Source organism: Dyella marensis (assembly GCF_900112865.1).
Taxonomy (GTDB): domain Bacteria; phylum Pseudomonadota; class Gammaproteobacteria; order Xanthomonadales; family Rhodanobacteraceae; genus Dyella_D; species Dyella_D marensis_A.
This window is the reverse complement of the sequence record NZ_FONH01000002.1, coordinates 57,222-114,892: the sequence shown is the minus strand read 5'-3', so window position 1 is coordinate 114,892 and position 57,671 is coordinate 57,222. Positions and strand designations below refer to the sequence as shown.

Below are 57,671 nucleotides of genomic sequence, written 5' to 3'. Positions count from 1 at the left end.
CGCGCGTTCGTCCCAGCCGGCGCCGTCCAGCGCGCCGGCGAGCGCATCGGTCCGCTCCTGGCAGGCCTGCCGCGACAGGGTGCGATGCTCGGCGGCGCAGCGTGCCTCGGCGGCGTAGTCCAGGTGCAGCTGGCGGGTTTCCTCGTCGAGGCCTTCCGCCAGCAGCTGCAGCCAGGCATCCGCGCCATGCTCGTAGACCAGGCCTTGCGCCGTCTCGCGCAACCAGCCGTCGCCGATGGCGCGCAGGCTCTGCATGTAGTCGCTGGCCTGCACCGGCAGCCAGAGCACGCCGCCCGGAAGATGCGCGATGCGCCACCAGTGTTGCGGGAACGCAGCTGCCGGCCACGCCTGCCGTGCGCTCGCCGCGGGCTGCCCCGCGCTGCCGCGATGCACGATGCCGCGCACGTCCTCGCGCAGGCAGCAGTCGATGATGCGCCAGGCGATGTAGGCGCTGTCCTCGCTTGCCGTGCTCATGCTTCCGCTCCCTGCATGATCTGCCAGTGCAGTTCCGGTTCGACCGCATGCAGCGCCTGGCCGAGATCGTGCTCGGTCTCGGCCACGATGCTCAGCACGCCGAGATAGTCCTTGTTGGAACGGCTCAGGCGGATCTCGTCGCCCTGCTGGCGCAGGCGGCGGTAAGCGACATGCGCGCGCTCGTGCTGGCGCGCCTGGTCGTCGCTGATCTGCAGCAGCCGGCCTTCCTCGCGCGCCACGTAGTAGCGCACCAGCGCGTGTTCGCTCGACGGCTGTGGCGGCGCCAGCGGCTGGCCCAGGTGCAGGCGCAGGATGCCCTCGAACCAGCGCTGTCCGAACATCCGGTCCAGCATGAATTCGCGGCCGTCGCCGATGCTGCGGTAATTGATCTCGACCAGCACGGGGCCGCGCTCGGTGAGGATGAATTCGCTGTGGCAGACGCCGAAGTCGACGCCGAAGGCCAGCACCTGCGCCAGCGCCTGCTGCCGCTGCCGCAGGCCGGCCGGGCCGTTCCAGCGCGCTTCCAGCTCGATGAAATGCGGCGGGTCGGACAGCGTCACATCGAAGCCGCCTACGGCCTGAGTTTGCTTGCGGTCGCTGAGCGTTTCGAGCGTGAACAGCGGACCGTGCAGGAATTCCTCCAGCAAGACCGCACGCCCCGGGTGGCGTTGCCAGAACGCCTGCAGGTAGTGCTGCAGCTCGCCCGGGTTGGCGCACAGCTGCACGTCGAGGCTGGCCACGCCTTCACGCGGCTTGGCGATCAGCGGCCACGGCGCATGCGCGGGGACGGCCTGGCCGGGCATCAGGCTTTCGAACCACGGCGTGGGCAGGCCGAGCGAGCGCAGGCGCTCGCGCATCGCGGCCTTGTTCTTGGCCGCGTAGCACACGCGCCACGGCTTGCCCGGCAGACCGAACGCCTCGGCCACCAGGGCGGTGCTGGTCTGCAGGTGATCGCTGTTGGAGAACACCGCGACGGGACGGATGCCGGCGCCGTGCAGCACGTCGATCACACCCAGCGGATTGAACACGTCGCACTCGATGATCTGCTGTGGCGCGTGCTGCGGTTCGGCGCCGAAGTATTCCAGGTGTTCGAGCCGGTGGTCGGTCAGCAGCACCACCGGCAGACCGAGGCGATGCGCGGCGGGAAGAAAGCCCTCGGTGACCGCTGCATGGCGGACGTGGGTCAGGATCACCAGGGGCGACAGGTTCTCGGTCATGGAGGCATCCGTGTATTGAAGCAGCGCGCAACGGGCCAGCGGATGCGTGTGGCGGCCGATGCGCAAAATCGCACGAGCCATCCACGCGTCATCCTCGGCCGTGCGCCGAAGGGTTGGTCTGGGCTGTGGTGGCTGGGCCGGGAAGAACATCCCGGCTGGCTCGGTAGTGCTGCGGTCCGCCGCCGGCACGCCGATCGCGATACATCCTTGCCTTATCGCGAGAGGCTCAGGTCCGGTGCCGATGCGGATACTTCATCTTGCATGGACACAAGTATGTGCTGCGTCAACGCCGGGTTGCAGTTGCAAGACAGCTTGCGGCGGCGTGCGATGCGTCACGTTGTGTCAGAACGCAAGTTCCACACCCGCCGTTACCGTGCGGCCCGGCGCCGCCTGGCGGCCCCACGGGCTGGTGTCGATGCCGCGATACCAATAGCGGCGATCGAACAGGTTGTTCACCGCCAGCGTGCCCTTGAGCGTGCTGCTGCCCGCGCGCATCAGCATCTGTGTGAACTGCATGTTCCATACCCAGTATGAAGGCAGCTGTCCGACCGAAGCGATGGCGTTCTCGCGCACCGTGTTGGCGGCGTCGCTGTAGGCCTTGCTGAAGTAATAGCTGGTCAGCGCGACGACGGTGTCGCCACGGCTGTAGCTCGCGCCGAGGTTGAGCTGGTTGCGCGAGGTATACGGCACGCGCCGGCCGGCATACTGGCCGGACTGCTGGCTGGCGTCTAGATAGGCATAGCCGGCGCTGAGCTTGAGCGCACGCAGACTGGGCGGGCTCCATTCCAGCTCCAGCTCCGCGCCCTGGTGGCGGGTCTTGCCCAGGTTGGCGTAGGTGCGCGTGGTGTTGTCGAGCTGGATCTGCTTGTCGAAATCGATGCGGTACACGTCGAGGTTGATGCTGGTGCCCTCGACCGGCATGTAGCGTGCACCGGCCTCGTAGTTCCAGGCCAGCTCGGAGTCGAGGTTGTCGCCGTAGATGATCTGCGTCACCTGCGGCGCGCGCAGGGAACGCTGCGCGTCGGCGTAGACGTACCACTGCGAGCTGGCCTTGTAGCCGACGGTGAGGCCGGGCAGGGCATTGCGCACATTGTTCTGCGTGCTGATGCCGTTGGCGCGGTTGAGATAGGTGGAATTGAGGTGCTCGTAGCGCAGGCCCGGCGTGACGGTCAGGCGGTCGTTGAACAACCCGATGGCGTCGCTGACATAGGCCGACCAGGCGCGATCCTTGAACTGCCAGTTGCGCACCAGCGTGTACACACCGTTGTCCAGGCCCGTGTTGCCGACCAGGAAGTCGATGTCCTCGCGCACCGCGCGCACGCCGGCGGTCCACTGCTGCGTGACGTTGCCGGAATCCACGTGCAAGGCGATACGCGGCTCGCTGCCATAGACCTTGAAGCCGCGCGGCGCGCTCTGCAGCAGCTGCGGCGCCAGGTCGGGGCGCCAGGTCTCGGTGGCGAGGCGGCGCATGCCGACGATGAAGTTGCGGCTGCTGTCGGCGCTGAAGTTGGTCCAGGTGAACTGCGACTGGTCGAACGGACCCCAGGCGCCGAGATCCTGCTGCCAGGTGAGCGAGGCGCGCGTGGTGCGTCCGGTGAAGCGGTCCAGCGGACGGGTGGCCTGGCGCGGATTTTCCTCGTAGTCGGCGACCGACAGCGCGCCGGCCATGTCCATGTTGGCGACGTAGCGCTGCACCTGCGCCTTCAGCAGCTTGTCGTCGGCCAGCCACCATTCGGCGCGCAGGCGCAGGTTCTTCACGTCGGTGCCGCTGTGCTCGCGCCAGTACTGGCCCTTGTTCCAGTCGGCATCGACCTGCAGGCCGAAATCCGGCGTGAGGTAGCCGCCGGTGCTCAGCGTGGTGTCGCGCAGGTAACGGCCGGCACCGCCGGCGGTGATCTTCTCGCCCAGCGTGGTGGTCCAGCGTTCGGGGATGGGCTTGCTGACCAGGTTGATCACGCCGCCGACATTGTTGGGGCCGTACTGCACGGCAGCGCCGCCGCGCACGATGTCGATGCGGTCGATCTGATTCATGGTCACCGGGAACAGCGACAGGCTGGTCTGGCCGTACGGCGCCAGCGACAGCGGGATACCGTCCTCCAGCACCTGCACGCGGCCGCTGCGGCTCTCGTACAGGCCGCGCAGCATGATCTGCGGCAGCACGCCGGTGCCGGTCTCGTCGAAGATCTTGATGCCGGGCACCTGTTGCAGGGCGTCGTCGAGCGAGCGGTTGGCGCCGTTGGCCAGGTCCTCGCTGCCGATCACCTTGCGGCTGCCGGCGTAGGTGCGCACGTTTTCCTTCGAGGAACTGCCCAGCACATTGCCTTGCACCTGCACGGCTTCGAGCTCGCGCGGCTTGTTCGGCGCGGTGGTGTCGTCCGCATGTGCGGTGGCGGCGCAGAGTGCGCAGGCGATGGCCAGGCCAAGGAGATGCGGGCGGTGTGTTCCGGTCACGTGAAGTGTTCCAAGCGGGGAAGGGGGAAGCTCAGGACGCGCGCAGGGCGGCGGCGCGATCGCGCAGGGCGGCCAGCAGCAGGCCGCGGTCTTCGCCGGCGAGCATCCAGCGCACCTCGCGGGCGGCCCAGTAGCGCAGTTGTTGTTCGTTGCGCGGGTTGGGGCAGAACGGGATGCCGGCGGTGTCGCAGCAGTCGGCGATGTCCTGCAGCCGCTGCCACACGTCGGCATGCAGCGGTTGCGGACCCAGGCCGAGGTCGAGCGCCAGGTCCAGCGCGCCTTCCATCACCAGCGAGATGCCGGGCACGGCGAGGATCTGCGGCAGCGCGCGCACGCCCGCTTCGCTTTCGATCATCGGCACGACGTGGATCTCGCGGTTGGCCTGCTCGATGTAGTCCGGCAGCGCGGTCTTGCCGAAGCCGGTGACCCGCCCGCCGGTGATGCCGCGCCGGCCCAGCGGCGGAAAGCGCGCGGCGGCGACGGCGCGTTCGGCCTGCTCGACCGTTTCCAGGCGGGAAATCACCACGCCCCTGGCGCCGGCATCGAGCACGCGGCCGATCAGCTTCTCGTCCACTTCCGGCACGCGCACCCATGGCGCGCAGCCGCCCAGTTCGCAGGCGCGGATGGCGTGCTGGAGTTGGTCCGGCGAGAGCAGCACATGCTCCAGGTCGAGCAGCACGAAGTCATAGCCGGCATGGCCCAGCATTTCGCACAGCAGGGGGCTGGGTACGGATTGCAGGAGTCCGATCGAACGCGGCATGCGTGGCTGGGCCTAGGTGGGAGGGCCGCCAGCATAGGTTTAATGAGAATGATTATCAACAAGTCGCGACCGCGAAGTGTCGCCGACGAAACCCATTTCGTGATCGCGAGCACCGCGTGCGTCAACGCCGCCGCGGTTGCCAAGCGTCGGAGCGGACGACTAGCATGGTCGGGCTGACACGGGCAGGCGACATCGAATGAATGCTTCGCAGGAGTTCCCCCAACTCTTTGCGGCGGTCCAGCAGCTCCGCGCGCGCAGCGCGCCCGAGCCAGCCGCACTGGCCACGATTGTCCGCACCAGCGGTTCGACCTTCCGGCGTGCCGGCGCCCGCATGCTGGTGCATGCCGACGGCACAGTGACCTGCGCCCTGGCCGGCGGTTGCCCCCAGCGCGACATCGTGCTGCGCGCGCAGCGCGCCATGGCGGAGCGCACGCCCGCGCTGGTGCCCTACAACCGCGAATCCAACCTCGACCTGCTGATGGAAGTCGGCTGCGGCGGCGAGCTGGACGTGCTGATCGAGCCGCTGGTGCAGCCGGCGGATTTCCACTTCCTGGACGTGCTGGCCAGGCTGCACGAGGAGCGTGCACCGGCCAGCGTCGCCACGGTGTTTTCGCGCGACGGCGAAGTGCACACGCCGCGACCGTGGCGCCTGATCCGCCATGCGGCGGGACATTGGACCGATATTCCCGCGCAGGGTCTCGCGCAACGTATCCATGCCCTGGCGGATGTCGCCGAGGCGGGCGGCGCCGTGCTCGAGCGCGCCGAGGCGGATGGTGCGCAACTGGATGTCCTGCTCGAAGCGTGGCGACCCAAGCCCGCGCTGGTGGTGGTCGGCTACAGCGAATGCGCATTGGCCTTGTCGCGCCTGGCGCATGGCCTGGGTTGGCAGACCACGCTGGTCGAGCATGTCGCGGTGGCGCGCGAGCGCCTCAATGGCGTGGGCGCGCAGTTGCATGCCGCGCCCGAGATGCTGCCGGAACAGCTCCCGTTCGACCGGCAGACCGCGGTCGTGGTGATGACACATCATTATGAGCGCGACCTCGCCTATGTGCAGGCGCTGGCGCCGCTGCCCCTGGCCTATCTCGGCGTGATCGGCTCGCGCGAACGCGCCGGCCGCATCCGCGATGCCGTGCCCGTATCCGCCACGGCGATCCATGCGCCGGCCGGCCTGGATATCGGTTCGGAGACGGCGCAGGAAATCGCGCTCTCCGTCGCCGCGGAAATCATGGCCGCGATGCGCGCGCGTTCCGGCGCCCGGCTCAGCCGCATCGAAGGGCCGATCCATTCATGACCGCCGCGCGCGCCCTGGGCATCGTCCTGCTCGCCGCCGGCGGCGCGGTGCGCTATGGCTCGGCCAAGCAACTGGTGGCGATCGATGGCGAGCCGCTGGTGCGCCGCGTCGCGCGCGAGGCCTTGCGCGTATCGCCCTGGGTGACGGTGGTGATCGGCGCCTATCGGGAGGACGTCGAGGTCGCGCTGGAAGGCCTGCCGCTCGATACCGCCTTCCACGCCGGCTGGCCGTCGGGCATGGGCGGTTCGCTCGCCTTCGGCGTGCGACGCCTGCGCGAACGCCACCCGGAACTGACCGGCGTCACCGTCTGCCTGTGCGACCAGCCGGCACTCGGCGCCGCGCAATTGCAAGCCTTGGCGGATGCGGCCGCGCCCGACCGCATCGTCGCCGCCGATTACGGCGACGGCGTGGTCGGCGTGCCCTGTCTGTTCCCCTCGCGCTTCTTCCATGAGCTGGACCTGCTGCACGGCCCCGAAGGCGCGCGCAGCCTGCTCGCTCTTTACGCGGACCAGGTACAGGCGCTGCCCATGCCCGAGGCCCGCATCGACATCGATACGCCGGACGACTACGAACGCTGGCGCACGGGCAGCGGATAGCCCGTCGCGTTCGCGCACCGACATCGCCCATGCACAGACGCGGAGGCAACATGATCGTCCTGAATATCAACGGTGAATCCCGCTCGGTCGACGTCCCGGACGACATGCCCCTGCTATGGGTGCTGCGCGACGTGATCGGCCTGACCGGCACCAAGTTCGGTTGCGGCATCGCGCAATGCGGCGCCTGCACGGTGCACCTCGACGGCGCGGCGGTGCGTTCGTGCGTGCTGCCGGTCGCGGCGGTGGGCACCAAGGCGGTCACCACCATCGAGGGCGTCGGCGCCAGCGCGGTCGGCAAGAAGGTGCAGCAGGCCTGGCTGGATATCGAAGTCGTGCAGTGCGGCTATTGCCAGTCCGGCCAGATCATGTCGGCCGCCGCGCTGCTGGCAGCGACGCCGGAGCCGAGCGATGCGGAAATCGACGTCGCCATGTCCGGCAACATCTGCCGCTGCGGCACGTATGTGCGCATCCGCGAGGCGATCAGGCAGGTCGCCACCGGCCAGAAGGTGGCGCCGCAGACGCTGCCCAACGAAGCGCCGAACCAGGCCGCCGCGACCGGCCAGGTGCTTTCCTTCGTTCGCGTGGAGGGCGTGGCATGAACGTGCGCTTCGACCAGCCCCTCGGCGAGAGCCAACCCGACAACCCGTCGCGGCGCGAGGCTTTGAAATTGGGCGGCCTCGTCGTCGCCTTCCTCTGGCTCGGCGGCGGCGCCAAGGTGCTCGGCCGCGCTGCGGCACAAGGGCCGGTCGCGGCGGGCGATGCGGCGTTCGCGCCGAACGCCTTCATCCGCGTCGGCACCGACGGCGCGGTGCACCTGGTGATGCCGAGCATCGAGATGGGGCAGGGTGCGTACAGCGGCCAGGCCACGCTGCTGGCCGAGGAAATGGACCTGGGACTGGACCAGGTCGTGGTCGAGCACGCGCCCGCCAACCGCAAGCTCTACGCCAACCCGCTGCTGGGCGAACAGGCTACCGGCGGTTCCACCACCATCCGCTTCTGCTGGACCACCCTGCGCCAGGCCGGCGCCGCGGCGCGCGCCTTGCTGGTCGGCGCGGCGGCCGCGAAATGGAAAGTGGATCCGGCGCAATGCACGGTGGCGCGCGGCGTGATCCGGCACGAGGCGAGCGGGCGCAGCTTGGGTTATGGCGAGGTCGCCAACGCCGCCGCGCAACTGCCCGTGCCCGACAAGGTGCAGGAAAAGGACGCCGCGCAATTCGCCCTGATCGGCAAGCCGCTGCGCCGCGTAGACACCGCCGGCAAGGTCGACGGCTCGCTGCAGTTCGGCATCGACCTGCGCGTGCCGGACATGAAGGTCGCCACGGTCAAGGCCTGCCCCACCTTCGGCGGCAAGCTGGTGGCGGTCGACGACAGCCGCGCACGCCAGGTGCCCGGTTTCGTCGCCGTGCTGAAGATCGACAACGCGGTGGCCGCGGTGGGCGAGCATTTCTGGGCCGCGAAGCAGGCGCTCGATGCGTTGGACATCACCTGGGATCACGGTCCCAACGCGCAGTACTCCACCGAGCAGCTGTTCAAGGATCTGGCCGAGGCGTCGAAGCATGGCACGCCGATTCCCGGCAAGGCGGTCGGCAACGTCGACGGCGTGAAAGGCAAGGCGCTGGAAGCCACCTATCAGCTGCCCTTGCTGGCGCACGCCACCATGGAGCCGCAGAACGCCATCGTCCATGTGCGCCCCGATGGTTGCGATATCTGGACCGGCACCCAGGTGCCGGCACGCTGCGTGGATGTCGCCGCCAAGCTCACCGGGCTCAAGCCCGAGAGCATCGTGGTGCACAACCAGTACATGGGCGGCGGTTTCGGGCGAAGGCTGTTCGAGGATCCGGTCGAGCAGGCCGTGGCCTTCGCGCGGCAGGTCAGCTATCCGCTCAAGATGGTGTGGACGCGCGAGGAAGACATCGCGCACGACCGCTACCGGCCCGCCTACTACGACCGCATCGCCGCCACCCTGGGCGACGACGGCAAGCCGGTGGCATGGACACACCGCATCGCCAGCGGCTCGGTGCTGGCCACCTTCGCGCCCGGGGCGATGGGCAAGAACGGCATGGATTCGGATGCGATCGAATGCGCCGCCGATGTGCCGTACGAGTTCCCTAACATGAAAGTCGAATGGGTACGCCACGACATGCCCGAGGGCGTGCACCTCGGCTGGTGGCGCGGTGTCGGTCCCGTGCACAACGTATTCGTGGTCGAGAGCTTCATGGACGAGCTGGCGCATGCCGCCGGCAAGGATCCGCTGGTCTATCGCCGCGAACAGCTGCAGAAGAACCCGCGCGCGCTGGGCGTGCTGAATCTCGCCGCCGAAAAGGCCGGCTGGGGCAAGGGCAGCCTGCCGGCGCGGGTCGGTCGCGGCGTGGCGGTGGCGGCGCCGTTCGGCAGTTACCTGTGCGTGATCGTCGAGGCGGAGGTGTCGCCGCAGGGCGAGGTGAAGCTGCGCCGCGCGGTGGCCGCGGTCGACTGCGGCATCGCGGTCAATCCCAATACGGTGGCCGCGCAGGTGCAGGGCGGCCTGATCTTCGGCTGGACCGCCGCGCTGTACAACGGCATCACCATCAAGCATGGCGCGGTGGAGCAACACAACTTCAACGACTACCGCATGATGCGCATCAACGAGACGCCGGCGCTCGAAGTGCACCTGGTCGACAGCAAGGAAGCACCCGGCGGCATCGGCGAGACCGGCACGGTGATGGCCTTCCCGGCCCTGTTCAATGCGCTGTTCGCCGCCACCGGCGTGCGCCTGCGCAGCTATCCGATCGACCGCGCTGCGCTGGTCCAGGGGCCCGACGCGCTGAAGGCCGTCATCACCCAGGCGACCGACCGGGCCGCCGCTGCGAAGGAGGGGATGGCATGAAACTCGTGCGCATGATCCTGGCCTTGATCGCCATCGTGGTGGTGGGCGCCGCCGCCTTTACCGCCTACGCCTGGTTCATTGTCGGCGATGGCAAGGAGACCGGCGCGCCGCAACCCGCGGCCGCGGGTGCGCCGGCCAGCCTCACCGACCCCGTGGCCCGCGGCGAATACCTCACGCGTGCGGCTGACTGCGCGGCTTGCCACACGGTGCCCGGCGGACAGCCGTATACCGGCGGCGTGGCGTTCAAGATGCCGTTCGGCACCATCTACTCGACCAATATCACCGCAGACAAGGAAACCGGCATCGGCGACTGGAGCGACGACGAGTTCGTGCGCGCGCTGCATGCGGGCGTGCGCAAGGACGGCAAGCCCTTGTATCCGGCCTTCCCGTACACCTCGTATACGGCGCTGAGCCGCGACGACGTGCTCGCCATCAAGGCCTACCTGTTCAGCCTGCCGCCGAAGCACGCGCCGGCGCGGCCGAACGAGCTGTCGTTTCCGTTCGACCAGCGCTGGGGCCTGAGCGTGTGGAACGCGCTGTTCCTGAAGAAGCAGCGCTACGAGCCGGTGCAGGGCAAGTCGCAGGCGTGGAACCGCGGCGCCTACCTGGCCACCGCCCTGGGCCATTGCGACGAATGCCACACGCCGCGCAACGCCATGTATGCGCTCAAGCGCGGCGACGCGCTGTCGGGCGAAGTACTGCAAGGCTGGAAGGCCTATAACATCACGTCCGACAAGACCTATGGCATCGGCAACTGGAGCGAGCAGCAACTGGCCGATTATTTGTCCAAGGGGCATGCCAGCGGCCGCGGCACGGCCTCCGGCCCGATGGGCGAAGTGGTGCAGTACAGCCTGCAATACCTGACGCCCGAGGACATCGGCGCCCTGGTCACTTATCTGCGCGAGGTGAAACCGCAGCAGGGCAGCGCCGGCAGCGAAGTGAACGACCGGCCGGCGCTGGCGCTGGCCTCCAGCGCGAGCGCCCCGGGCGCCGAGGAGCTGGCGCAGGGCGGCCTCGGCCAGCATCTGTTCCAGGGCGCGTGCTCGAGTTGCCATCTGTGGAACGGGCAGGGGCGGCAGAGCGAGGCGGCGGCCTTGCTGGGCACGCAGGCGGCCAACGATCCGCAGGCGCACAACCTCACCCAGGTGATCCTGCAGGGCTCGACGCTGCGCACCGCGCATGGCGAGACGTCGATGCCTTCGTTCGGGCAGGCGTATACCGATGCCGAAGTGGCGGCACTGGGCAACTTCGTGCTCACGCATTTCGGCGGCAAGCCGGCGACGCTGACCGCCGACGAGGTGGCGAAGCGACGCGCACCGTAGGTTGGTGAGCGCAGCGAACCCCAACGTGGCGATGACGTCGGGAAGCCTGTTGGGGTTCGCTGCGCTCACCCCAACCTGCGCCGGCGGGTTGTCGCCTGAGCGGGACATCACACCGCACGCGAAAACGCTTGGTGTCCCAGCCCCCAGCGCCCATACTTCACCCCATGCATTGGCCACCGCCGAAGCCGGGCGCCCGCGCGTCTAGACGGGATGATTGTTAATTGAACGTGATGCCTTCCATGCGCCACCCGGACGGGAAAACGCACGCGCCTTCCCACGCCCGGAACGCGGGAGGAACGCCATGAACGTGCTTTCCGATCGCTATGGCCGCCACTTTCCCTACCTGCGCCTGTCGATCGTCCCGGCCTGCAATTTCCGCTGCACCTATTGCCTGCCCAACGGCTACCACGCCAATCCCCATGCCGCCGCGCCGCTGAACCTGGCGGAGATCGCGCGGCTGCTGCGCGGTTTCGCCGCGGTGGGCATGCACAAGCTGCGCATCACCGGCGGCGAGCCGTCGGTGCGCCACGACCTCAGCGACATCCTGCGCACCGCCGCCGGCATACCCGGCGTGCGCAAGCTGGCGATGACCACCAATGGCACGCTGCTGTCGCGCCGCCTGGGCGAATGGATGGACGCGGGGCTCAATGCCATCAACGTGAGCGTGGACAGCCTCGACCGCGCAAGCTTCGCGCGCATCACCGGTCACGACCGCCTGGACGACATCCTCGCCGGCATCGACATGGCGCTGGCCGCGGGCCTGGCGTCGGTGAAGCTCAACGCCGTGCTGCTGCGCGACGTCAACGACCGCGAGCTGCCGGCATGGCTCGACTATCTGCGCGACCGCCCGGTCGGCCTGCGCTTCATCGAATTGATGCAGACCGGCGACAGCCTCGCGTTTTTCCGCGAACACCACGTGCGCGCCGAAACCCTGGAAACGCAACTGCAGGAAGCCGGCTGGGAGGCGCTGCCGCGCGCCGCCGACGCCGGTCCCGCGCGCGAGTACCGCCACGCGGACTACGCCGGCCGCATCGGCATCATCGCGCCGTACTCCAAGGACTTCTGCGCCGGCTGCAACCGCCTGCGCGTCACCGCCACCGGCGACCTGCGCCTGTGCCTGTTCGGCGAGTTCGGCATTCCGCTGCGCCCGCTGCTGCAGGACGACAACCAACTCGAGGACCTGGTGCGCGCGATCGGCGGCCAGCTGGTGCGCAAGGAGCAGACGCATCACCTGCACGAAGGCCGCACCGGCATCACTCCCCATCTGGCATCCACCGGAGGCTGATTCATGCGTGAGCGCGACCCGCGCCCCGACCATTTCCATATGGCCGACGTGCGCCGCAAGCGCGCCACCGCCCGCCGCGCCGTCGCCGTCGGCGAACTGCAGGCCGGCAGCGCCTACGAAGATCTTGCGCATGGCCGCCTGCCCAAGGGCGATGCCATCGCGATGGCCGAGATCGCCGGCCTGCAAGGCGCGAAGAACGCTTCGCAGCTGATGCCGCTGTGCCATCCGCTGCCGCTGGAATACATCGACGTGCGCTGCGAGCGCGCGCCGGAACGCCAATCCATCCGTGTCTACTGCGAAGTGGCCACCTTCGCCCGCACCGGCGTGGAAATGGAGGCGCTGGCCGGCGTCAGCGCGGCGCTGCTCACGCTGTACGACCTGACCAAGCCGGTGCAGCCGGCGCTGTCGATGGGCGGTACGCGCCTGTTGTTCAAGGAAGGCGGCAAGAAAGGCCTGTGGCTGCATCCCGATGGAATGAGCGAGGCCGAACGCGAGCATTACCGCCCGCGCGCCACGGCCCGGCTGGAAGGCGTGGCCGCGGCGGTGATCACGCTCAGCGACCGCGCCAGCCGCGGCGATTACGAAGACCGCTCCGGTCCGCTGCTGGTGCAACGCCTGCGTGCGCTCGGCGCGGAACTCGGCGACGCCGAAGTGCGTCCGGATGATGAAGACGGCCTGGTTGCACGCCTGCGCGAACTCGCCGGTGGCGGTACGCGCCTGGTGCTGTGCACCGGCGGCACCGGCCTGGCGCCGCGCGACCGCACGCCCGAAGCGCTGGCGCAAGTCGCCGATCGCCACGTCGCCGGCATCGGCGAACTGTTCCGCAGCGAAAGCGGCCGCCATACGCCGATGGCCTGGCTGAGCCGCGCCGATGCGGTGCTGCTCGGCGGCACGCTGGTGATCGCGCTGCCCGGCAGCGCCAAGGCGGTGGCCGAAGGCATGGACATCCTCGCGCCGATCCTCGGCCACGCGCTGGACATGGTCGCGGGCGGAGGCCACGCATGAGCCACGAACTGCTCGAACCGGCCGACGCGCTGCGCATCATTCTCCAGCACTGCGCGCCGACCCCCGCACAGGATCGCGACAGCGAGCTGGCCCTGGGTTGCGTGCTGCGCCAGGCGGTGGTCAGCGCCGCGGCGGTGCCGCCATTCGACAACTCCGCGATGGACGGCTACGCCCTGAGCGGCGGCCCCGCGCCGTTAGCGGCCGGCAGCGAATGGCTGGTCGAAGGCGAACAGGCCGCGGGCGACGCCATGCAGGGCCGTGCGCAGGGCGCGTGGGAGATCATGACCGGCGCGGCCATGCCCGAGGGACTGGACCGGGTCATCCCGGTGGAGCAGACCGAACGCCTGGAGGCGCCGCACCGCGTGCGCCTGCTGGCCGAGGTGGCGCCCGGGCAGAACGTGCGCCTGGCCGGTTCAGACGTCGCCGTGGGCGAGACCGTGCTGGCCGCCGGTACCGTGCTGGCGCCGCAACACCTGATGCTGCTCGCCTCGCTGGGCGTGGCGCGCGTCAGTGTCGCCGCGTCGCCGCGAGTGGCGGCGTTGTGCACGGGGCGCGAACTGGTCGACGACCCGGCCACGCCGCTGGCGCCGGGGCAGATCCGCAACTCCAACGGTCCGTTCCTGGCGGCGCGTATGCCGCACACCGGCGCCGAACTGGCGCATGCGGAAACGGTGGGCGACGACGTCGATGCGTTTCTCGATGCGGTCGATCGCGCGCGTGCGGCCGGCAGCCACATCATCATTTCCACCGGCGCGGTCTCGATGGGCCGCTATGACTTCGTGCCGGTCGCGCTGGAGCGGCTGGGCGCGCAGGTGCTGTTCCACAAGGTGGCGATCCGCCCCGGCAAGCCGCTGCTGTTCGCGCGCCTGCCGGACGGCACGTTGTTCTTCGGCCTGCCGGGCAATCCGGTCGCGGTGGCGGCGGGGCTGCGCTTCTTCGTGGAGCCTACGCTGCGCGCCATGCTCGGCCTGCCGGCCGAGCGGCCCTGGCAGGTGCCGCTGGCGGCGGCTTTCGCAAAGAAGCCGCGCCTGCATTTCTATCTGAAGGCGCAACTGACGGTGGACGAGCGCGGACAGCTCGCGGCCACCGCATTGCGCGGACAGGAGTCGTACCGCATCCGTCCGCTGGCGGAGGCGAACGCCTGGGTTCATATCCCGCTGGAAGCGGGCGAGCTGCCGGCCGGGACGCTGGTGGATGTCTATGGGCTGGGTCATCTGGAAAGCCCCTCATGGAGCCGCGCATGAAGGTCCGGATCGCGCTGTACGGCGCGCTGCGCGAGGCGGATCCGCGCGGCCATCTCGAACTGGACGTGCCGCCCGGCAGCACCATCGCCGACCTGCGCGAACTCCTGGCCGCACACCTGCGCGAGCATGCGCCGCAGGTCAACGCCGGCCTGGTGCGCATTTCGGCCTTCGCCAGCAGCGAGGAGATCCTGCACAACCACCGCGAGGTGCCGGCGGATCTCGAGTTGGCGGTGCTGCCGCCGGTGAGCGGAGGTTGAACATGGAAAGCGCCATGGACGATCTGCACGTGGCCGTGGTCGAACGCGCGGACGCCGCGCTGGATGTCGCCGCGGCGTTGGACTTCGTGTCCGATCCGCGCTTCGGCGGCATCTCGGTATTTGTCGGCAAGGTGCGCGATTTCAACCTGGGCCGGCAGGTGGTCGGCATCAGCTACGACCTGTTCGTGCCGCTGGCCTTGCGCACCTTCCGCAACATCGGCGAGCGGGCGCGGGCGGAGATCGGCGCGCCGATGAAGCTGTACATCGCCCACGCCAAGGGCGACCTCGGCCTGGGCGACCTCGCCGTGGTGGTGGCCGCGGGTACGCCGCACCGGGCCGAGGCGTTCCGCGCCTGCCGGCTGGCGATCGAGGCGGTCAAGCACGAGGCGCCGATCTGGAAGCAGGAGCACTACGTCGACGGCGACAGCGCGTGGAGCGAGGGCTGTTCGTTGTGCGAGCAGCCGTCCGAGGGCGCGCAGGACCACTCCGGCCATGACGGTCATGGCCACGCTCACTGAGCCGCGCCGGTGCATCGGCGTGGTGCTGGCCGGCGGCCTGTCGTCGCGGATGGGAAGTGACAAGGCCTTGCTGCCGTGGCAGGGCCGGCCGTTGATCGAGCATCAACTTGGCGTGTTGCGCGAGGCCGGCGTGGACGAGATTCGTGTCAGCGGCAGTCGCGAAGACTATGCCGGCATCGCCGATACCATGCCCCAGGCCGGTCCGCTGGGCGGCCTTGCGGGTATCGCACAGGCCCTGGCGGGTGACGCCGAGCTGCTGGTGATTCCGGTCGACATGCCCTTGCTGCAGCCGGCCTTGCTGCACCGCCTGCACAGTGAGCGGCCGCAGGCGCGCAGTCTGTCTTTCGCCGCCCATGTGCTGCCGCTGCGCCTGCGCCTGGACGAGCGCAGCCGGGAGGCGCTGTCCGCGCTGATGTCGCGCGCCGATCCGCGCCAGCGCTCCTTGCGTGCGCTGCAATCGGCGCTGGGTCACGAAGAACTCGCCCTGTCCGCCGACGAAGCGGCGCAGCTGGCCGACTGCAATACCCAGACCCAATGGCACGAGGTGGCCGGATGAAGGTGCAACTGCAGGACCAGACCCTGCGCCTGCGCATCGACGAGGCGGAACTGGCGCAATTGCTGGATGGTGCATCGGTGGGCAATCGCACGCAATGGCCCGATGGACGGGTGGAGGAGCATCGATTGGTGCTTGGCCAGGCGCATGGTTGGCAGCGCGATGCCGACGGTTGGCAGGTGATGCTGGGCGACGCTGAAGTGCGCGCCTTCGTTGCGCGCCTGCCCAGCCGCGACGGCCTGGAGATCGCCTTGCCGGTGCCGGGCGGTGCGCCATTGCAATTGTTGTTCGACGTGGATGTGCGTGACAGTGTGCGGCATCGTCGCCAGCCGAAAGCCAGCTGACGATGGGTTCGGAGGGGCTCAGCGTGGCGGCGCACACAAACGCTGCGCCCTCTTCAACCTTCAAATCGGAATCCCTTCTCCCTCCGGGAGCACGCGGGGAGGGCACATGGATGTGCGCGGCTCTGAGGAGCGAGGAAGGTGGATGAGGGTGCGGGCGGAGCGCTGCACATCACGCTTGCGCTCCGCCCGGACCCTCACCCCAACCCCTCTCTCCCGCAGGGACTACCTTCGGGTCGCCGGAGGGAGAGGGGCTTTTCGCATTGATTTGACTTTCCACGGCAAGGGGAAGACATGAAAAAAATCTCGTTTCCGATGCATTGCTTGCTGCTGCTCCTGATATCGCTCGGTATCGCCGTGCCCGCTGCCGATGCACCGGTGCTGCGCGTCGCCTACGCCGGCTCGATGGGCGTGGTGATGGACCAGTCGCTGGGCCCGGCCTTCGCCAAGGCGCACGACGCGCGCTTCGAAGGCGTGGGGCAGGGGTCTTTTGCGCTCGCGCGCCTGCTGGCGGGCAGGCAGATGCAGGCAGATGTGTTCGTCGCCATTACGCCGCCGCCGATGAAAGTCGTGCGCGACGCCGGTCTCGCCGAGCGCGCGGTGCCGGTGGCGAGCACGCGCATGGTGGTGATCTATGGGCCCAAGAGCCGTTACGCCAAGGATTTCGAGGCGGCGGCGAAGGGCAGCAAGACCTGGTACGACGTGCTGCGCCAACCCGGCCTGCGCATCGGGCGCACCGATCCGGCGGTGGACCCGCAAGGCGCCAACGCCTTGCTCACGCTGCAGCTGGCCGGGACTTACTACCACCAGCCGAAGCTGCTGGAACAGGTGGCCGGCGAGCTGCAGAACCCGCAGCAGATCTTTGCCGAGCCCTCGCTGATGTCGCGCCTGGAGGCCGGCCAGATCGACGCTGCCGTCGGCTACGCAAGCGCGGCCTTCTCGCATCATCTGCCCACCATCGACCTGCCTGATGAGATCAACCTGGCGCAGCCGTCCATGCAGAATGCGTGGTATGCCAAGGCCAGCCTCACGCTTGCCGACGGCAAGCCGCTGAAGGCGCAGCCGCTGGTGTTCTACGCCGCGGTCCTGGCCGATGCGAAGCAGCCGCAGCTCGCCGCGGATTTCGTGCGCCTGCTGCAATCCACCGAAGGCCAGGCGATGCTGCGCGAGCGCGGCTACGATCCGCCGCACGGCGAGGCGCTGTGACCCCAGCAGCCGACCCGACACGCTATCGCCCGGGCCTGTCCGCGCTGCCGGCCGCGCTGGCCCTGCTGTTGCTGGCCACGCCCTTCGTCGGCCTGCTGCTGGCCACCGACTGGCGGCACTTCGGTTTCGCCCACGGCGATGGCGGTGCGGTGCGCGTGTCGCTGGGTTACAGCCTGATCGCGCTGCTGCCGATCGTGGCGCTGGGCACGCCGCTGGCGTGGTGGCTGGCGCGGCATCGCGTGCGCGGGCAGTGGCTGGTCGATGCGCTGCTGCTGGTGTCGCTGCTCACGCCGCCGCTGGCGATGGGCCTGCTGCTCGCTTCCATGTACGGCCCCTACGGGCCCGCCGGCCACCTGCTGGAGCGGGCCGGGCTGCTGCTGACCAATTCGGCGCCGGCGTTCATCCTGGCGCAGTTCTACGCGGCGCTGCCTTATTACGTGATGGCGGCGCGCACCGCGTTCGAAGGCGTGCCGCGCGAGCTGGAACAGATCGCCCTGACGCTCGGCTATTCGCCGTGGCGCAGCTTCGTCCACGTCAGCCTGCCGTTGGCGCGGCTGGGTCTGGCCGCCGCGGTGGCGCTGGCCTGGGTGCGTGCGCTGGGCGAATTCGGCGCGGTGCTGATCGTGGCCTATTACCCGCAGGGCATCCCGGTGAAGCTGTGGGTGAACCTGCAGGACATCGGCCTGGATGCGGTGTATCCGCTGTTGTGGGTGTTCTTCGCGGCGGCGCTGCCCCTGCCGCTGGCGCTGGGCATGGCCGTGCGCAGGCGCCTGTCGTGATGCGCATCGATTACCGCATCGAGCATCCGGTGGCGCTGCATGCGAGCTTCGAGGTGGCTGGCTTCACCGTGCTCCTTGGCGCAAGCGGTGAGGGCAAGACGCTGTTGCTGTCGGCGATCGCGGGTCTGATCGCGGCGCGCGGCGAACCGTTCGATGGCTTGCCGCCGCAGCAACGCGCGGTCGGCTATCTGCCGCAGGGGCATGCGCTGTTCCCGCATCTGCGTGCATGGGAGAACGTCGCCTTCAGCCTGCGCGGGGCGCGGCGGCGCGAGCAGGCCATGCAATGGCTGGAGCGGGTGGGCATGGCCGGCCTGGCCGAGCGTTGGCCGGCGTCGTTGTCCGGCGGCCAGCAGCAGCGCGTGGCCTTGGCGCGCGCACTCGCGCGGCGGCCGAGCCTGTTGTTGTTGGACGAGCCGACCTCGGCGCTGGATCCGGTCACCCGCGACGAAGTGCTCGCCGAACTCATCGCCGAGGTGCACCAGGCCGGCATTCCCGCGCTCGCTGTCAGCCACGATCCCGCGCTGGCGGCGGTGGCCGACCGGCTGGTGCTGATGCATGGCCGGCGCATCGTGCAGATCGGCACGCCGGAAGCGGTGCATGCGCAACCGGCGAGCGGTGCGGTGGCGCGGCTGCTGGGGCTGCGCAATGTGCAGCGCGGCCGCATCGTCGGCGCGCCCGGCGCGCAACGGTTGTCGTGGCCGGAAGCGGATGCCAGCCTGCGCGTGGAAACGGCGTTGCCCGATGGCACCGCGGTCGATTGGCATGTCCCGCCTGCGGCAGTGCGATTGCACGACCCGGCGGCGGCACCCGGCGACGCGATCGCCGCCAGCTTCGAATTGCGCCAGACCTCTCCGCACCGCAACTACCTCGGCATGCGCTGCGGGAAGGCGCGGTTGTGGGTGGAACCGCCGGCGGGCTACGAATTGCCGGCCGCGCCGATGCTGTCGCTGCCGCCGGATGCCATCCGCTGCTGGCCGGTGGAAGAACACGCATGAGCTTGCGGCGACGCGCCAAGTTACAGAACCGTCATCCCGGCGCAGGCCGGGATCCAGTAGCGAATTCGCTTGATCGTCGACATCACGCCGTGGTGTGCGCTCAAAAGTAGGGTCGGGCCATTACCCAGCGTGATCGCCACTGGATCCCGGCCTGCGCCGGGATGACGGTCATTACGGAGCGTCACGCACCGGCACCTGAGCCATCGCCAGCGGATCGGCCTATGATGCTCATCTCGACCGATTCCAAGCATGCAGCGCCGGCCTCATGAGTTCGCAACCGAAAGACCTCGACCTCGAAAAAAGCATCCAACCCTACGACGGCCCGGCCGGCGGCTGGGGCGCACTGCGCGCCGTCGCCAAGGCGATCCGCGAGCAGATGGCGGTGGCGCGCTCGGTCGAGGCCCTGCAGCGCGTGAACAAGCCGCTGGGCTTCGACTGCCCCGGCTGCGCCTGGCCCGATCCGCGCCATACCTCCTCGTTCGAGTTCTGCGAAAACGGCGCCAAGGCGGTGACCTGGGAGGCGACGTCCAAGCGCACCACGCCGGAATTCTTCGCACAGCACACGCTGTCGGAGCTGTGGGAGTGGACCGACCACGCGCTGGAAGACCAGGGCCGCCTGACCCATCCGATGGCGTACGACGCGGTGCAGGACAAGTACCTGCCGGTGTCCTGGGACGAAGCCGCCACGCGCATCGGCGCCGCCCTGCGCGCGTTGCCCGAGCCGACCATGGCGGAGTTCTACGCCTCCGGCCGCGCTTCCAACGAGGCGGCTTTCCTGTACCAGCTGTTCGCGCGCGAATACGGCTGCAACAACTTTCCCGATTGCTCGAACATGTGCCACGAGGCCTCCAGCGTCGGCCTGCCCGAGGCGATCGGCGTCGGCAAGGGCACCGTGCAGCTGGAGGATTTCGAACAGGCCGACGCGGTGTTCTGCATCGGGCACAACCCCGGCACCAATCATCCGCGCATGCTGGGCACCTTGCGCGAGGTCTCGCTGCGCGGCGTGCCGATCGTGGTGCTGAACCCCATGCCCGAGCGCGGCCTGGAGCGTTTCACCTCGCCGCAGGATCCGGCGGAAATGCTCACCGGCCGCTCGGTGCCGATCGCCACCACCTATTTCAAGCCGAAGATCGGCGGCGACATCGCCACCATGAAGGGCATGATGAAGTGGCTGTTCGAAGCCGATGCCGCCGACCTGGCCGGCGGTGGCGCCGGCTTGCTCGATCGCGCCTTCATCGCCGAGCACACCACCGGCCTGGAGGCCTTGCGCGACGACGTGCAGGCCACCTCGTGGGAAAGCATCGAGCGCGCTTCCGGCCTGACGCGCGCCGAGATCGAAGTCGCGGCCGGCATCTATGCGGCCGCCGAGAAGGTGATCTTCTGCTACGGCATGGGCATCACCCAGCATCGCCATGGCGTGGAGAACGTGCAGCAGCTGGTGAACCTGTTGCTCCTGCGCGGCAACATCGGCAAGCCCGGCGCCGGCATCTGCCCGCTGCGCGGCCATTCCAACGTGCAGGGCGACCGCACGGTCGGCATTACCGAGAAACCCAATGCCGCCTTGCTGGATGGCATTCGCCGCGTCTACGGTTTCGAGCCGCCGAGCGCGCATGGCCATGACGCCGTCGCGGCGGTCAAGGCGATCGGCGAGGGCCGCTCCAAGGCGCTGCTGTGCCTGGGCGGCAACCTGGCGGTGGCGATGTCCGATCCGCAGGCTACCTTCCCGGCGATGCGCCAACTCGACCTGGTGGTGCACGTCGCCACCAAGCTCAACCGTTCGCACCTGCTGCCGGCGCGCGCAGCCTTCCTGCTGCCGTGCCTGGGCCGCACCGAAATCGACCTGCAGGCCGCCGGCCCGCAGTCGGTGACGGTGGAAGACTCGATGTCGATGGTGCACGCCTCGCAGGGGCGCCTGCGGCCGGCGTCCGAGCACCTGCGTTCCGAGCCGGCGATCGTCGCGCTGCTGGCGCGCGCCACGCTGCCGCAGTCGAAAGTCGACTGGGAAGGACTGGCGGGCGACTACGACCGCATCCGCGACGACATCGAGGCGGTATTCCCGATCTTCGCCAACTACAACGAGCGCGTACGCCAGCCCGGCGGCTTCCATCTGGAGAACGCCGCGGCGCTGCGGCGCTGGAATACGCCGGACGGCAAGGCACGCTTCCTGCTCGCGCGGGGCCTGGACGAAGCCACGCCCGCCACTGCCGATCTGCTGATGCTCGCCACCGTGCGCTCGCACGACCAGTACAACACCACCATCTACGGCTACAACGACCGCTACCGCGGCATCACCGGCCGGCGCGACGTGGTCTTCGTCAACCCGGACGACCTGGCCGGGCGTGGCCTGCGCGAGGGCGATCGCATCGATGTGGAGGCGAGCCGCGTGGACGGTACGCCGAACGGACGCGCCGTACGCGGCCTGGTGGCGGTGCCCTACGGCATCGCACGCGGTTCGGTGGCGATGTACTTCCCGGAAGGCAACGGCCTGCTGGCGCTGGACGAGCACGACGCGCGCTCGGGCACGCCCGGCTACAAGTCCATTCCGGTGCGGCTGTCCGCTTCGTCCGCGCCGGTCGCGCCAGAGGCCTGACGATCATGCAACGCTCCGGACTCGCGCGCCGCGCCGTCATCGTCCACCAGGGCGCCGACCTGCGGCCGGGCGAGGACTGGCTGGCCGAGGAGGCGCCGGTGGAGCTGCGCTACAACGGCGCCTCCTTCGCGGTGATGATGGCCACGCCGGCGGACCTGGAAGATTTCGCGTACGGCTTCTCGCTGACCGAGGGGCGCGTGGCGCGCGCGGAAGACATCCGCGGCATCGTCATCCACGAGCAGTTGGAAGGCTATGTGGTGGACGTCGATGCCGCCGAGGTGGAAGGCGTCGACGAGGATTCGGCGCGCCTGCTGCCGGGGCGCAGCGGTTGCGGATTGTGCGGCAGCCGGCATCTGGAAGACGTGCTGCGGCCGCTGGCGCAGGTGCCCGAAGGTCCGCTGCTGGAGCCGCACGCGCTGGAACGCGCCCTCGAAGCGCTGTCGCCTCATCAGCAGCTCAACAGCCACACCGGCGCCGTGCACGCCGCGGCCTGGGCAACGCCGGCCGGCGACATCCTCCACGTACGCGAGGATGTGGGCCGCCACAATGCATTGGACAAGCTGCTGGGTGCCTTGAGCCGCGGCAGCGTCGACTTGCGCAGCGGCTTCGTGCTGGTCACCAGCCGCGCCAGCTACGAGATGGTGACCAAGGCCGCCAGCCTGGGCGTGGGCGTGCTCGCGGCGATCTCCGCGCCGACGGCGCTGGCGGTGACGCTGGCGCAATCCTGCCGGTTGACCTTGACCGGGTTCGTGCGGCCGGGGCGTCACGTGGTCTACAGCCATCCGCAACGACTGAGCGGCATGGCGGAGGCGCCGCGGCCGTGATCGCCCATTGAAGGACCGGCCCTGCACCGATCCTTGAACGCCGGCAGGCGATGATCGCCGCCTGTCGCCATGCCCGCGAGGAGATTCCCATGAACCAGCGTTTCGATGCCGTGGTGATCGGCGCCGGCCAGGCCGGCCCGCCGCTTGCCGAGCGACTGGGCAAGGCAGGCCGGCGCGTGGCCGTGATCGAGCGCAAGCTGGTCGGCGGCACCTGCGTCAACACCGGCTGCATTCCGACCAAGGCGATGGTGGCGAGTGCCTACGTCGCGCATATGGCAGGACGCGCGCATGAGTATGGCGTTCGCGGCAGCGAGGACACGCGGGTCGACATGCAGCGCGTGTGGGAGCGTACCCAGGGCATTTCCGGCAAGGCCCGCAGTGGCGTGGAGCAATGGTTGGTTGGCATGCCGAATGTCACGTTGCTGCGGGGACATGCGCGTTTCGAATCGCCCACTACGCTGAGGTTTGGCGAGGATCTGATCGAAGCGGAGTCTTTCTTCATCAATGTCGGCGGGCGCGCCTCGGTGCCGGATTTTCCCGGCATCCATGACGTTCCCTTCCTGACCAACACCGGCATGATGGAACTGCGCGAGCTGCCGGAGCACCTGATGATCGTCGGCGGCAGCTATATCGGCCTGGAATTCGGCCAGATGTTCCGCCGTTTCGGCTCGAAGGTGACCATCGTCGAGCGTTCGCAGCGCTTCCTGCCGCGCGAGGATGCCGACGTCGCCGACGCCGTGCTGGCGATGCTGCGCGACGAAGGCATCACCGTGCACCTGGGCGCCGAATGCATCGCGCTGGAAGGCAAGGCCGGCGCGATACGGATCAAGGCGCGCGGCAACCAGCTGTGCGAACAGGCGGTGGGTACGCACCTGCTGCTTGCGGTAGGCCGCCAGCCGAATACGGACGACCTGGGCCTGGACCGGGCGGGCGTCGCCCTGGACGAGCGCGGCAACATCAAGGTGGACGACCATGGCCGCAGCAGCGTCCCGCATATCTGGGCCATGGGCGACTGCAACGGCAAAGGTGCGTTTACCCATACCTCGTACAACGATTTCGAGATCGTCGCCGATGCCGTGCTGGGGCAGGGCAGGCGGCGCATCTCCGGGCGCATCCAGGCCTACAGCCTGTTCACCGATCCGCCGCTGGCGCGGATCGGCATGAGCGAGCAGGAGGCGCGCAAGTCCGGCCGCGAGGTGCTGGTCGGCACGCGGCCGATGGCGCGGGTCGGGCGGGCGGTCGAGCGCGGCGAGACGGTGGGCTTCATGAAGGTCGTGGTCGACGGCGCCAGCAAGGAGCTGCTGGGTGCGGCGATCTTTGGCGTCAACGGCGACGAGGCGATCCACTGCCTGCTGGATACGATGTACGCCAAGGCGCCGTACACGACGGTGTCGGAGGCGGTGCACATCCACCCGACGGTAGCGGAGCTGCTGCCGACGACCTTGCAAAGCCTGGCGTAGGTTGGGGTGAGCGCAGCGAACCCCAACGAACCCCAACGGACCTTGCACCGCAAACGCTACGTTGGGGTTCGCTGCGCTCACCCCAACCTACGCCAGGCGGTCAGGCTGCCGCGTCGGCCTGGCGGGCCAGCTTCCCGGAAACGAAGCGCACGGCGATGCCGGCCAGGCACAACAGCAGCGCGGTCACTCGCATCTGCGCAGTGAACAGTGCCGCCGCACCGAACAGCACCGCGATAAACAAATCCCGCAGCAGCCAGCTCCACGCGCGCGGCGCCGGCACATCCGGTGCCAGCCTGCCGATGAAGGCGGCATAGCCCCACGAGGCGGCCAGGCACAGGTAATTGGCCATCAGGGCCAGCGAGTAGACCAGCATGCCGTCGCCGGATTCGCCATTGGCAGCGGTGAGGAACACCCGGATCACCACGGGCATCAACGACACCATGCTGAGCACCGCGAGGGTGAGCAGGGTCATCGGCGTATCCACGTGGCGCAGATGAGTCAGGATGCGCCGATGCTGCATCCACACGCCGCCGACGATGAAGAAGCTCAGGAAGTACACCAGCAGCGGCGTCGCCCATTGCGCGAGCAGGCTGTGTGCGCCGGCGGCTTCCTCGGGTTTGAGCTCCACTGCCGACAGCGTCATCGCGATCGCGAACACGCCGTCGGAAAGCATCACCAGCCGGTCGAAATGACGCTGGTGCACGTGATGCTCCCGCACGGGCAACTGATGATTGGCTTCCACGTTGTCCCTTCCCCTGGTTGGCGCCTGGCGAGCGATGCTGCCACGAGTCGCGGCGGATCCGGCTCAGTCGATGCGCTCGCTAAAGTAGCATTCCTCCGGCATCCGAAAAAAGCTGCGGCGGCCATGGCCTGGCCGCCGCCCGGGGGGTAGGCCTAGAACTTGTGCGCCAGGCCCAGCATGAGCCCGTGCTGCGTGCGGCCCGAGGACCGCTCGCCCACATAGTCCAGCGCGAGCGAAGTGCGCGCGTTCATCTGGCTACCCACGCCAAGGTTCCAGGCCACCGTGTTGCGGCCGGTATCCTGGCCGATCACCTTGAACGGCAGGGTCGGTTCCTGTGCGAACGAGGCCTGCAGGCGGCCGTCGCGGTCCTTGAACTCATGCGCGAAGAGCAGCTGCGCATGTGGCGTCAGCACGCCCGAGCGGCTGCTCTGGAAGCTGCGCCACACACGCAGGCCGACGCCGCCGCGCAGACTATCGTGGCTGCCGCCGCGTCCCTGCAGGGCGGCCGGCCCGCCGGTTTCGGCGAAACGCTGGTCCGCAAGCCTGACGTAGTCGAGCACCGGCAGCAGCGGCTGCCAGACCGTGCCGTGCTTGTCGGACCATTGCAGTCCGTGTTCGAGCCGGACCGACCAGGCGTGGTTGCTATAGCTGGCTTTGTGCATTGCGCCCAGGCCGGCGATCCCCCCGATGCTGCGCGTCGCCTCGTGGTCGAGCCGGGTGTAGCGAAGCGTGCCGTTGACGTATCCCGCGCCGTAGCGGGCATCGATGTAGACGCTCGCATCGACGGCGCCGACGTCGGCGCGAAACTGCTTGTTGCTAGCCTTGGCCGACATCGAGCCGAAGCCCAGGCTGCCGCCGAGCAGGATCTTCCCGCCGGCGAACCTCCGTTCCATGCCCAGCAACAGTCCACTGCTGTTCTGCCGCATGCCGGCGACGCCTTCCTGCGCATCGATGCGCCCGGTGGTGCCGAAGCCGCGCCCCCAGAAGCGCCATCCATCCGGGCCGTCGGCCTGGGCAGGCTTCTCGTCCGGGGCTCCGGCCAGGCGGCGCAGCATGTGACTCATGTTGCCGGCGATGGTGTTGCGGTTCGCCGCCGGGCTGGCCGACAGCAGGCTGCCGGCGAAGGCGGCCGATTGCTCGTCCTGCCCGCGTCGCACGTTCTGCAGGTGCTGATCGACCACGCCGCCGAATTCGCGAACCAGGTTGACATCGGCGCTACGCAGCGTTGCATAGCCATCGCCGCGCAGCGCGCCGGACTGCGCCTTGACGATGTTCTTGTCGGCGAACTGCAACGCCCCCAGCAGCGGCGCCAGCGACGTGGCGGAACGGTGGGACGCGGCACGCAAGGCCGCGCCGAGGCCGTCGCCGGAATGCCGGTTGGCGAAGATCGAAGTGTCGTCGAAGGCCGGATTGGCGATCAGCGCGATCTTGTCTTCGCTCTGCTGCACCATAAAACTGAGCAGCGAATTTTTTCGGGCCTGCACCACGGCTCCGGGCTCGGTAAGGTCCACGACCTTGCCAGCTTCGTCCTTGTTGAGGGCTTGCCGGAAGCTGCCGAGGATGAACGGATTGACGGCGGGTGCGACGGGATCGAGCGTGCAGGCAGCATCAGGCTCGCTGCAAACCCCGGCGACAAAGCCGGTAAGCGGTGTACGGTCAATGACCGTATCGACCAGCAAGCTCTCGCCACCGGCAACATAGTAGCCGGGATGGATATCCAGTCCGAGCGTGGCGGACGGATGGATCAGCAACGCGGATCGACTGGCTCCCGCCCGAATTTCCGGCTGATCCTCATCTGGAACGATGACCACCACGTCGCGCTGCTCCAGCGTCAGGCCAGGCTGCCGGTCGTCGGCGGAGACGGTGAACAGCGTGGCCGATCCTTCTTCCAATAATACGGATGCCCCTGTTGTGAACGGCATGGTCACGCCTTCGACGCTCTTCAGAGCGTAGGAGCGAATGACGATGCCCTGCGGTGCGAAGAGGCCGTTCTTCGCGAATTGCATCGGGCGGGTGACTGTGCCGTAGCCTTCCAGGATAGCGCCATCGGCGACACGCACCTGAGTATCCAGAATGGCACTGCGCAATGCGACGATGCCGTCCCGATCGGCTACCAGCGCGTGCGACGAACCAAGATTCCCGTTCCGGTCGAGCTGCAGGGTGCCGCCGTTGACCCAGATCACGTCGGCGGAAGATGTCTCGTCGAGCAACCAGTGACTGCCAGGCCTCAACCTGATGACTCCCCAGGCATCGTGGAGACTGTCATCTCCATAATGTGGGTTGATGTTGCCTGCGACTCGGTTTTTCACATTGAGTATGTCGTTGACGGTTGCATAACCCGCCTGATTGACCAGGGTGTCGGTGCGAATGGTGGCGTCGCGAGGATGGTCGATGCAGCCTCCGCTGGAAGTCTCATCTTCAGTGGGGCAAAAGCGGGCCGGCTGGAGGTTTTTCGCCGGATCGTAGTAACGCAGGAAGCCCCCAGAATTACCTAGCTCGTAATGCGACTGAATGATTCGTAGCATCGCATGCTCACCTTCCTGGCCGAGCATGCCGCGAAGATAATCGAGGTACTCATCTTGTTCGTGGGGAGGGTCAACCTGGCCGTCAGTACTTGTGCCATGAATGCCCAATATGGTTTCCGTGCCGAAGTAGTGGGGTAGGTCAAATTGAGTCATGCTGCGTTGGATTCCACCCAGAAAGCTCGCTGCACATGCGGAGTAGCAGCCACCATCGAAGATGGTGTTCAAGTTGCGCTCGCGGATAATTCGCCCTAAGCCTAAGCCCGCCTCGGCAACTCCACCTGGTCCGTTGCGAAAAACTACCGTCGTGATGGGATTGCTGATGGCGACCGCCCGATCGAGCCAGCTAATCAAGATGTCGGGATCGTCTTGCTCCGTTTCGCCGGTGACGATGAGCTGATTGCCATGCCGGTGAAATTGCATGGCGGATCCGACATTGCTGTATCCGGTACCCGTGGCGGCGAGTGCGATGGCCATGCTCAAGGTGTTGCGGTGAATGCGGCGCGAGCGCTTCATCTTGTTCGTTATCCTGACTAAGTGATGGGCGCATGCATTGTTGGTCACCCAGGACGAAACGAGGTTTCTCTATTGATGCCAATTTTTCCGGTTTCAGACAGATTCCGATGGTCTTCATGGCTCTTCGATTCGATCGGATACACGACCTGGCGTGCTGGAGACTCTTCAGCGCTGCACGCCTTCTCGGGACGTGCAGTGGACGCAAGGCGGGAAGGTGCTTGTCGAATGCGTTCAAGGCGATCTACTCCATCTTTTCGGGCACTCGTTTTCCGTCGCCGTGCTCGAGCGTTCGTCGTCTGCGTCTATATGGAATGTCGTCATCAGGTGAAGGCCTGCATTTGGATGTCTAAATGTCCGATCGGCTTGGCACGAGGTGGTTGACAATCCTGCGATACCGATGCAACTTTGCCGCGAACCCGAACGGACCCGTTCCTTCGGGTTTTATAGGGGGCGGGATTTGGATCGATCCATGTAAGGGATTGCCAGATCGGTCGTGGCTACAGGTGCATCGCTCCCTTGACGCACTCGCGCGCCGTCGTGTCGAAAGTCCGGCACGTCATCTCGTCCATGGGCTCATGCCAGCGATGGGGATGAACATGATCGAAGCGACGCAGCGGTTGCCGTCCACGCGTATTCTGGTTCTAGCGCTCGCCATCGGTTCGATGGCTTCCGGCGGGGCATTCGCCCAGTCGACCACGGGAACCATCTTCGGCCAGGTCGCCGCCAGTGGCGGCGAGACGGTGCTGATCGAGAACGCCAACGGCTTCAAGCGCGAAGTAGGCGTGGACGAGCGCGGGCGCTATGTCGCTTCGCAGTTGCCGCTCGGTACCTACACGGTGTCGCTGCGCCGCAACGGCCAGACGGTGGATGCGCGCAAGCAGATCGCCCTGCAGGTAGGTGCGGGCACCGACGTTTCGTTCACCGGCGGCGCGGCGGCGGGCAAGCAGGCCACCAATCTCGGCGCAGTCACCGTGGTCGGCAATGCGTTGCCGGCGATCGACGTGACCAGCGTGGACTCGCGCACCGTGATCACCGCCGAGCAACTCGCCAAGTTGCCGTTGGCCCGTTCCGCCGAAGCGGTGGCCATGCTGGCTCCTGGCGTCAATCGCAACAGCGCCAACTTCACCACCGCTACCGGCAAGCCGCTGGTGAGCTTCGGCGGTTCCGCAGCCACCGAGAACGCGTATTACATCAACGGCTTCAACACCACCGACCCGCTCAACGGCCACGGCGGCATCACGCTGCCGTACGGCGCGATCGACCAGCAGGAGGTGTACACCGGTGGCTACAGCGCGCAGTACGGCCGTTCCGATGGCGGCGTGATCAACCAGGTGGGCAAGCGCGGCAGCAATGCCTGGCACTACGGCGCCCAGGTGCTGTGGGAGCCGGCGTTCGCGCGCAGCGACTACACCGACCTGTACTACGCCAACGGTACGCCGGTATCGCCGGTGGCCGGGCGGCTCTACGATCCCAAGAGCGGCAACAAGCTGTGGACCACCACGGTGAGCGCCTATGCCGGCGGCCCGCTGGTCGAGGACAAGCTGTTCTTCTTCCTGGCCGGCGAGTTCGAGCGGCAGCAGGGCGCCAACGTCAATGCCGTCGACAACAGCAAGCCCGACCAGGCCTACCGCTACGACAGTCCGCGCTGGTACGGCAAGCTGGACTGGAACATCAGCGACAACCATATCCTCGAGCTCACCGGCGCCTCGGACAAGCGCAACGGCAGCGGTTCGGTCTACGACTACGATTACAACGCCCGCCGCCAGGGCGACCTGATCAATGCCGACGACAACACCAAGGTCGGCGGCGATCTCTACGTGGCCAAGTACACCGGCTATCTCACCGACGACCTCACGCTGAGCGCGATGTACGGCCAGATGAAGACGCGCGATTACGACGTGCCCGGCAGCTACGACGGCAGCCTCACCTACGTCAGCGGCATCACCAACCAGAACCCCGCCTTGAACGGCGGCGCACCGCGCGGCAACAACCAGACGGTCTCCACGCTCTACGACCCTGCGCGCGGCAACAAGACCACCAATACACGCCTGGACATCAGCTACCACCTGGGCGATCACATGATCAGCGTCGGCATCGACAACCAGCGCTCCGAGGCGCTGAACCAGGGCAACCGCAATTCCGGTCCCGGCTACACTTGGCAGTACGGCCATACCAATACGCCGAACCTGCCGCTGGTCTCGGGCCTGGGCGTACCGGCGCCGGCGGATTTCCCGAACGGGCAGGGCGGCTATTACGTACAGCGGAACGTCGCCAACAACGCGGTGAGCGTGCGCTCCATGCAGCGCGCGCAGTACGTCGAGGACAAATGGCAGGTCAGCGATCGCTGGCTGCTGTCGCTGGGCCTGCGCAACGACCAGTTCACCGACTACAACCCGAACGGCCAGGCCTTCATCACCCAGACCAAGCCGCAGTGGGCACCGCGCCTGGGCTTCAGCTGGGACGTCAACGGCGATTCCAGCTTCAAGGTGTATGGCAACGTGGGACGCTATTACCTGAGCATGCCGCTCAATCCCGCCACCGGCGCGGCGGCCGGCTATGTCAGCACGCAGCAGTACTACACCTATGGCGGCATCGCCGCCGACGGCACGCCCACCGGCCTGACCGTGATGTCCAACCCGGTGTCGGCGAACAATTCCTTCGGCGTGCCGCCGGACCCGCGCACCGTTACCGGCAACGGTATCAAGGCCGAGAACCAGGACGAGTTCATCCTGGGCTTCACCCGCACGGCGGGTCCGGAGTGGGTCTACGGCGCCAAGCTGACCAAGCGCATCCTGCGCAACGCCATCGACGACTTCTGCGACATCCAGCGCGTGCTCGACAAGGCGCAGTCGCTGGGCTACGACATCGCTTCCAGCAACAGCTGCTACCTGATCAATCCCGGCCGCGCGAACACCTTCAACCTGGTCACCAGCGACGGGCGCCTGGTCGGCGTGCCGATGAGCAATGCAGAACTGGGCTTCGACCGCCTCAAGCGCCGCTACTACAGCCTGGAAACCTTCCTGGAGCATCCGTTCGACGGCACCTGGTACGGCAAGCTCGACTATGTGTTCTCGCGCAGCTACGGCAATACCGAGGGCCAGGTGCGCTCGGACCTGCTGCAGGGCGGCGCCTCGGCCAGCGAGGACTGGGACAACTACGCCATCATGCAGAACACCAACGGGCCGCAGAACAACGACCACACCCATGTGGTGAAGCTCTATGGCTACTACCAGCTGAGCCAGGAGTGGCAGGTCTCCGGCAACCTGAGCGTGCAGTCCGGCAATCCGCGCATCTGCCTGGGCTATTACGGCCCCGACCATACCGACCCGGTGGGCTACGGCAATGCCTACCACTTCTGCAACGGCGAGCCGTCGTCGCCCGGCAGCCACGGCCGCCTGCCATGGCTGCACCAGCTCGACCTGGGCGTGACCTATCGCCCCTTGTTCGCGGCCAAGCGGCTGGCCTTCAACGCCAATGTGTTCAACGTCTTCAACGAGCAGCGGCCGATCTTCCTGCAGCCCAACTCGGAGCAGGCGCCGTATTCGCCCAATCCGCTGTTCGGCACGGCGTTGTATCGGGAAGAGCCGCGCTATGTGCGCTTGAGCGTGAGCTACGACTACTGACGCAAGCTCGTCATCCCGGCGCAGGCCGGGATCCAGTGGCGATAGCGTTTTCTTGAGCGACGCCGCGCGACTGTGGGCTCTCCGGTGCTGTCGCGATAATCGAGTCTTGCCGCTACTGGATCCCGGCCTGCGCCGGGATGACGGCATGGGTGCGCGCTGCCGAGTCATGTTGGCCGGGCTGGCTTCCCTTGCGGGCCAGCTCTCCTATACTCCGCCGGCCGAGGGCAATGAATGCGCTCGGCCACTATTCGCTCGATCTCCGCACCACCCACCAAAGGTTTCATCCGTGACTCTTACCAGGGACGAGTCGCTGATCCCTCATGGCCGCGCACATCGGCGCGCATGCCTGCTCGCGCTCGCCGTGTGCCTGTGGGCATGGCAGCTCGTCGCGCAGGCCGCGCAGCTCCCGCTCACCCTCTATGACCAGGGCAGCGGCCTGACCAGCCTCTCGGTGGTGCGCATCTACCAGGATCGCGAGGGCTTCGTGTGGGTGGGCACGGAGAAGGGCCTGTACCGCTTCGACGGCATGGCTTTCAGCCAGGTCGGCGCGGAGCAGGGCTTCCAGGTCTCCGAAGTGATCAGCTTCGACGAGGACGTGCGCGGACGGTTGTGGGTCGGCTCGCGCGCTGGCCTGCAGTTGCGCGAAGGCGGCCGCTTCGGCTGGGTGCGTCCCGGCGGCAAGCCGCTGCTGGCCGATCGCGGGCAGACCCTGGCGGCCGACGATGCCGGCGGCATGTGGCTGGTCAGCGGCAATCGCCTGTGGTTGCTGCATGAGGACGGCGAGCGCAACTGGAAGGTGACGGCGCCTTTCAGCGAGCAGCAGCGCCAGGCGGTGCCTGGCCTGGACAAGGTCAGCGCGGTCTTCCATCGCAACGGCAGCACCTGGTTCGGTTGCGGTGCGCAGCTGTGCAGCCTGCGGCAGGGACAGCTGCGCCAGTACGGCCCCGACGCGGGCGTGCCCGCCGACAAATGGCTCGGCTTCCTTGCTGCCCGCGACGGCAGCCTGTGGGTGCGCGGGATTCACAGCGTGCGCGCGCTCGCGCCGGGCAGCGAACAATTCGTCGCGCGCGACATGCCGGGCGACAGCGCCGACGTGGCCGCCTCCAGCATCGACATCGCGCAGGATCATGAAGGCCGCGTGCTGACGCGCAGTTCCACCGGCCTGGCACGCTGGAACGGCGAACGCTGGGAACTGTTCGGCACCGATGACGGGCTGCCCAAGGTCGGCATATCGGCGCTGATCGTCGATCAGGACGGCACGTTGTGGATCGGCACCTACGGCCGTGGCCTGCTGCACTGGAGCGGCGGCGATGCGGTGGCCAACTGGACGTCCGCGCAGGGGCTGAGCGGTTCGCTGATCTGGTCGATCGCCCGCGCACCCTCCGGCGCGGTGTGGGTGGCCGACGACTGGGGCGGCAGCGTGATCGGTCCGGCGCAGGACCATGCCGAACCCTGGCCGCTGGCGGTGGCGCCGCCGCATCAGACGCGCACCGTGCTGGCCGCGGCGGACGGTTCGATCTGGTACTTCCTGTTCGACGGGCGCGTGCTGCGCTACGCGCCGGACAGCCGCGAGACCCGCGTGGTCGCCACCCTGCCGTTCCTGGTGCGCGGCGCTTTCCGCGACAGCCAGGGACGCTTCTGGGCCTATACGCTGGGCGGCCTGTATGCGCTCGACGGCGCCACCGGCCGGATGGAGCGCGCGGCGCCCGACCTGATTCCCACCTCGATGTGCTCCGACCTCGCCGAAGATCGCGCCGGCCGCCTGTGGGCGGCATGCAGCGCAGGCCTGTTCCGCTACGGCAACGGCCGCTGGGCGCACGTGAAAGTGGAGCCGGAGGAAGCGCTGGGCGGCTACGAGAATGTCGCCGTCACGCCGGACGGGCGCCTGTGGCTAAGCTCGCTGCAGCCAGGCCTGCTCGGCGGCGCCGCGGGCGATGCCGACAGCGTGAAGCTCACGCCGGTGGACGATCCGCTGCTGGCCGATTCGCGCATCTACTTCCTGCGCGCCGACCGCCGCGGCCGGCTGTGGGTGGGCGGCAACAACGGCGTGGACGTATTGAGCGGGCAGCGCTGGACGCGCCTCACTTCGCGCGACGGCCTGCTATGGGACGAAACCAATCACGGCGCGTTCCACGCCGACGAGGACGGCTCCGTGTGGATCGGCACCCCCGTCGGCCTGTCGCACCTGCTCAAGCCGGAAGAATTGCTGGCGCCGCGCGAGCTGCATCCCTGGTTCGTTTCGGCGTTCTACAACGGGCAGGAGCTGGCCGGGGCACATGCGCAGGCCGACTTCGGCGTGGGCGGCGCGCTGATGCTGCGCTTCGCCGTGCTGGGCAACAGCTCCGGCAGCCCGGTGCGTTTCCGCTACCGCCTGTCGGACATCGACAACGACTGGGTGGATGCGCCGGCGCGCGAGGCACGCTATGCCGCGTTGCCGCCGGGCAGCTACCGCTTCGAGCTGCAGGCCGTGGACGAGAACCAGCGCCGCCTGTCCGCACCGATCAGCCTGAGCTTTACGCTGCGGCCGCCGTGGTGGCGCAGCAGTCCGGCATTCGCCGGCGCGGCCTTGCTGTTGCTGGCGGCGATCGTGCTGGCCTGGCGCTGGCGTGTGCGCGTGCTGGTCAAGCATGCGCAGCGGCTGGAGCAGGCGGTGACCGTGCGCACCGGGCAGCTGCAGAACGTCATGCGTGCGCGCAGCATGCTGCTGGCGCGCATCAGCCACGATCTGCGTTCACCGCTCGCCGGCATCCTGGAGAGCGTGCGCCAGTGGCGCGAGGGCAGCCGGCGGCGCGACTATCCCGCGCTGATCGAGGGCAGTGCGCGACAGCAGCTGGACCTGATCGACGAGCTGCTGGAGTTCTCGCGCGACGAACTCACCGACCTGGAACTGGTCGAGGCGCCGGGCTATCTGCATGCCTTCCTGCACGGCGTGGCCGAGCAGGCCACGCTGTTGGCGGAACGGCGCGGCAACCGTTTCGTGGCGGCTTATGCGGACGATCTGCCGGCCCTGGTCAGGCTGGATTTCCGGCGCCTGCGCCAGGTGCTGGTGAACCTGATCGGCAATGCCGCCAAGTTCACCGACGATGGCTATATCCAGTTGGCGGTCACGGCCACGCCGGTGGCGCCGCGGCACGTGCTGCTGCATATCGCGGTGGAGGACAGCGGCATCGGCATCGAGTCTTCGGAGCGCGAGCGCCTCGCCCAGCCGTTCGTCCGCGGCGGCAATGCCACGCATTACGACGGCTATGGGCTCGGGCTGGCGATCGTCACCCAGATCCTGGAGCGCATGAATGCGCGCCTGAGCATCGACGCAGCCCCCGGCGGCGGCAGCCGTTTCGGCTTCCTGCTCGACGTGGCGCTGGCCGACGAGAGCGAGCTGGACCAGGAACTGTCGGCGGGCGGTGGCGCAGTCGATGGCGCCGGCCGGCGCGTGCTGGTGGTCGACGACCATCCGCAAAGTCGCGATATGTTGTGCGATCTTCTGGATGGTTTCGGTTTCGAGAGCGTGCCGGCCGGTTCGGGCGACGAGGCGTTGGCCGTGCTGCGGGAGCAGGCGGTCGAGCTGGTGGTGACCGATCAGTTCATGCCCGGCATGGATGGGTGGGCGTTGTTGCGCGCAGTGCGCCGCGATTGTCCCGGCGTGCCCGTGCTGCTTTATTCATCGATGCCGCCGCGAGCGCGGGACGATGGGCTGGCGTTCGACGATGCCTTGCTCAAGCCGGCAAGCGGCAAGCAGTTGCTGGAACGGATCGACCAGTTGCTCGCGACGCCCCGCGTAGGTTGGGGTGAGCGCAGCGAACCCCAACAAACCCAGCCAGGCTAGCGCAGCCGTTGTTGGGATTCGCTGCGCTCACCCCAACCTACGCCAGGCCGGTGAGGCCTAGTGCTCGCCCGTGGTGACGCCCGGCAATTTCGCCAACGCCAACTGCTTGCGCAGGCTCTGCACCACCCCGCGCGTCGCTGCCGTCAGCGCCATGCCCGACAGGCTCAGCAGGTGCACCGGCGTCGGCTCCGGCTCGAAATCCTCGAACACGCGCTGCAGGCGGTTGGTCTTCAGGTCGTCCGCGCAGGCATACAGCGGCAGCTGCGCCACGCCGGCGCCTTCGCGCGTCGCCACCAGCAGGGTGGACAGATGCCCCGTGCTCAGCGGTCCCGCCGGCTTGCGCACGCGCACGCCACGCAACGTCCAGTGACGCGAGCCGCCGGCACCGGGATAACCCAGGCAATGCCGATCGTCCAGCTGGTCCGGATGGGTGGGCGAACCCAGGCGGCGGAACAGCCGCGGGCTGCCCACCGTCACCATGCGCACGTGGCAGAGCCGGTGCGCGACGATGTCGCCGCGGTCCGGCATCTTCTCGTCCATGTGCAGGGCCAGGTCGACGCGCTGCGCCAGCAAGGCCTCGATGCCGCCGTTCGTGCTCAGCGAAAGCTGCAGGCGCTCGTGCTGCGCCGATACCGCCACCAGCGCCTGCGAGAGCAGGTCGCCGGCCAGGTCCGGCACGTCGATGCGCACCCGGCCGCCGGGGTTGCCGGCGGCGTCCTGCACGGCCTGGACCGCCGCTTCCGCCGACTCGCACATCAGCAGGGCGTGGCGATAGACCTCGTGGCCCAGCGGCGTCACCGCGAAGTGCCGGGCATTGCGCAACAGCAGCTGGGTGCCCAGGCGCTGCTCGAGTCCGACGATGCGGCGGCTGAGCAGGGAGCGGGTCATCCCGGTCTGCCTCGCGGCCGCGGCGAACCCGCCCGCTTCGATGACCCGGGTGAGCAGATACAGATCGTTGAGGTTGTCGGTCAGGAGCATGCTGCGGGAACCGCCGGGCCAACGCCGGGTTGGCGATGGGCGGCAGCATAGGCAGGCCGCCGGTGCCCGTTCTTTGCCGGGGCGGACGGCCGCTTTGCCCGGACGGACGGCGAACCGGATGCCGCTATATACTCACCCGGCTCGCTGGTCGGAATGGCAACGAGCGGTTGGCAGCGGCCGCGGCCGCCCACAGGGGGAACCATGCCAGCGCAAGCGTCACCGCACATCCTGGTGATCGACGATTCGCCGGAGGAACTGCGCAACCTGCAGCAGCTGCTGCGGGGCGAAGGCTATCGCGTGACCCTGGCCACCGATGGCCGGCAGGGTTTCCAGCGCGCCATGGCGCTGCAGCCGGAACTGATCCTGCTCGACGTGCGCATGCCGGTGCTCGACGGCTTCGCCACCTGCCGCCTGCTGAAGGAAGCGCCGCGCACCCAGCACATCCCGGTGATCTTCCTGAGCTCCGCCGGCGCGCTGGAAGAACGCCTCGAAGGCCTCACCCACGGCGGCGTCGACTACGTGCTCAAGCCCAGCCACCCTGACGAAGTGCTGGCGCGCGTGCGCATCCACCTGCGCCTGGCGCCGCGCACGCATGCGGAGGCGCCGGCGGACGCGGAAAGTTTTCTGTCGCACGACGAGATCACCTTGCGCGCCGCCGTGCGGCTGATCCGCGAGCAGCTGGCCGCGCTGCCGCCGCTGGAAGACATCGCGCGCAAGGTGGGCACGCACGACAAGCGCCTGTCGGCGATCTTCCGCCAGCACATGGGCACCACGGTATTCGCCTGGATCCGCGAAGAGCGCCTGCGCAAAGGCCGCGAGCTGCTGATGGAAACCTCGCTGGGCCTGCAGGACATCGCCGAGAGCGTGGGTTTCCGCAGCTCCTGCAATTTCATCACCGCGTTCCGCGAGCGCATGGGCGTCACGCCGAGCCAGTTCCGCAAGGCTTCCCATAGCGACGAGCTGGCGACGAGCGAGTAGGGCGCCAGCTTCGCGCAAGAGTCGGCGGCACTGGTTCACAGTTCCGTCACCGCGCCATTGAAGCCGCCGCACGTATACGGTTGAGTAGATCCGCTCCGGTTCTTGCGCCGGACGCCGTTTCGCAAGCGCCCGAGGCAGTCCGGCGCTGCCGCTGCGGCAAAGCTCCGCCGGCGCCCGTGGCAACGCGGTTTTCCCCGGTCTAAGGGCGGTTTTCTCCTTCCCTCGGATGCCAACGGCATCGCGGCAAAGTTTTGGCGTGGCGGCGATGCGTCACGTCGCGCAATACGCAAGTTCCCACGGCGCCCTCTTTTTCGCTTTCGCGCGCCGCGCTTACCATCCGCGCCGCTGACGACACCGATTCGGCATTAATGGGATATGCCGACATTGGCCTGGCTTCGCGCAGAGTCGCGAAACGCCGGCCAAAGGGGGTAACCGGTGTCGTCAGCAAGGCTTTCGCGCTGAGGCAGCGACGGCAGCGGCAGGGACTGCCGCCGACGCTCCTCACCCCATCTCTAGCCGCCACATAGGCGCAACCGTCCTGCTTTCGGGCAGCGGCGGCCAGGGGTTTTTTTCGCCACGTACATGCACCTCTCCGCCATCGGAGGGGCGGGTACGGCTGCGCCACTTTCCGACCAGGCCGTTCCGCCGCGCGGGACGCCACGAGCATGAGAGTGAAGGCATATGTCCGCTTTGCAGGATGGTTATCGCGGGACAGGGAGGCGCGGTAAGGCGACGCTGCACCGGAAGATCTTCGCCTTGCTGGCGTTGCTGCTGCTGGGCATGGTCATGCCGGCGGTGGCGCAGGCCAACGAATGCCGCATGGCCGACCCCAATTCCAAGGGCGCGCACGTCGACGAGATCTGCTGGCTGCAGCTCGACGGCGTCACCTTGAATGCCAACGGCTCGACGCCGTTGACGTTCACGCTGCCGGACGGCTCGACCATGACGTTCACCGTCGACGTCGGCAACGTCGGCAGCAGCGCCGGCCTCAAGGGCGTGCAGGCGCCGACCTGGACCGGCTCGCAGTTCAGTGGCAGCACCGGCTACTACACCATCTACAAGCCGAATACCGCCGCGCTGTACACCAATACCGGCAGTGTCGCCAACGACACCACGGTGACCTTGCGCGACATCCACCTGTTCGGTCCCAGCGGCGCGGAGAGCACCAACGCGTTCGAGATGGTGATCGCCGACGGCGAGAGCACCAACAGCAACGAGTATCTCGATTTCGGCGTGGTCTCCGGCGGTTCCACGCTGAACCTGGTGGAATGGCTGGGCGCCTCGACCGGCAACAACCTCGTCTATGGCGCGCCCGGCAGCGCCGGCGTGCCCGGCACGCCGACCTCCGGCTGCGCCGGCATGATCGACTGCATCCGCATGGTCGGCAAAAGCGGCACCGCCAATGCCGCCGTGTTCTCCACCACGCGCACCGGCTCGCCGTTCACCGTGATGGGCCAGGTGCACACCAATGGCAGCAGCCTGCAGGGCTTCGCCTTCGGCGTGCGCTGGGGCGGCGTGCGCCTGCGCAAGGCGCTGCCGAACGGCCGCCTGGACGGCAGCGACCAGTTCACCTATCGCGTGATCAACGTGAAGGGCCAGGAGATCATCAACACCTCCACCACCGGCGCGGCCACCGGCAACTATCCCTACATCAGCGGCCAGGCAACCATGCCGGGCAACGTGATCACGCTGAAGGAGGAGATGGCGCCGGGCAGCAAGTCCACGCTGGACCAGTACGATCGCAACATCGTCTGCACCAATGGCAACCCGGCCTCGCCGACCGCGCTGCCCACGGGCACGTTCGATCCCGCCAATCCGCCCAAGGTCGACCTGCAGCAGCTGGGCGACCGCGTGGATTGCACGCTGAGCAATATCCCGCGCATCGCGGACCTCAAGCTGGTGAAATCGGCGCCCGCCACCGTGCAGGCCGGCCAGCCGCTGGTCTACACGCTGGCGATCAGCAATAACGGCACGCATACCGCCACCGGCGCCACCTTCACCGACACCATGCCGGTGGGCGTCACCGGCGTCAGTGCCGCCAGTGTGAGTTGCGGCAGCGCGGCTAACGGCGCCGTGTGCGGCGCGCTCGGCGTGAACGTCACCGGCAGCGACGCCGCCGGCTACACCGTCACCGGCGCGATCCAGAGCCTGCCGGCGAACGGCAGCGTGGTGGTCACCATCAACGCCACCGCGCCGGTCAGCCTGGTCGGCACGCTCAGCAATACCGCCACCGTCAAGCTCGCCACCACCGATACCACGGTGGGCGAACCGACCGGCAGCACGGCCGACAACACCTCGACCGCGACGACCACTGTGCAGGGCACGCCCGCGCTGACGGTGAACAAGACCGCCACGCTCAACGATGCCAACGGCAATGCCAAGGCCGACGTGGGCGAGACCATCAGCTACACGATCACCGCCAGCAACAGCGGCAACCTCACGCTCAGCGGCCTCACCGTCTCCGACCCGATGGCCGGCGGCACCGCGCTGGCGTGCGCGCCCACCGCGATCGATCCGGGCAAGACCGCCAACTGCGGCAGCTTCGTCTACACCGTGACGCAGGCCGACGTGGATGCGGGCGTGGCCGTGCATAACGTGGCGACGGTCACCGGCACGCCGCCCAGCGGTTCGCCGGTCAGCTCGACCGGCAGCACCGATACGCCGATCGGCGACGTGCAGATCGTCGCCAGGAACGACAGCTACAACGTGCCGAACGGCGCCACCGGCGGCAGCACCGGGAACGTGGTCGGCAACGACCAGTTCGGTGCCGTTACCGGCCCTGCGATCGGCACCACCAAGGGCCAGGTCGCGCTGACCTGGGGCAGCATCAGCAATCCCCCGGCCAGCGGCGGCTTCACCCTCAACGGCGACGGCACCATCACCGTCAAGCCCGGCACGCCGGCCGGCACCTACAAAGTGCCGTACACCATCTGCGACGCCGTGCATCCGGCCAATTGCTCGACGGCCGAAGCCGACGTGACGGTAGGCGCGGCCGCGATCGCCGCCACGCCCGACAGCTATACCGGCATCGACGGCGGCGTCGGCCAGGCCAACGCCGGCAACGTGCTGGACAGCGACACGCTCAATGGCGCCAAGGCCACACCGTCCACCGTCAACCTGACGGTGACGACACCGGCCAGCAACCCGAACGTCAAGCTCGATCCGGCCACCGGCGAAGTGTCGGTCGCGCCGGGTACGCCCGCGGGCACCTACAGCATCGGCTACCAGATCTGCGAAAAGCTCAATCCGAGCAACTGCGCCACGACAACCGCCAGCGTCACCGTCGTCGCCGGCCGGATCGCCGCGAGCAACGACAACTACACCGGCATCAACAGCAGCCTCGGCAATGCCAACGTCGGCAACGTGCTGGACAACGACACGCTCAACGGCAGCGGCGCGGCGATCTCGACAGTCACGCTGAGCGTCACCGCGCCAGCCAGCAACCCGAACGTGAAGCTCGATCCGGCGACGGGCGAGGTGTCGGTCGCGCCTGGTACGCCAGCCGGTACGTACACCATCGGCTACCGCATCTGCGAGAAGCTCAACCCGGGCAACTGCGCGACCGCCACGGCGACCGCGACGGTGGTGGCCGGTCCGATCACCGCGGGCAGCGACAGCTATGCGGGTATCTCCGGCGCCGGCAATCCCTCCGTCGGCAATGCGCTGGACAACGACACGCTCAACGGTGCGAAAGCCACCCCGTCCACCGTGAACGTGACGGTGACGACGCCGGCGAGCAATCCCAACGTGAAGCTGGATCCGGCGACGGGCAATGTCTCCGTCGCGCCGGGCACGCCGGCCGGTACGTACACGATCGGCTACGAGATTTGCGACAAGATCAACCCCGCCAACTGCGCCACCGCCACCATCGACGTGATCGTGGCCGCGGGCAAGATCGTCGCCACCAACGATGCCTACACCGGTATCGATGGCGGCGTCGGCCAGGCGAATGCGGGCAATGTGCTGGACAACGACACGCTCGACGGCGCCAAGGCCACGCCGTCCACCGTCAACCTGACGGTGACCGCGCCGGCCAGCAACCCGAACGTCAAGCTCGACCCGGCCACCGGCCAGGTCTCGGTGGCGCCGGGCACGCCGGCCGGCACGTACAGCATCGGCTACCAGATCTGCGAAAAGCTCAATCCAAGCAACTGCGCCACGGCGACGGCGAACGTCACCGTCATCGCCGGCAAGATCGTCGCCAACGGCGACAGCTACACCGGCATCGATGGCGGCACCGGCAATCCGGCCGTCGGCAATGTGCTGGACAACGACACGCTCAACGGCACCAAGGTCACGCCGTCCACCGTCACGATGTCGGTGACCACGCCGCCGGGCAACCCGAACGTCAAGCTCGATCCGGCCACCGGCGAGATCTCGGTCGCCCCGGGCACGCCGGCCGGCACCTACACCATCACCTACCAGATCTGCGAAAAGCTCAATCCGGCCAACTGCGCCACGGCCACGGCCAGCGTCACGGTCGCCGCCGGCAAGATCGCCGCCACCGACGACAGCTACAGCGGTATCGACGGCGGCGCGGGCAAGCCGAACGCGGGCAATGTGCTGGACAACGACACGCTCGACGGCGCCAAGGCCACGCCGACCACCGTCAATCTGACGGTGACGACGCCGGCCGCCAACCCGAACGTGCAGCTCGATCCCGCCACCGGCCAGGTGTCGGTCGCGCCGGGCACGCCGGCCGGCACGTACAGCATCGGCTACCAGATCTGCGAGAAGCTCAATCCGTCCAACTGCAAGACGGCCACCGCCACGGTGACGGTGGTGTCGCTGCCGCTGCAGGCGGTCAACGACGATTACCGCACCACGCCCGTCAATGGCGCTACCGGCGGCACGCCCGGCAAGGTGCTGGGCAACGACACCCAGGGCGGCACCGTGATCGGCGATCCCGGCCGCGTGATCACCACCCTGGTCGACAACGGCGGCTTGAAAGGCGTCTCGATCGGCCCTGACGGCAGCGTCATCGTCCCGGCCGGCACGGCGCAGGGCACCTACACGCTGAGCTACCGCATCTGCGACACCCTGTTGCGCAGCAACTGCAGCACCGCCTCGATCACGCTGATGGTGAGCGACGATGCGCTGCTGCACGTAAGCAAGCAGGCCACGCCGCAGACGGTGAAGGTGGGCGACGTGGTGCGCTACACCGTGACCGTCCAGAACCCCGGCAAGGCCGACGTGCGCCAGGCGGTGCTGGCCGATACGCCGCCCGTGGGCTTCACCCTGGTGGCCGACTCGCTCAATGTCGGCAGCTCCGGCGGCCGCCTGGCGGGCAGCAGCCCGATCCGTGTCGAAGGCATCGACGTGGCCGCCGGCAAGAGCGTGAGCGTGGTGTATCTGCTGCGCGTCGGCCCGGGCGCTTCCGCCCGCGGCGAATACGTCAATACCGCGCAGATGCTGCTCAACGGCGTGCGCACCAGCAACGTGGCGCAAGCCACGGTGCAGCGCGATGCCGACCCGCTGTTCGAGGACAGCCGCGCCTTCGGCACCGTGTTCGACGACCGCAACGGCGACGGCTGGCAGGCCAGCGCCACCGCCGACGGACTGCGCGTGCAGGGCGGTTTCGCGCCGGGTGCGTACATCGCCGGTTCCACCACGGTGGATCGCGGGCAGGGCCCGCAGCCGGAAGCGGATGCGAGCGCACCGCTGCTGCACGGCATCGCGCTGGGCTCGCTGCGCGGCCGCGACACCGTCGCGCAGCCGGCGGACCTGCGCCGCATGGTGATCTCGCAGCGCCTGCGCAGCGCCCAGTTCACCGGCGACTTCGCCTTGACCAGCGCCGCCGGCACCACGGTGCGCCTGCGCAGCGGTGGGCAGAGCGACACGGTGCTGAGCGGCGACGCGGCTTCGGGCCATTCGGCCGAACAGCTGAGCGTGGAACGCAAGGTGACGCCGGAAGCGGACGGCAGCGTCCGCGTGGACTACGTGATCGTCAACCGCGGCGTGGACGAGCGCGGCATTCCCGGCGTGCGCATCGGCACGGTGGAAGGCAACCTGATCGAGACCGATGCCTACGGCCGCTTCCACCTGGAAGGCATCGACGTGCCGAATATGGCGCGCGGGCGCAACTTCATCATGAAGGTCGATCCCGCGACGCTGCCGCCGGACAGCGACTTCACCACGCCGAACCCGCAGGTGAAGCGCATCACCCAGGGCATCCCGGCCCGCTTCGACTTCGGCGTAAAGCTGCCGGAGCAGGAACTGCCCATACCGCAGAACACCACAACGGGTGGACCACCGGAGCACGCCGCCACGCGTGGCGACCAGCAGACGGGAGGGCAGCCATGAACGCCCGCCGCTCTCACTCTCCGACCAAGGCAGCCCGGACCATGCAGATCAGGACATTGGACGCCGCCATTCTCGGCGTGCTCATCGCGGGCGCGTGGATGCCCGTCCAGGCGCAGTCGGCCCAGCCGGCTGCGGTCTCCACCGCGCAAAGCGCACCCGCCGCGCGCGGCCGCTACAGCCTGGACCTGCCCAACGGCGGCCTGATCTGGGCCACCGAGGATCCGACGCTGACCTCGCCCCTGCTCAATGTGCAGGGCAGTGCGGTCGCCGCGTTCGAGCGCGGGCAGGTAACCGAGCCCGTGCGTTTCCAGGTGTACAGCAACTACGACGCCTTCATCCGCAAGATGCAGATCAGCATCTACCGCGGCGACGACACTCATCTCACCGCGCCGCTGGCGACGGTCGATGTCGCGCCCGGTGCGGTGGTGCAGGCGAGCTGGGACGGCAAGCTGCCCGCGGGCACCTCGCTGCAGGCGGGCCAGCAACTCAGCTATGTGCTGCGCGCCTGGGGCGAGGACGGCAGCATCGACGAAACCTATCCGCGCACGCTGCAGCTGGTGCGGCCGGAGGATCGCCAGCGCTCGCTGGAACAACGCCGCCAGGGCGCCACCGGCGAGTTGCGCGCGCTGAGCGCCGGCGAGCTGGAGGATCGCGAGCTGCTCGACAGCACCTTCGGCGGCAATGCGCTGCGCCGGCAGAACATCACCATCCGCGGCTCGCGGGTGCGGGTGTATGGCCAGAACGTGCCGGAGCAGTACGCGGTGACCATCTCAGGCCAGAACGTGCCGGTGGACCAGCAGCGCAAGTTCGTCGCCGAGTACCTGTTGCCGACCGGGTCGCACACGCTCGACGTGGCCTTGCGCGGCACTGGTGGCACGGTCAGCCACTATCCGCTGGCGGTGAACGTGCGCGACAACTATCTGTTCGCGGTGGCCATCGCCGACCTCACCGCATCGAAGAGTTCGGTGAGCGGCACGGGCGCCTCGGCGTTGACGGTGGATCCGCGCTACCGCGACGGCTTCCTCGACGAGGGCCGCCTGGCCTTCTATCTGAAGGGCAAGCTGGAAGGGCGCTACCTGCTGACCGCGCAGGCCGACACCACCGAGCGCAACACCGGCAGCCTGTTCAACGGTTTCTTCAAGGCCGACCCGAAGGACGTGTTCCGCCGCCTCGACCCGAACATGTACTACCCGGTCTACGGCGACGACTCGACCACGTACCGCGACATCGATACCCAGGGCAAGCTGTACCTTCGGCTGGACTGGGACAAGAGCCAGGCGTTGTGGGGCAACTACCAGACCGGCTTCACCGGCACGCAGTACGCGCAGTACGTGCGCAGCCTGTACGGCGCGGCGCTGGACTGGCGAAGCCGCGAGAGCACGCCGCTGGGCGATCCGAATACCTTGCTGAAGGCGTTCGCCTCGCAGGCGCAGACGGTGCTGGGCCATGCCGAGTTCCTCGGCACCGGCGGCAGCCTGTACTACCTGCGCCATACCGACATCCTGCCGGGCTCGGACCAGATCGTGCTGGAAGTGCGCGATCCCACCACCGGCAGCGTGGTGTCGCGCATCAACCTGGTGCGCGGCGTCGACTACGACATCAACGAGATGCAGGGTCGCCTGCTGTTGACGCGACCCTTGGCGCAGATCGCCCAGGCCAATGTGAGCACGCTGTTCCGCGATCGTCCGCAAGGCGGCTACGAGAACCACCTGCTGGCCGACTACGAGTACGTGCCCAGCGGCTTCGACAGCAACGATGTCACCGCCGGTATCCGTGCCAGGCACTGGTTCGGCGAGCACGTGGCGGTGGGTGGCACTTATGTCGACGAGGGGCGTTCCAGCGACGATTACTCGCTGAAGGGCGCCGATGTCACCCTGCAGGCCGGGCGCGGCACCTACCTGAAGGTCGAGCGCTCGCACAGCGATGCCGCGGTGGCGCCGATCTTCTACTCCGACAACGGCGGCCTCAGCTTCATCCGCACCAATCCGGTGACGCAGGGCGGCAGCGGCGGCAACGCCACCGCGGTGGATGCACATGCGGACCTGCGCGAACTGGGCTGGAGCCAGCGCGAGTGGACCGTGGGTGCGTGGTGGCGCGACGTCGATGCCGGCTACTCGGTGGCGCGTGCCGACCAGGGCCTGGCGGTGCGTGAGTACGGTGCGGAATTCACGGGGCAGGTGAGCAATGGCCTGCGCCTGTCCGGCCGCTACAGCTACGCCAAGCGCGGCAGCGATGCGCTGGAGCAGGGGCAGCTGCAGCTGGATTGGCAGCTGGCTGAGAAGTCGGACCTGATCGCCGAGATCCGCCGCGTTACCGAAACCTACCAGTTGCGCAGCGGCACCGGCACGCTGGCGGCGTTGGGCTATACGCAGCGCATCGGCAGCTCGCTGGATGTCTATGCCACGGGGCAGGTGACGTTGGACAACGACAACGGCGCGTATCCGACCAACGATGCGGTGACGGTGGGTGCGAAGTACCAGTTCGGCGATCTGTCCAATGCCGGCGCGGAAGTCACGCGGGGTTCGCGTGGCAACGCCGCGCAGGTCAATGGCGAGTACCGCCTCAATCCGGATCACTCGCTGTACGGTGCCTACACCTATTCGGTGGACAGCACCGCGCTCTACAACGATTCCAGCCTGCTCGCGCAGACGCCGGACGGCCTGACCCTGGGCCAGCGCTGGCGCCTGACCGACAAGACCAACCTCTACAACGAGAGCCAGTGGTTGAAGTCGGGCCCCGATACCGGCATCGGGCACACCTTCGGCATGGATTTCTATCCGAGCATGGGCTGGACGCTGGGCTTCACCCTGCAGGACGGCCAGCTCGACGCGGCCAGCGGGGCGGGGCGCGTCGATCGGCATGCGGCCAGCCTCAACGCGGGCCTGACCGATGCCTCGACCAGCTGGGCGAGCAAGCTGGAATACCGCCGCGACCGCGGCGCGGAGCAGCGCGACCAGTGGGTGACCACGCACCGGCTCAGCTACAAGATCAACGAGTCGTGGCAGGTGGCCGGCCGCATCAACTGGTCGCGCACGCGGGACAAGGTGGATCCGACCAACAATGCGCGCTTCAACGAAACCAACGTCGGCTTCGCCTGGCGTCCGTGGAATAGCGTGCGCTGGACCGTGCTGGGCAAGTACACCTATCTGTACGACCTGTCTTCGCCCGGCCAGACCGAGTCCGACAGCTACTACGACCAGCGTTCGAGCGTGTTCTCGCTGGAGGGCGTGTACCGGCTGGATACGCAATGGGAGTTCGCGGCCAAGCTCGCCACCCGCGAGGGCGAGGCGCGCGCCGGTCGCGGCAGCGGCGACTGGTACGACAACCGCGCCACCATGCTCGCGGGGCAGGCGCGCCGCTATGTGATGGGCGGTGTGAGCGTGATGGGCGAGTACCGCGTGCTGCGCGCGTCGGAAGGCGGTACGCGCAAGGGCTGGCTGGCCAGCGTGGACTATGACGTCAGCAAGCACTTCCGCATGGGGCTCGGCTACAACTTCACCGACTTCAACGACGACATGACCAAGCTGGGCTATCGCTACAAAGGCGTGTTCCTCAACGTGGTCGGCTATTACTGAGCGAGCTTGATGCCCAGGCGCCATGCCTCGCCGCAAGGAGGCATGGCGCAGAGGACGTCCGTCCCTGTTCTCTGCGCTCGCGCCTGGGCGTCTTTTTTAATACGGCGCAGGTCGGGGTGAGCCGCAGGCGAACCCCAACCTAACGATGCGCCGGCACATCGACGTTGGGGTTCGCTTTGCTCACCCCAACCTACGCGAGTTACGCGGGCTCGAAGAGGTCGCCGGCGGGAGGGTAGGTCACGGTTCCATCCGGATGTGGCCGCGCCCGCTCGCTCAACTGCGCCGCTTCGACATGCCTTGGACCGAGAATATGCAACACCTTCTCGCCACGCGCGAGCAGATAGTCGGCCACGATCCGCCGATGGCAGCGCCACCACACCGCCTCCGAGCACATCACGGCGCAACGCTCTTCTCTGCCCATTCCGATCAGCGCTTCCAGTCCGACCTGAAAAATATTCGTCAACGCATAGTCGGCATAGTTGTGAAAGCTCTGGTGCGTCCAGAAGCCATTGGTCTCGATCGGCACCAACTCCGACTTGCGCCGCCGCCCGCCCAGCGCGGCCAGATGACGATACGCAATTCCCTCAGGCGCCAGCGCGCCAGGCAACGCATCCTCGTTGAAGGAAGGATTGGTCCTCGAGCGCGGAAACGCGCGGACATCGACGATCAGGCGCACCTCGCTTTCATGCAGCAGCGCGACGAAGTCCGCGAGACTGCGATTGGAATGCCCGATGGTGAAGAACGGCAGTGCCATGTCTAGTCCTTGCGTGGCGCATGCCGCAGCGCGCTGCCTTTATGCGCGGCCACGTGATCGCTCTTGTCGCTCTTGATCTCGTACTGCGGATCCTCGGGCGAGGCGCGGTGCGTGTGGCCCTTGTAGTCGAAATCGCGGATATGCACGGCGATTATCGTGCCGGCCACATGGCCGGCCTCGGAATTCCACCGCACATGGTCGCCGACCTTGAATGGCGCGCTCATCGATTGCACTCCTTTTCGCCGTATTTCGCTGTCTTGCGCATGCCGATGGCGACAGCATGCGGCGACAGCCGGCACCGGCAGGTCTAATTTTTGTCGCCTGCATGTGACCCGGTTGGCAGTGCTCGTCATAAAACAGCTTGATGACAGCTGGATGTTGCGTCGCAGCTTGATCTCATGCATGAGGCCATCCAATGATCCGCCCATAATCATATTTGTATGATTAACTGACCATCGGGGGATGGTTGGGCATTCCAACCGGTCCATCGGCCTCGAGCATCTCGGCCGGACCGGGCAGCAGAGCAGGGCAATCGTTGAGCAGTAAGGCGCCGATGGCGCCGGATGATTCGTCGCACCGACGGCCACGCGCCGGCGGCGTGCGGCAACGCAAGTGATCGTTCAAAACAGCCTAATCGTGCAACCCTTGGGAGAGGTGGAATGCAGCGACATATTCTGGCGGGCTCGATCCAGCAAGCCCTGTTCGCCGTGGTCATCGCCGGCGCAACCCTGTTCGAAACGGCGCATGCCCAGGACGCGGCCGCACCGGCCGCTGCCGCTCCGGCGGCAACGCAAGGCGCGGCCGATGGTCAAACGAAGGAGAAGCGCGACGGCAAGGATGTGCAGAACCTCAATGGCGTCAGTGTCACCGGCCAGCTCGCCTCGATCCGGCGCGCGCAGGCGATCAAGCAGGACGCGACCAGCGTGGTCGACGCGGTCTCGGCCGAAGAGGCGGGCAAGTTCCCCGATCCGAACGTGGCCGACGCCTTGCAGCGCGTGCCCGGCGTGGCGGTGGACCGCAGCGGCGGTGAGTCCAGCCGCATCACCGTGCGCGGCTTCGGCCCCGACTTCGTCAATGTGCTGCTCAACGGCCGCACCATGGCGACGGATGCGACCGATCGCGCGTTCAACTTCGACGTGCTGCCGTCGCAGCTGATCAGCACCGCGGAGGTGCGCAAGACGGCCACCGCGGATATCGCCGAAGGCGGTATCGGCGGCACCGTCAACATCATCACGGCGCGCCCGCTCGATACCAAGGGTTTTCACGCCGCGGCCAGCGTGGCCGGCGTCAACGACAATCTGTCCTCGTCGATCAAGGGCGGCTTCACGCCGCGCATGTCGGCGCTGATGAGCAATACCAATGCCGACGGCACCTTCGGCTGGCTGATCGCGGGCATGTACGACAAGCGCGACCACCGCGAGCAGACCATGAATACCTCCGGCTGGATCACCGGGCTGAACTACAGCCAGATCAATCCGGCCTATACCAATATCGCGTTGCCGCAGACGCTGTCCGGCTCCGACTACGTCCAGACCCGCACCCGCCGCGGCATCAGCGGCGCGATCGACTGGAAGCCGCTGGAGAACCTGACCGTCAAATTCGACACGATGATCTCCAACTACAAGATCGACTCGAAGTACCACGCGTTCGGCTCGTACATGAACACCGCCGACGTGCAGTCGCTCACCGCCGACGGCAACGGCACCGCGCTGAGCTACGTGCGCGGCAATACCGGCGTGCTGGCCAACGACTACATCGAGGAAAGCAATCCGCGCAACGCCTATAACGAGCAGACCGGCCTCAACCTGGCCTGGCAGATCGACAACTCCACCGTGCTGGACTGGGACACCGCGGTATCGCGTGCCTGGAACAAGGAATCGGCCAACGGCTATTTCATGGTGGTCGGCACGCGCAATACCGGGGTCAATCCGACCTGGACCAACAACGGCTCGTCGCAGCTGCCCAGCTACAGCAACCTGATCTCCACCACCGACACCACGGATCTGCGCGCGCACTGCTGCTCGCTGGGCGGCGAATCGCCGAACGTCAGCGACAAGATCCTGGAAAGCAAGCTGCACTTCGGCAAGAGCTTCACCGACGGTGTGCTCGCCCAGCTCGACTTCGGCGCGCAGTTCATGAAGCGCACCAAGACCGAGGTGACCTGGCGCACGCCGAACAACCTGTTCTGCGCCGAGTACTGCGGCTACGTCGCGGCCATCCCGGGCAGCGCGATCAACGCGCGCATCTACAACGCCGGCACCATGGTCGATGGCGTGTCCCCTGGCTATCCCACGCAGTGGCTCACCTACGACGTCCCCGCGCTGCTGGGCTACCTGGCCAGTCCGGCCGCCTACAACCAGCTGCCCAATGCCGGCGCCTTCGCCGCGGCGCTGGCCGCCAACGGCGGCACCTTCGCAGCGCGGCCGGATCCGTCCGGCTACAGCCAGGTGGAAGAGCGCACCAAGTCGGCCTATGGCAAGGCCAACTTCCAGGGCAACCTGATCGAGCGGCCGTGGACGCTGGAGGTGGGCCTGCGCTACACCAAGACCGACACCACCTCGCGCGCCTACGCGGTGCCGCTGCTGGCCATCACCATCAACCCGAACGACACCAGCAACGCCATTCCCACCTATGGCTCGCTGTCGCCGGTGTCCGCCCAGGGCAGCTATTCCAACTGGCTGCCGTCGGCCAACTTCAAGTGGAGCCTGCGCGACGACCTGATCTTGCGCGCGGCGGTGTCCAAGACCGTGACGCGTCCGGACCTGAGCAATCTCTCCGCCGCCACCAGCTACAACTTCCGCCCGGCCACGCAGGGCGTGACCCAGGGCAATACGGGCCTGAAGCCGTATACATCCAAGAACTATGACCTGGGACTGGAGTGGTACCTGTCCGACACCAGCTACCTGGCGCTGGGCGGCTTCGAGAAGAAGGTGAGCAACTTCACCACCCTGGTCACCACCAAGACCAACATCCTGGGCTTCCCCTTCGACCTGACCCGGCCGATCAACCTCAACACCGCCACCATCAAGGGCGTGGAGGCCGCCGCCACCTATCAGTTGACGTGGCTGCCCGATCCGTTCGACGGCCTGGGCGTGGCCGCCAACTACACGCATGTGATCAGCAACGCGACGGCCAATTCCGGCGACGTGTCCACCACCGGCAAGTTCGCGGTACCGGGCATCGGCGATTCGGCCAATGCCAGCATCTATTACGAGAAGGGCCCGTTCCAGGTGCGCGTGGCGTACAACTGGCGCGACGCCTACCTGGAGACCATCTCCGGCGACGAAAGCCAGCCGACCACGGTCAAGGCCTACGGCCAGCTCGACATGAGCGCAAGCTACAAGCTGATGGAGAACGTGGCGGTGTTCGTCGAGGGCACCAATCTCACCCGCGAGAAAATCTTCAAGTACCAGGTCTATATGAATCGGCCTTCGTATGCCGAGATCAACGGCAGGACGGTGTCGGCCGGCATTCGGGCTTCGTGGTGAGTTTCCCCGGACGGGCGGCGCGCTCCTCCCTCACTGCGTTACGCGCGTCGCCCGTCATTTTTTTCGATCGACAGCCGCCTGGAGAGATTCGATGAAAGGTATGTCCGCTACGTTGACCCGCCTGGCCGTATGCGTGTGCGCGACCTTCGCGGTCGCCGCATACGCCGGGGACGTCAAGCCGGAATGGTCCAGCGCCGCCGTGCCGCAGATGGGCTTCAACAACTGGAACTCCACCCACTGCCGCGACGAGTTCAACGAGGACATGATCCGCAGCGTGGCCGACAAGATGGTCAGCACGGGCTTGCGTGACGCCGGTTATCGCCACATCAACCTCGACGATTGCTGGGCCGACTGGCAGCGCGACAAGAGCGGCAATCTGCAGCCCAACCTCAAGCGCTTCCCGCATGGCATCAAGGCGCTGGCCGACTACGTGCACTCGAAGGGCTTCGCCTTCGGCCTGTACTCCAGCGCCGGCACCAATACCTGCGAACCGCACCAGGAAAACCGCGGCTTCCCCGGCGGCCTGGGCCACGAGAAGCAGGACGCGGCGTTCTTCGCCTCGGTCGGCGCGGACTATCTGAAGTACGACAACTGCAACAACGAGAAGAAGCCCGCCAAGGAGCGCTACGCCGCGATGGGCGAAGCGCTGCGCGCCACCGGCCGGCCGATCTTCTACAGCCTGTGCGAATGGGGCGAGAACAAGGCCTGGCTGTGGGGTGCCGATCCCAAGGTCGGCGCCTCGTCCTGGCGCACCACCGGCGACATCAGCGACAAGTACGACTCGATGCTGAAGATCTTCAAGCAGAACGTGGTGCTCGACGCCTATGCCGGCCCCGGCCACTGGAACGATCCGGACATGCTCGAGGTGGGCAACGGCGGCATGACCGACGTGGAATACCGCTCGCACTTCAGCCTGTGGTCGATCATGGCCGCGCCGCTGCTGATCGGCACCGACCTGCGCAAGATCAGTCCGTCCGCGCTGGAGATCCTGCTCAACAAGGAGGTGATCGCAGTGGACCAGGATCCGCTGGGCAAGCAGGGCAAGCAGGTGCGCGACGCCAAGGGCATCCATGTGATCGTCAAGCCGATGAAGGACGGCAGCCAGGCGGTGGCCGTGTTCAACGAGGGCGATGCGGCGCAGGATGTCACGGTGAGTGCGCAGGAACTGGGATTGAAAGCCGGCAAGTACCGGATGCGGGATCTGTGGAAGCATGCGGATACGCAGGGCGATGGCTCGATCAAGCTGAAGCTGGAGCCGCATGCGACGGTGATGTATCGCATTTCCGCGATGTAGGCCCACGACGCAATGCCGGCGTAGGTTGGGGTGAGCCGAGGGCGACTGCGAAGGCAGGATGACGTAGCGAACATCCGCGTGGCGGATGGCCCGAAGGGCGCGCTGCTGACGCAGCTCGTAACCCCAACAGGTCTCCCATGGCGAGCGCCACGTTGGGGTTCGCCATGCTCATCCCAACCTACCCCGGATAGTGGCAAGATCGCTCCGGACCGCCAGCCTCGCATCCAGCCACCACCCGCACAGGACGCGCCCTCCATGAGGAAGCCGAACGCCGTTCGCAACTTGTACGGACACGTGATGCAGGAGATCGGCCAGCGCATCGTCAGCGGCAAGGTGCAACCCGGCGAGGTGCTGCCGCGCGAGGAAGCCCTGGCCGAAAGCCTCAAGGTCAGCCGCACCGCGCTGCGCGAGGCGATGAAGGTGCTGTCCGCCAAGGGGCTGATCGAATCGCGTGCCGGTGTGGGTGCGCGCGTGCAGGAGGAGCGCTACTGGAACCAGCTCGATGCCGACGTACTGGCCTGGCGCTGCGCTTCCATGCCCACCGACGATTTCATCGACAAGCTGGTGGAGATGCGCGAAGTGATCGAGCCGGCCGCCGCGGCCGCCGCGGCGCGCCGCCGTACCGAGGCGCAGCTGGTCGAGATCCAGTCCGCCTACGAGGCCATGGACGCGGCGCAGACCCTGGACAGCTGGGCCGAAGCCGACCTGCGTTTCCACGAGGCCGTGCTGCAGGCCACCGGCAATGAGCTGCTGTCCTCGCTGTTCTCGGTGATCGACACCGCGCTGGGCACCTTCTTCGTGCTGTCGGCGCGCAATTCCAGCAATTTCCGTTACTCGTTGCCGCACCACCAGAAGGTGCTGGAAGCCATCCGCCGCAAGCAACCCAAAGTGGCGCATGCGGCCATGCTGGCGATGATCGCCGACTCCCAGGCCAACCTGCGGCGCAGCCGGAGCAAGGCGCGCAAAGCCAGGGCCTGAGCGCGTGAGCGGGCGCCACCGCCGCTGATGTAGAGTCGCGCCCCATGCAGGTCTTCGAAACCATCCTGGTGCTTCTGCTCGGCGCGGCCGTGGTGTCGTCCTTCGCCAAGCGCGTCAATATTCCCTATCCGGTGCTGCTGGCGGTGGGCGGCGCGCTGCTGGCCTGCCTGCCGAACGCGCCGAAGCTGGATTTCCCGCCCGACCTGGTGCTGGTGCTGTTCGTCGCGCCGGTGCTGATGGATGCCGCGTTCGATACCTCGCTGCGCGACCTGCGCGCGATGTGGCTGCCGGTGCTGTCGCTGGTGCTGGCGGCGGTCGTGCTCACCACGGTGGCGGTGGCCTTTGCCGCGCGCTGGCTGTTTCCCGACATGCCATGGGCAGCCGCCGTCGCGCTGGGCGCCTTGCTCGCGCCGCCGGACGCGGTGGCCGCAACCACCATTCTGCGCAAGCTTCCCGTGCCGTTGCGCATGCGCATGGTGCTGGAAGGGGAGAGCCTGCTGAACGACGCCTCGGCGCTGCTTATCTACAAGGTGGCCGTGGGCGCCGTGGTGGCGGGCGAGTTCCACGCCGCGGATGCCGTGCCGATGTTCGTCCTGGTGGTGTTCGGCAGCGCGATCTTCGGCCTGGCCTTGACCTGGCCGATCAGCCGGATCATGCGGCATTTCGAGGAAGCGCCCAGTGCGGTGATCTTCCAGTTCGGCTTGACCTTCGGCATCTGGCTGCTCAGCGAGCGCCTGCGGCTTTCGCCGATCGTGGCGGTGGTGACCTTCGCGCTGGCGATGTCGAGGCTGAGCACGCGCCCGATGCAGACTCATATCCGCACCTCGTCGTTCCCGATCTGGGAAACGGCGACGGTGGTGCTCAACGTGCTGGCCTTCACCCTGGTCGGCTTGCAGCTCGGCCCGATCCTGGAGAAATCGAGCGCGGGAGAGCGCCTGCACTCGCTGGGCCTGGCGCTGGTCATCCTGGCGGTGGTGATCGCGGTGCGCCTGGGCTGGGTCTTCGTGCATCACCTGCTGGTGCGGCTCAATGCCATGCGCAGCGAGCGCGATGGACGCAAGCCCGGCGCGCCGGCCACCTTGAAAGGGGCGGTCGTGATCGGCTGGTCAGGCATGCGCGGCATTGTCACGCTTGCCGCGGCGATGGCGCTGCCGGCCGGATTTCCCTATCGCGATTTCATCCAGCTGACCGCCTTCGTGGTGGTGCTGGGCACCCTGGTGATCCAGGGGCTGACCCTGCGTCCCCTGTTGAAGCTGGTGCGCTTGCCGTCGGACGGCATCGTGCAGCGCGAACTGCAACTGGCGCGCACCACGGCGATCCGCGCCGCCATGGACGCGCTGCCCGCCGACGACACGCCGACGTCCCGGCGCCTGCGCGACGAACTGGCGGCGGCGCTGGAGCATCTCGAATCCGGCGCGGCACCCGGTGCCCGTGCGGACAACGTGCTGCGCCGCTGCCTGGTGGCGCAGTCCCGCCACGCCGTGCAGGACCTGCGCCTGTCCGGCGCCATCGGCGACGATGCGTATCGGCAGGTCGAGGCCGAGCTCGATTGGGTGGAGCTGAGTGCCGGCGAACCGGAATGACCGGCGTCGCGTTCAGGTCCCTTTTTCATTAACCGAAAGCGCACTCGAGCATTGCCGCGGGCGCGCTCGATGCCACGTTGCGAACGAATCGTCAGATTCGTTTTCGCGGAAGGTCATTACTCCCTCTGCTCAGGCCGGGGGTTCCAGGCGAAGCGGTGCGGCGTGCGGGTAGGGCCGTCGCACCGGACATGCGGTGCGTCTCTTTCGGGGCGCGCCATTCACTTTGCCCGAGGAATCCATGATGCCGATGACATTGCACTCGATGGGGAGCGTGGGCCGGCATGCATTGCTGCCGTGCCTGATGTTGATGTCCGCGTGGCCGGCACATGCCGGCGAGGTATGGGTGGATACGCACACGCAAGGCGTGTCGTTGCTGCAACAGGCAACCCGCCAGGCGCTGCCTTTATCGGCGGTGCAACCGCTGGACGTCGGCCAGCAGCTGCATATCACCGTGGCGCTGCAATGGCGTCAGCCGGATCGCCTGCAGACATTCCTGCGCGAGGTGAAGCGCCGCGACAGCGCCGTCTTTCGCCGTTACCTGAGCCCTGCCGAGTTCAAGTCCCGGTACGCGCCCACCGATGCGCAGGTGGACGCCGTAGTCGCCTATCTGCGGCAGCATGGTTTCGACGGCATCGAGGTTTCGCCCAATAACCTGCTGATCAGCGCTCGCGGCCACGGCGCGAATGTGGAGACCGCCTTCCATACGCGCATGCTGCAACTGGATCGCGACGGCCGGCGCGCCTACGCCAACGAAACACCGGCGCAGGTGCCGGCGGCGCTGGGCGGCATCGTGGGATCGGTGCTGGGGTTGCAGGAGCTTCCGAGCGCGCCTGGTCCGAAGCAGGTACCCGTGTTGAAGCGGGCCGCCACACCGGCGCCGCTCCGTCCCGAGGGCCCATACCACCCCGAGGATCTGCCGCCGATCTACCACGTGGGCGACACACCCACCGCCCAGGCGACCACCGTAGGCATCGTTACCGGTGGCGATCCCACCCAGATCGTCAGGGACCTCAACAGCTATACCACCGGCGCGGGCCTGCCGGCGGTCAGTACGCGAGCGGTCAGCGTGACCGACAAAGGCGGGCCGGGGTATCCCACGCAGTACGCGCCGCCCGACCAGGTCCAGCTGTTCACCATTGAGACGGACGTGACCGCCCAGGTGATCGCCAGCGTTTCCGGTAGCGTCAAGCAGATGGTGATCTACGCCGCAGGAGCCGGCGACAGCGTGGCCGAGGCTACCGTGGTGGCCACCTACAACCAGGCGGTGGTCGAGGACGCGGCGGAGGTCATTGCAACGGTCTTCCATCAGGACGAGCTGCGCGCCTACCAGTCCGGCGCGCAGGCCGCCGACGATGCGATCTTCCAGCAGGCGGTGGCGCAGGGGCAGACTTTCGTGGTGCCGGCCGGCGACAACGGCGTCTATGAGCGCGAGTACGGCGTGTATTGGACGGTTCCCTCGGTTTCGTACAGCGTGGCGGAACCGGCGACGTCGCCCTACGTGGTGGCGGTGGGCGGCACCCAGCTGTTCAACAGCGGCGGCACCACCTGGAGCGCCGAGAAGGTCTGGAACAACTACGCGTACGAAGTGGTGAGGTCCAATACCCTGCGGGCTACCGGCGGCGGCGAGAGCCTGTTCGAGCCTGCGCCGCCCTGGCAGGTCGCCACGCTGGGCGCACAGACCGCACATCGGCAGGTGCCGGACATAGCCTTCCTGGCTGGCGGGCAGTACCCGATAGCCGACACGGTCGGCAGTGGTGGCATCCTGCCCATCTTCATGGGTTTGGACTTCCTGTGGGAGGGCAATGCCACTTCCTCGGCGATCTTCGCCGCGGTGTGGGCACGCATCGAATCGGCCCACCAGAACAGCCTGGGCCTGCCCACGCAGGAGATGTACGAGAACTTCGCCAGCACCATGCCGGGCTCGCCGCTGCACGATATCGCCGGCGGCTACAACGGCCTGACCAGGAACGCCAACTATGGCGGCATAGGTTATCACTGCGACTTCGGCTGGGATCACTGCAGCGGCTGGGGCAGCCTGGACATCGCCAGGTTCAACGCTTACGTCACCAAGTACTGGAACGCGAACCCCGGCTATTACGTCAATACCGACGCGCATCCGGTCACCACCTCGGGCTGCTACTGCACCTCGGACAGCATCAATATCCACAATCGCAGCGCCAATGCGGCGGCGCTGCCGGTCGCGGTCAATGCCCACGTCACCTATCCGAAGCGGGGCGATCTGCGCATCACGCTGGTGATGTCCGACGGCACCAAGAAGGTGTTGAAGCAACCCGATCCGAACGACACCGCCGCCGATATCGATGCGACCTGGCCGGTCGACATCCCCGTCCATGCCGTCGACGGCAGTTGGCGGCTGGTGGTGGACAACGTTACGCACAACGGTTCGGCGGGCACGTTGGTGAGCTGGGGGATGAAGTTCTGAGCGTAGGTTGGGGTGAGCCTACGGCGAACCCCAACAG

Annotated in this window: 37 protein-coding genes (1 of these 37 only partly in view); 28 read left to right on the top strand and 9 right to left on the bottom strand. The window is 67.6% G+C overall.

From position 1 onward, the window contains the following. From BM172_RS03370 to BM172_RS03355, 4 genes are all read right to left on the bottom strand, one after another. Positions 1-474, bottom strand: the 5' portion of a protein-coding gene (locus tag BM172_RS03370; RefSeq protein ID WP_026634006.1) for an IucA/IucC family protein. Its footprint begins 1,323 nt before the window's first position; the window shows 474 of its 1,797 coding nt (coding positions 1-474); it begins with the start codon at positions 472-474; its stop codon lies beyond the left edge, outside the window. After that, positions 471-1,691, bottom strand: coding sequence for an ATP-grasp domain-containing protein (locus BM172_RS03365; protein WP_026634007.1), 1,221 nt, complete (start codon positions 1,689-1,691; stop codon positions 471-473). Before BM172_RS03365 ends, BM172_RS03370 begins: the two co-directional genes overlap by 4 nt. A gap of 342 nt (positions 1,692-2,033) precedes the next feature. Continuing rightward, entirely contained in the window at positions 2,034-4,142 is a 2,109-nt protein-coding gene (locus tag BM172_RS03360; protein WP_035322452.1) for a TonB-dependent receptor family protein, read from the bottom strand. A gap of 31 nt (positions 4,143-4,173) precedes the next feature. After that, positions 4,174-4,902 (bottom strand): HpcH/HpaI aldolase family protein, encoded by a 729-nt coding sequence (locus tag BM172_RS03355; protein ID WP_026634009.1) that lies wholly within the window; start codon positions 4,900-4,902, stop codon positions 4,174-4,176. Positions 4,903-5,098: 196 nt separating this feature from the next. Between BM172_RS03355 and BM172_RS03350 the strand changes: the two genes are divergently transcribed. The 18 genes from BM172_RS03350 (at position 5,099) to BM172_RS03265 (ending at position 24,034) form a co-directional block, all read left to right on the top strand. Beyond that, a complete protein-coding gene (locus tag BM172_RS03350; RefSeq protein ID WP_026634010.1) occupies positions 5,099-6,193 on the top strand; it encodes an XdhC family protein in 1,095 nt (364 codons plus the stop codon). Beyond that, complete coding sequence (locus BM172_RS03345) at positions 6,190-6,789, top strand: nucleotidyltransferase family protein (RefSeq protein ID WP_026634011.1); 600 nt, start codon at positions 6,190-6,192, stop codon at positions 6,787-6,789. The genes BM172_RS03350 and BM172_RS03345 overlap by 4 nt, the downstream gene beginning before the upstream one ends. A gap of 50 nt (positions 6,790-6,839) precedes the next feature. After that, the gene (locus tag BM172_RS03340; RefSeq protein WP_035322453.1) at positions 6,840-7,388 is read left to right on the top strand and encodes a (2Fe-2S)-binding protein; all 549 of its coding nucleotides are present in this window, start codon (positions 6,840-6,842) and stop codon (positions 7,386-7,388) included. Beyond that, positions 7,385-9,655 (top strand): xanthine dehydrogenase family protein molybdopterin-binding subunit, encoded by a 2,271-nt coding sequence (locus BM172_RS03335; protein ID WP_026634012.1) that lies wholly within the window; start codon positions 7,385-7,387, stop codon positions 9,653-9,655. The genes BM172_RS03340 and BM172_RS03335 overlap by 4 nt, the downstream gene beginning before the upstream one ends. Beyond that, positions 9,652-10,977 (top strand): cytochrome c, encoded by a 1,326-nt coding sequence (locus BM172_RS03330; protein WP_026634013.1) that lies wholly within the window; start codon positions 9,652-9,654, stop codon positions 10,975-10,977. The genes BM172_RS03335 and BM172_RS03330 overlap by 4 nt, the downstream gene beginning before the upstream one ends. A 301-nt stretch (positions 10,978-11,278) precedes the next feature. Then, entirely contained in the window at positions 11,279-12,262 is a 984-nt protein-coding gene (gene moaA, locus BM172_RS03325) for a GTP 3',8-cyclase MoaA (protein ID WP_026634014.1), read from the top strand. Positions 12,263-12,265: 3 nt separating this feature from the next. Beyond that, positions 12,266-13,267 carry a bifunctional molybdenum cofactor biosynthesis protein MoaC/MoaB gene (gene moaCB, locus BM172_RS03320; RefSeq protein ID WP_026634015.1) on the top strand — a complete coding sequence of 334 codons (1,002 nt, stop codon included), beginning with the start codon at positions 12,266-12,268 and terminating at the stop codon, positions 13,265-13,267. Between the two features lie 8 nt (positions 13,268-13,275). Next, a complete protein-coding gene (locus BM172_RS03315) occupies positions 13,276-14,511 on the top strand; it encodes a molybdopterin molybdotransferase MoeA (protein WP_026634016.1) in 1,236 nt (411 codons plus the stop codon). Beyond that, positions 14,508-14,768, top strand: coding sequence for a MoaD/ThiS family protein (locus BM172_RS03310; protein ID WP_026634017.1), 261 nt, complete (start codon positions 14,508-14,510; stop codon positions 14,766-14,768). The genes BM172_RS03315 and BM172_RS03310 overlap by 4 nt, the downstream gene beginning before the upstream one ends. Positions 14,769-14,782: 14 nt before the next feature. Beyond that, positions 14,783-15,286, top strand: a complete 504-nt coding sequence (locus BM172_RS03305; protein WP_026634018.1) for a molybdenum cofactor biosynthesis protein MoaE — start codon at positions 14,783-14,785, stop codon at positions 15,284-15,286. Beyond that, entirely contained in the window at positions 15,270-15,842 is a 573-nt protein-coding gene (mobA, locus tag BM172_RS03300) for a molybdenum cofactor guanylyltransferase (RefSeq protein WP_026634019.1), read from the top strand. The genes BM172_RS03305 and mobA overlap by 17 nt, the downstream gene beginning before the upstream one ends. Continuing rightward, entirely contained in the window at positions 15,839-16,183 is a 345-nt protein-coding gene (locus tag BM172_RS03295) for a hypothetical protein (RefSeq protein ID WP_026634020.1), read from the top strand. Before mobA ends, BM172_RS03295 begins: the two co-directional genes overlap by 4 nt. Positions 16,184-16,474: 291 nt before the next feature. Then, complete coding sequence (locus BM172_RS03290; protein ID WP_035322456.1) at positions 16,475-17,386, top strand: extracellular solute-binding protein; 912 nt, start codon at positions 16,475-16,477, stop codon at positions 17,384-17,386. Then, complete coding sequence (locus tag BM172_RS03285) at positions 17,383-18,165, top strand: ABC transporter permease subunit (protein WP_026634022.1); 783 nt, start codon at positions 17,383-17,385, stop codon at positions 18,163-18,165. The genes BM172_RS03290 and BM172_RS03285 overlap by 4 nt, the downstream gene beginning before the upstream one ends. Continuing rightward, entirely contained in the window at positions 18,165-19,160 is a 996-nt protein-coding gene (locus BM172_RS03280; RefSeq protein WP_035322458.1) for an ABC transporter ATP-binding protein, read from the top strand. Before BM172_RS03285 ends, BM172_RS03280 begins: the two co-directional genes overlap by 1 nt. A 265-nt stretch (positions 19,161-19,425) precedes the next feature. Then, positions 19,426-21,750 carry an FdhF/YdeP family oxidoreductase gene (locus BM172_RS03275; RefSeq protein ID WP_035322460.1) on the top strand — a complete coding sequence of 775 codons (2,325 nt, stop codon included), beginning with the start codon at positions 19,426-19,428 and terminating at the stop codon, positions 21,748-21,750. A 5-nt stretch (positions 21,751-21,755) separates the two neighbouring features. Beyond that, positions 21,756-22,574 (top strand): formate dehydrogenase accessory sulfurtransferase FdhD, encoded by an 819-nt coding sequence (gene fdhD / locus BM172_RS03270; protein WP_035322461.1) that lies wholly within the window; start codon positions 21,756-21,758, stop codon positions 22,572-22,574. Positions 22,575-22,663: 89 nt separating this feature from the next. Further along, the gene (locus BM172_RS03265) at positions 22,664-24,034 is read left to right on the top strand and encodes an FAD-containing oxidoreductase (protein ID WP_026634024.1); all 1,371 of its coding nucleotides are present in this window, start codon (positions 22,664-22,666) and stop codon (positions 24,032-24,034) included. A gap of 100 nt (positions 24,035-24,134) precedes the next feature. Here the strand turns inward: BM172_RS03265 and BM172_RS03260 are convergent, their stop codons facing one another. Both BM172_RS03260 and BM172_RS03255 read right to left on the bottom strand, forming a co-directional pair. Continuing rightward, the gene (locus BM172_RS03260; protein ID WP_026634025.1) at positions 24,135-24,776 is read right to left on the bottom strand and encodes a TMEM175 family protein; all 642 of its coding nucleotides are present in this window, start codon (positions 24,774-24,776) and stop codon (positions 24,135-24,137) included. A 152-nt stretch (positions 24,777-24,928) separates the two neighbouring features. Further along, positions 24,929-27,814 (bottom strand): autotransporter domain-containing protein, encoded by a 2,886-nt coding sequence (locus BM172_RS03255; RefSeq protein WP_081805037.1) that lies wholly within the window; start codon positions 27,812-27,814, stop codon positions 24,929-24,931. 596 nt (positions 27,815-28,410) lie between these two features. Between BM172_RS03255 and BM172_RS03250 the strand changes: the two genes are divergently transcribed. Then, entirely contained in the window at positions 28,411-31,437 is a 3,027-nt protein-coding gene (locus BM172_RS03250) for an outer membrane beta-barrel protein (RefSeq protein WP_051548404.1), read from the top strand. A 286-nt stretch (positions 31,438-31,723) separates the two neighbouring features. Then, on the top strand, positions 31,724-35,260 hold the full coding sequence (locus BM172_RS03245) for a hybrid sensor histidine kinase/response regulator (RefSeq protein WP_177218775.1): 3,537 nt from the start codon (positions 31,724-31,726) through the stop codon (positions 35,258-35,260). Between the two features lie 57 nt (positions 35,261-35,317). On the opposite strand, the gene BM172_RS03240 is transcribed toward BM172_RS03245, so the two are convergent. Continuing rightward, positions 35,318-36,238, bottom strand: coding sequence for a LysR family transcriptional regulator (locus BM172_RS03240; RefSeq protein WP_051548376.1), 921 nt, complete (start codon positions 36,236-36,238; stop codon positions 35,318-35,320). Positions 36,239-36,439: 201 nt separating this feature from the next. Here BM172_RS03240 and BM172_RS03235 point away from each other — a divergent pair, with 201 nt between their 5' ends. From BM172_RS03235 to BM172_RS03225, 3 genes are all read left to right on the top strand, one after another. After that, on the top strand, positions 36,440-37,216 hold the full coding sequence (locus BM172_RS03235) for a response regulator (protein WP_026634028.1): 777 nt from the start codon (positions 36,440-36,442) through the stop codon (positions 37,214-37,216). A gap of 681 nt (positions 37,217-37,897) precedes the next feature. Further along, positions 37,898-43,519, top strand: coding sequence for a beta strand repeat-containing protein (locus BM172_RS03230; RefSeq protein WP_143096439.1), 5,622 nt, complete (start codon positions 37,898-37,900; stop codon positions 43,517-43,519). A 41-nt stretch (positions 43,520-43,560) separates the two neighbouring features. After that, the gene (locus BM172_RS03225; RefSeq protein ID WP_051548377.1) at positions 43,561-47,094 is read left to right on the top strand and encodes a porin family protein; all 3,534 of its coding nucleotides are present in this window, start codon (positions 43,561-43,563) and stop codon (positions 47,092-47,094) included. Between the two features lie 199 nt (positions 47,095-47,293). Here the strand turns inward: BM172_RS03225 and BM172_RS03220 are convergent, their stop codons facing one another. Beyond that, positions 47,294-47,848, bottom strand: coding sequence for a DUF488 domain-containing protein (locus BM172_RS03220; protein WP_026634030.1), 555 nt, complete (start codon positions 47,846-47,848; stop codon positions 47,294-47,296). 2 nt (positions 47,849-47,850) lie between these two features. Beyond that, on the bottom strand, positions 47,851-48,072 hold the full coding sequence (locus tag BM172_RS03215; RefSeq protein ID WP_026634031.1) for a hypervirulence associated TUDOR domain-containing protein: 222 nt from the start codon (positions 48,070-48,072) through the stop codon (positions 47,851-47,853). A 435-nt stretch (positions 48,073-48,507) separates the two neighbouring features. On the opposite strand from BM172_RS03215, the gene BM172_RS03210 reads away from it, so the two are divergent. The 5 genes from BM172_RS03210 (at position 48,508) to BM172_RS03190 (ending at position 57,634) form a co-directional block, all read left to right on the top strand. Next, the gene (locus BM172_RS03210; protein WP_051548378.1) at positions 48,508-51,336 is read left to right on the top strand and encodes a TonB-dependent receptor; all 2,829 of its coding nucleotides are present in this window, start codon (positions 48,508-48,510) and stop codon (positions 51,334-51,336) included. 91 nt (positions 51,337-51,427) lie between these two features. Further along, positions 51,428-52,630, top strand: a complete 1,203-nt coding sequence (locus tag BM172_RS03205; protein WP_026634033.1) for a glycoside hydrolase family 27 protein — start codon at positions 51,428-51,430, stop codon at positions 52,628-52,630. 255 nt (positions 52,631-52,885) lie between these two features. Beyond that, entirely contained in the window at positions 52,886-53,608 is a 723-nt protein-coding gene (locus tag BM172_RS03200) for a FadR/GntR family transcriptional regulator (protein ID WP_026634034.1), read from the top strand. Positions 53,609-53,652: 44 nt separating this feature from the next. Next, complete coding sequence (locus BM172_RS03195) at positions 53,653-55,191, top strand: cation:proton antiporter (RefSeq protein WP_026634035.1); 1,539 nt, start codon at positions 53,653-53,655, stop codon at positions 55,189-55,191. Between the two features lie 241 nt (positions 55,192-55,432). Then, entirely contained in the window at positions 55,433-57,634 is a 2,202-nt protein-coding gene (locus BM172_RS03190) for a protease pro-enzyme activation domain-containing protein (protein WP_177218774.1), read from the top strand. The last annotated feature ends 37 nt before the right edge of the window (positions 57,635-57,671 follow it).

Bases quoted from the DNA above. Each gene is read 5' to 3' on its own strand.
- BM172_RS03225 (WP_051548377.1), top strand. From the start codon at position 43,561: ATGCAGATCAGGACATTGGACGCCGCCATTCTCGGCGTGCTCATCGCG.
- BM172_RS03220 (WP_026634030.1), bottom strand. From the start codon at position 47,848: ATGGCACTGCCGTTCTTCACCATCGGGCATTCCAATCGCAGTCTCGCG.
- BM172_RS03365 (WP_026634007.1), bottom strand. From the start codon at position 1,691: ATGACCGAGAACCTGTCGCCCCTGGTGATCCTGACCCACGTCCGCCAT.
- BM172_RS03305 (WP_026634018.1), top strand. From the start codon at position 14,783: ATGGACGATCTGCACGTGGCCGTGGTCGAACGCGCGGACGCCGCGCTG.
- mobA (WP_026634019.1), top strand. From the start codon at position 15,270: ATGGCCACGCTCACTGAGCCGCGCCGGTGCATCGGCGTGGTGCTGGCC.
- BM172_RS03290 (WP_035322456.1), top strand. From the start codon at position 16,475: ATGAAAAAAATCTCGTTTCCGATGCATTGCTTGCTGCTGCTCCTGATA.
- BM172_RS03340 (WP_035322453.1), top strand. From the start codon at position 6,840: ATGATCGTCCTGAATATCAACGGTGAATCCCGCTCGGTCGACGTCCCG.
- fdhD (WP_035322461.1), top strand. From the start codon at position 21,756: ATGCAACGCTCCGGACTCGCGCGCCGCGCCGTCATCGTCCACCAGGGC.
- BM172_RS03280 (WP_035322458.1), top strand. From the start codon at position 18,165: ATGCGCATCGATTACCGCATCGAGCATCCGGTGGCGCTGCATGCGAGC.
- BM172_RS03350 (WP_026634010.1), top strand. From the start codon at position 5,099: ATGAATGCTTCGCAGGAGTTCCCCCAACTCTTTGCGGCGGTCCAGCAG.
- BM172_RS03235 (WP_026634028.1), top strand. From the start codon at position 36,440: ATGCCAGCGCAAGCGTCACCGCACATCCTGGTGATCGACGATTCGCCG.
- BM172_RS03275 (WP_035322460.1), top strand. From the start codon at position 19,426: ATGAGTTCGCAACCGAAAGACCTCGACCTCGAAAAAAGCATCCAACCC.
- BM172_RS03215 (WP_026634031.1), bottom strand. From the start codon at position 48,072: ATGAGCGCGCCATTCAAGGTCGGCGACCATGTGCGGTGGAATTCCGAG.
- BM172_RS03265 (WP_026634024.1), top strand. From the start codon at position 22,664: ATGAACCAGCGTTTCGATGCCGTGGTGATCGGCGCCGGCCAGGCCGGC.
- BM172_RS03210 (WP_051548378.1), top strand. From the start codon at position 48,508: ATGCAGCGACATATTCTGGCGGGCTCGATCCAGCAAGCCCTGTTCGCC.
- BM172_RS03190 (WP_177218774.1), top strand. From the start codon at position 55,433: ATGCCGATGACATTGCACTCGATGGGGAGCGTGGGCCGGCATGCATTG.
- moaCB (WP_026634015.1), top strand. From the start codon at position 12,266: ATGCGTGAGCGCGACCCGCGCCCCGACCATTTCCATATGGCCGACGTG.
- BM172_RS03335 (WP_026634012.1), top strand. From the start codon at position 7,385: ATGAACGTGCGCTTCGACCAGCCCCTCGGCGAGAGCCAACCCGACAAC.
- BM172_RS03200 (WP_026634034.1), top strand. From the start codon at position 52,886: ATGAGGAAGCCGAACGCCGTTCGCAACTTGTACGGACACGTGATGCAG.
- BM172_RS03240 (WP_051548376.1), bottom strand. From the start codon at position 36,238: ATGCTCCTGACCGACAACCTCAACGATCTGTATCTGCTCACCCGGGTC.
- BM172_RS03255 (WP_081805037.1), bottom strand. From the start codon at position 27,814: ATGAAGCGCTCGCGCCGCATTCACCGCAACACCTTGAGCATGGCCATC.
- BM172_RS03205 (WP_026634033.1), top strand. From the start codon at position 51,428: ATGAAAGGTATGTCCGCTACGTTGACCCGCCTGGCCGTATGCGTGTGC.
- BM172_RS03195 (WP_026634035.1), top strand. From the start codon at position 53,653: ATGCAGGTCTTCGAAACCATCCTGGTGCTTCTGCTCGGCGCGGCCGTG.
- moaA (WP_026634014.1), top strand. From the start codon at position 11,279: ATGAACGTGCTTTCCGATCGCTATGGCCGCCACTTTCCCTACCTGCGC.
- BM172_RS03330 (WP_026634013.1), top strand. From the start codon at position 9,652: ATGAAACTCGTGCGCATGATCCTGGCCTTGATCGCCATCGTGGTGGTG.
- BM172_RS03310 (WP_026634017.1), top strand. From the start codon at position 14,508: ATGAAGGTCCGGATCGCGCTGTACGGCGCGCTGCGCGAGGCGGATCCG.
- BM172_RS03250 (WP_051548404.1), top strand. From the start codon at position 28,411: ATGATCGAAGCGACGCAGCGGTTGCCGTCCACGCGTATTCTGGTTCTA.
- BM172_RS03230 (WP_143096439.1), top strand. From the start codon at position 37,898: ATGTCCGCTTTGCAGGATGGTTATCGCGGGACAGGGAGGCGCGGTAAG.
- BM172_RS03355 (WP_026634009.1), bottom strand. From the start codon at position 4,902: ATGCCGCGTTCGATCGGACTCCTGCAATCCGTACCCAGCCCCCTGCTG.
- BM172_RS03345 (WP_026634011.1), top strand. From the start codon at position 6,190: ATGACCGCCGCGCGCGCCCTGGGCATCGTCCTGCTCGCCGCCGGCGGC.
- BM172_RS03295 (WP_026634020.1), top strand. From the start codon at position 15,839: ATGAAGGTGCAACTGCAGGACCAGACCCTGCGCCTGCGCATCGACGAG.